This is a genomic window from Streptomyces sp. NPDC001709, assembly GCF_053596375.1.
The window spans coordinates 172,216-229,886 of the sequence record NZ_JBSFGB010000010.1 but is presented as its reverse complement, the minus strand read 5'-3'; the positions used below and the strand labels follow the sequence as shown (position 1 = coordinate 229,886).

Genomic DNA, 57,671 nt, shown 5'->3' with positions numbered 1-57,671 from the left:
GGACATCGAAAAGGCCCCCGAGGCCCAGGACTTCGACCCCGGTCACTACGACCTGCTGGTCGCCAGCAACGTCCTCCACGCCACCCGCGACCTGACCACCACCCTGCGCCACGCGGGCCGGCTGCTGGCACCCGGCGGCCGGATGATGCTGGTCGAGCTGGTCTCGCCGGCCGCGGTCTACACCCTCACCTTCGGTCTGACCGACGGATGGTGGCGTTTCGTCGACGAGCAGTACCGCATGCCGCACGGCCCGCTGCTGGACGTCGCCCGCTGGCGCGCGCTGCTGGACGCCTGCGGCTGGCAGCTCGAACAGGCCGACCACGTACGCGAGATACCCGGCTGCGTCGCCCTGCTGCGATGCGGCCGCCCGGCCCCAGCGCCGGAGGCCGCGGCCTCCGCCGGCAGTGCCGAAGGTATCCGCGAGATCGTCCGGGAACTGCTCGGTGACCCGCAGGCTCCCGTGCCCGGCCACCTGCCGTGGCAGGAACTCGGCATCGATTCGCTGCTGAACATGGAGCTGGTGGCCGCCGTCTCGCGGCGGTTCGGCGAGATCTCCGCCACCGCCATCTTCGAGCACCGCACCGTCGACGACCTGGCCCACTGGATCGACGCACGCGCGGCCGCCACCACCACGCCGCCGCGCGCAGCGGCTCCCACCGCGCCGCAGGCGCGGGCGGCGGCCGTGGCTCCGACGGTCGGCGGCGCGGGCCTGGACGTCCTTCCCGAGCTGACCGGCATCGTCGCCGAACTCACCGGCCGGCCGGCCCATCTGCTCGACCTGGACGCCGACTTCCCGTCGATCGGTGTGGACTCCCTGCTCAACCAGGAGCTCACCGGCGAACTGCGCGTGCGCTTCCCGGGCCGGGACATCCCGTCCACCGTCCTGTTCGAACACCCGACGCTGCGGACCCTGGCCCGCCACCTCGCGCCCGTGCCGGCACCGGCACCGGCGACCGCGTTCGCGGTCGCAGAGCCGTCCGTCATCGCCCCGTCCGTCATCGAGCCGCCCATCGCCGTACGGCCCGAGACCGCCTCCCCGGCCGTCGTCCCCGAGCCGGTCCGGCGCACCGTCGAGGACACCGGAGCGCGCCCGGCCATCGCCGTGGTCGGTCTCGCCGGCCGCTATCCCGGCGCCCGGGACGTCGACGACTTCTGGCAGCTGCTCGTCGCCGGGCACACGCCGGTCACCGAAGTGCCCGCCGACCGGTGGGACTGGCGCACCGCACGCACCCTCGGCGGCGGCTACGCCCGCTACGGCTGCTTCGTCGAGGACTGGGACCGCTTCGACCCCGAACTGTTCCGGATCACGCCGCGCGACGCCGCCGTGATGGACCCGCAGGAGCGGATGTTCCTCGAAGTGGCGTGGGAGGCCTTCGAGACCGCCGGATACGCGCGCCGCAGCCTGGCGGGCGGCGCCGGCGGACCCCGCGTCGGCGTGTTCGCCGGTGTCACCGCCAACAGCCACCTCATCGCCCAGCACGAGGCCCGGCTGGCCGGCGCCGACAATCCCGAGTACGCCGTCACGGCGGCGGCCTCCGTCGCCAACCGCGTCTCGCACGCCCTCGACCTGAGCGGGCCCAGCCTGACGGTCGACACCATGTGCTCCTCCTCGCTGACCGCGCTGCACCTGGCGTGCCGGGCGCTGCGGGACGGCGAGGCCGATCTGGCGCTGGCCGGCGGCGTCAACCTCTACCTGCACCCCGACCGGTTCACCGGCCTGTGCGCCCTCGGCATGCCCTCGCGCGGCGCGCACACCCGGGCGTTCGGCGCCGGAGGCGACGGCTTCGTACCGGGCGAAGGCGCAGGCGCGGTCGTCCTCAAGCGCCTGGACCGCGCCGAGGCCGACGGCGACACGATCTACGCGGTGATCCGCGGCACCGGCCTCAACCACGGCGGCGGAACGGGCGGCTACACCGTCCCGAACCCGCTGGCCCAGGCCGCCCTGATCGGCGCGACCCTCGAAGGCGCCGGCGTCGAACCCGGCACCGTCGACTACATCGAGGCCCACGGCACCGGCACCGAGCTGGGCGACCCCATCGAACTGCGCGCGCTGGCCCTGGCGTTCGGCGAGCACGCCGCCTCCGGAACGCAGGACACCGTACGCGTCGGATCGGTGAAGTCCAACATCGGACACGGCGAGGCCTTCGCGGGCATCGCCGGACTGACCAAGGCCATCCTCCAGCTCCGGCACGGCCAGCTGGTGCCCACCCTGCACGCCGAGCGGATCAACCCCAAGCTCGAACTCGACGGCACACCGCTGCGCATCCAGCGGCGCGGCGAGCTGTGGCCCGCCCGCACCGACGAGCGGGGCCGCGCGCTGCCGCGCCGGGCCGCCGTCAGCTCCTTCGGCGCCGGTGGCGCCAACGCCCACGTGGTGCTGGAGGAGTACCGGCAGCCGCAGCCGGCGGATGCCGTGGCGACCGCTCCGGTCGTCCTGCCGCTGTCCGCACCCGACGCCGAGCGCCTGCGCACCGTGGCCCGGCGCCTCGCCGACGCGCTCGCACCGGCCTCCGGACCCGAGCGGCTGCTCGGCGGCCCGGCCTCCCTGGCCGACGTGGCCCGTACCCTGCGCGACGGCCGCGAGACGTGGCCGCACCGGGCCGCGGTCACGGCCGGTGACCGCCGCCGCCTCCTGGAGGCGCTGACCGCGCTCGCCGAGGGCCGGGACCACCCGGACGTGGTGACGGCCGACCGGACACCCGAGGACGCCCCCGCGGAAGCCGTGGACTGGGTGACCCAGGGCCACCAGCCGCGTGCGGCCGCCACCGGCCGCCGCGTGGCGCTGCCGACGACGCCTTTCGCCCGCCGTCGCTGCACACTGCCCGACGCGCAGGCCGCCGACGGCGGCCGGCCGGTGGACCTCCCGCTCGCCGACACCGTGCACACACCGCTCTCCCGCACGGTCACCGTCCGGCTCGGCGGCGCCTCCCGCTGGGTCGCCGACCACGTCGTCGACGGTGCGCCGCTGCTGCCCGGCGCCTTCCACCCCGAGCTGGTCTACGAGGCGTTGCTGACCGCGGACGTCTCCCCGTACCGCAGCACGATCCGCGATCTGACGTGGCCCGCGCCCGCCGTCGGCCTGCCGATGACGGTCCGCGCCGAGCTGGAGGCGCCCGACGCCGACGGCGCACGCAGGTTCCGCGTGGACACCGGCACCGAGCAGGCGGGCGGCCTGCCCGTCGCCCAGGGCTGGACCGAGCCCGACGGCGCCGACCCGGTCCGCCCCGCGCTGCGCTACCGTCCCGCCGACCTGGACCGGCACCTCGCCGCCGGCGGTCTGGACGGCGAGGAGTTCTACCGGGCGTTCGCCGGCCACGGCTTCGCCTACGGCCCGCTCTACCGGACCGTACGCCGTGCGCTGCGCGGCACCGAGGAGACCACCGCCGAACTGCGACTGCCCGACGGCGAGGACCGCGACGGACGCCATGTGCTGCACCCGGCCCTGCTCGACGGCGCCTGCCAGGCCGCCGCGTTCCTGCTGCTCGCCGAGGACCCGCAGGCCCGCCGCCGCTACCGGCCGCTGGCCATCGACCGGCTGACCGTCTTCGCACCGGTCACCGGCACCGCGTACGTCCACGCCCGCCGCGTGCGGGCCGCCGCGGACGCGTCCGGCATCCACGTCTTCGACCTGCGGCTGATCGCCGTGGACTCCGGCGAACTGCTGGCCGAGGCCGAAGGGTTCCGGATCAGCGTGGAGGAGCGCGGCGGCGGGACGGGTGTGCCGGCGGGCTCGGCGGCGGTTGCCGCGCCGGCAGGTTCTGCGGCCGTTACCGCCCCGGCTGTTCCCGCGGCCGCTGTTGCCCCGGCCGTTCCTGCGGCTGCCGTCACCACTCCGGCCGCCCCCACGGCCGCCGTCGCCTCCCACCCCGTCCCCGCCGCCGACGCCATCGCCGAGGAGGCGCCGGCTCTCGCCGGGTACCGCACCGAGTGGCGTGAGGCACCGGCCGCGGCCACCGACGACGCCGGCACGGTGTGGACGATCGGTGGCGGGTTCGCGGCCGATGGCTGTGACGTGGCCGCCGTACGGCTGTCGATGGCCGAGGCGACCGAGGCGGGTCTGCGGGCGGCAGCGGAGCGCACCGGCGCTCCCGCCACCGTGCTGGTCGACCTCACCGGTGAGCCCGGTCGGCTCGCCTTCGCCGACCGGCCGCTGACCTCCGGACAACTCCCGGACGCCTGGCGCCACTTCAACGGCGCCGTACTGGAGCCCGTCTTCGGCCTGCTCCGCACGCTGGTGACCTGCCGGGCCCTGAACGGCACCCGCGTCCTGCTGGTCACCGAGGCGGACGGCGAGCCCACGCCCGCCCTGCGCGGCCTGCACAGCCTCGTACGGACCGTCGCCGGTGAGACCACGCGGATCTCGCCGCGCCTGGCCACCGTCGACGCCGCCTGGAGGGCCCGCGACCCGCGCGGCGCCGCGGCGGCCGTCGCGGCCGAGGCCGCGGGCCGCGTGCCCGAGGGCGAGGACTGGGTGCTGCTCGGCGCCGACGGCGTCCGCCGTACGGCCGTGCTGACGCCGGAACCGCCGCTCGCCGCCGCCGAGCCCGCGCAACTGCTCGACCCGCGCGGCACGTACCTGGTCGTCGGTGGTCTGGGCGGCCTCGGTCGCCAGATCGCGTCGGCGATCCGGACCGCCCGGCCCACGGCCAAGCTGGTGCTGGTGGGACGCTCCGCACCCGACGCCGCGGCGCTGGACGCGCTGCAGCGCGAGTCGCGCGGCTCGGTCACCTACCGCCAGTGCGACGTCACCGACCCCCAGCAGCTGACGGAGCTGTGCGCCGCGCTGGAACGCTCGGGCAAGCACCTGCGGGGCATCGTCCACACCGCGGGCGTGCTGCGGGACGGGTTCCTGCGCACCAAGGACCCGCGGACCGTCGAAGAGGTGTGCCGGGCCAAGGTGCTCGGCGCGGTCGCGGTGGACGCGGCTTTCGCCGACCATCCGCTCGACTTCTTCGTCGTCGCCTCGTCGCTGGCCGCCCTGGTCGGCAACCAGGGACAGTCCGACTACGCCTTCGCCAACGGCTTCCTCGACGGCTTCGCCCGTGCCCGCGCCCGCTGGGTGGAGCAGGGACACCGCCGGGGCCGTACGCTCTCGGTCGGCTGGCCCGTCCTCGACGGCGCGGGCATGGCGCCCGAGCCCGCCGCCCTGGACTACCTCACCGACACCTACGGACTGCGGCCGGTCTCCGCCGCCGCGGCCGTCACCGGGATGTGGCCGCGCATCGCGGCCGCCACCGAGCCGGTCGCGGCCCACGTTGCCCTGGTGGCCGGTGACCAGAGCGTCTGGCGCGAGGCCCTCGGCGTGAGCGCCGAAGCCACCACCGACACGACGCCGCCGACCACGCCGACGACGCAGACGGTGCTGCCGGCACAGACGCCCGAGCCGTCCGCACCCGTCGCGGACCCGCGCGCGGCGGTGACCGACTGGCTGGCGCAGCGCGTGGGCCGCGCGATCGGCGTACCCGCCGCGATGATCGGCGCGGACCGGCCGCTTCCCGAGTACGGCGTCGACTCCATCGCGGTGATGAGGCTCGGCCGGATCCTGGAGGAGGACCTCGGCCGGGTCCCGCAGGCCCTGCTCCTGGACAGCAACACCCTCACGGAACTGGCCGATGCCCTGCTCACCGGCCACGGCCCCCAGCTGACGGCCGCGGTCGCCGCCGAGACCCCGCCGGCGCCGGCCCCCGCAACGCCCGCCGTGGCGCCGGTGTCCACCACGCCCGCGCAGCCCGAGGCCGAGGACGAGGACGGGTACGAGGACGGCGCGATGCCTCTGCCCGACCGGCTGGCCGGGATGTGGGCCGCCGATCAGGCCGCCGCGCCCGCGGCGCCGTACAACATCTCGCTGGCCTGGCGCCTCGTGGACGGCGCGGACCGGGCCGCGCTGAGCGGCGCCGTGCAGGATCTGGCGCGCCGTCACCCGGTGCTCGCGAGCAGCGTGCGCCCGCACCGCGGCGAGCTCTCCTTCGTCCCCGCCACCGCCGCGCCCGTCCTGGACATCCGGCCGCTGCCGGCCGGCCAGGACGCGGACGCAGCCGTACGGCAGGAGGCGGACCGGCGCTTCGCCCTCTCCTCCGAGCCCTTGCTGCGAGCCGTGCTGTGGGAGAGCGGCGACACCGCCGTCCTGCAGCTGACGACCCATCACCTCGCCGTGGACGGCCGCTCGGCCGAGCTCGTCCAGCAGGACTTCTCGGCCCTCTACGCCGCCCGCGCCGGCCAGGCCCCGCAGCCGCTGCCCGCGCCGGTGTTCGCCGACGCCCTGCGCCGCGAACGCCGTGACGCCGCGCGCGGCCACGCCGACGCCGAGGCGTTCTGGACCCGCCGGCTGACCGGGCTGAAGGCCGACGCGCTCTTCGCCGAAGGCGGCGAACAGGCCTCGGCCGCGGGCGCGCACCGCGAGTACCGGCTGCCCGGCGAGCTGTCGCAGCTGCTCTCGCGCACCGCGCGCAGCGCCGGTGTCACTCCGTTCACCGTGCTGCTCGGCGCCTTCGCCACCGCGCTCGGCCGGTCCACCGGACGACGCGAGTTCCTCGTGGCCGTACCGACCTACGGTCGCGCCTCGCAGGACGAGGACGCCATGATCGGCTGCTTCGTCAACTCCGTGCCGCTGCGCATCGACCTGGACCCGGCGCGGCCCGTCACCGACTGGCTGGCGACCCTGCACGAGGAAGTGCGCGGCGCCGTCGCCCACGCCTCGCTGCCCTATCCCAGGCTGGCCGGCCTGTGCCGGGCCGCCGGCGGCGAGGACGCCGTGCCCACGGTGACCTTCGCCTACCAGAACTGGGTGCGCGAGCACGACGCCGACGGCATCGCCGCTCCGTTCGCCGCCCTCGTCCACCGGCGCGGCCAGCGTGGCCACTTCGACCTGGGCCTGGAGGTCACCGACACCGCCACCGGCATCGACGTGCTCGCCAACCACCGCACGCAGATCCTCGACGGCGCCGCGGTCGACGGCCTCGTCGACGACATCCGGCGCATGGTCATCGAACTGGCGCGGGCCGACGACGGCGGCGCCCGCCTCGGCACCCTGCTCGACCCCGGCGCCGCCACCCTGGTCAGCCGCTTCGCCGACACCGTGCGCCGCGGCCCCGACCGGACCGCCGTCGAGGACCGTACCGAGACCCTCGACTACGCCGCGCTGGACGCCCTCTCCGAGAACGTCGCGCGCCGGGTGTCGGCCGCCTGCCCGCCCGGTGAGCCCGTCGCCGTCCTGATGCACCGCTCGGCCCGGCTGGTCGCCGTACTCCTCGGCATCCTCAAGACCGGCCGTCCCTACGTGCCGTTGGACGACTCCTATCCCGCCGACCGCCTGGAGATGGTCGTCACCGGCGCGGGCTGCTCGCTCGCCGTCGCGGACGCCGACCTGGCCCGGCTGCTTCCGGCCGACGTCCGGGTGCTGCCCGCCGCCGAGGCCCTCGCGGACGGCGCCCCGCAGCCCGCCGACACGCCGCGCACCGCGCCCCGTCCCACCGACCCGGCCTACCTGATGTTCACCTCCGGCAGCACCGGTCGGCCCAAGGGCGTCAGCGTCACCCACGGCAACGTCGTCCACACGCTGGAGGCGATCGCCGCCACCACCGGCATCGGTGCCGCGGACCGGCTGCTGGCGGTCACCACCGTCTGCTTCGACATCTCGGTGCTCGAGCTGTTCCTGCCGCTGATCGAAGGCGGCACGGTGCTGGTCGCCGACCGCGCCACCGTCATCGACGCCGGCCGGCTGGCCGCGACCATCGCCTCCCGCGACATCACCGCCATGCAGGCCACACCGGCCGGCTGGCAACTGCTGCTCGACGGCGGCTGGCCGGGCCGCGAGCAACTGACCGCGCTGTGCGGCGGCGAGGCGCTCCCGCCCAACCTCGCCCGACAGCTCGTCGAGCGCACCGGAAGCCTGTGGAACGTCTACGGGCCCACCGAGGCCACCATCTGGTCCACCATCGCCCGGGTGACGGACGGCCCCGTCCACCTCGGCGATCCGATCGGCGCCACCGACCTGGTCATCACCGAGGTCGACGGCACCGCGGCCCCGGCCGCCGGAGAGCCCGGCGAGCTGTGGATCGGCGGACCCGCCGTCGCCCAGGGCTACTGGCGGCAGCCGGACCTGACGGCCGAACGGTTCACCGGCCACCCGGCCTCTGCCGAGACCGGCGGCCGCTACTTCCGCACCGGCGACCTGGTGCGCCGCGACGAGCACGGGCGGCTGGTGTTCCTGGGCCGTGCCGACAGCCAGGTCAAGATCCGTGGCCACCGCGTGGAGCTCGGCGAGATCGAGGCCGTGCTCGGAGCCCACCCGGGCGTCTCCCGCGTGGTGCTGACGCTGCGCGGCGAGGGCGCCACGGCCCGCCTGTTCGCCATCGCCGTACCCGCACCCGGCGCCACCCTGCCCACCCTCGACGAACTGCGCACCGCCGCCTCCGCACAACTGCCCTCCTGGATGCTGCCGGACCGGCTGGTCGCGGCACCGTTCCTGCCGCTGACTCCCAACGGCAAGGTCGACCGCAAGGCCGCGGTGCTTCTGGCAGAGGAGGCGGGCGGTAGCCGTGAGGTGGGCGGTGGCCGTGAGGTGGCCACGGCTCGTACCGTCCCGGCCGGCGTGCCCTCGGCCGACCCGGCCGCCGTCCGACAGGCCGTCACCGCTCTGTGGGCCGACCTCCTCGAGCTCGACGAGGTGCCCGCCGACCGGCGCTTCTTCGACCTCGGCGGCAACTCCCTGCTGCTGGGACGTCTCTTCGCCCGACTGGACGCCCGCTTCCCGGGCAGCGGCGTGGAGGTCACCGACCTCTTCGCCCATCCGACGCTCGACGACCAGGTGCGACTGCTCACCGCCGCCCTCACACCGAGCAGCCCGGCGGCCCCACCCGCCACGGCCCCGCCCGCCACGGCTCCGACCACCGCGGCCCCGCCCGCCGCCGCACCGGACGCCCCCGCCGGGCGGCCCGCTCCCGCCCGTCCGACCCGCCGCGAGGTGCGGCGCGCCCTTCGACTCGGAGACGACCAGCGATGATGCCCGACCACCTGCCGACCGACGTGCCGACCGACGTGGTCGACGATCCGAACGCGGTGGCCGTCGTCGGCCTGTCCTGCCGTTTCGGTCCCGCCACCTCCACCGAGCGCCTGTGGGAGCTGCTGAGCCAGGGGCGCAGCGGCATCCGCCGGTACACGGCGGACGAACTGGTCCGCATGGGCCACGACGCCACCGTCGTACGGCGTCCCGAGTTCGTTCCCGCAGGTGTCGTCCTGGAGGACGCGGACGCCTTCGACGCGGAGTTCTTCGGCTACAGCCCGGTGCACGCCGAGTGGCTGGACCCGCAGCAGCGCGTGCTGCTGGAGACCGCCTGGCACGCTCTGGAGGACGCCGGCTTCGCTCCGGACCGCACCGGGCTGCGTACCTCCGCGTACGTCTCCGTCGGCCAGCCCACGATGCCGCCGGTCGGCATCACGGAGCTCGACGCCGCCGGAATGATCCGCTTCTCCTCCTCGGACAAGGACTTCGCCGCCAGCCGCATCTCCTACAAGCTGGGCCTGACCGGACCCAGCCTGACCGTGCAGTCCGCCTGCTCCAGCGCGCTGGTGGGCGTCCACCTGGCCGTGGAGGGCCTGCTCGGCGAGGAGTGCGACCTCGCACTGGTCGGCGCCGCCTCGCTGCACTTCCCGCAGGCCGGATACCTTGCCGCGCCCGACATGATCCTGTCGCCGAGCGGTGCCTGCCGCCCGTTCGACGACAGCGCCGACGGCACGGTCTTCGGCAACGGCGCCGGAGCGCTGGTCCTGCGCCGGCTGTCCGACGCCCTGCGCGACGGCGACCCGATCCGCGCCGTCATCCGTGGCAGCGCGGTCAACAACGACGGCGCCCGCAAGATGGACTACCACGCGCCCTCGCCCGAGGGACAGGAAGCGGTGCTGCGCGAGGCCCTGGCCGTCGCCGGAGTCGACGCGCACTCCGTCGGCTACCTGGAGACCCACGGCACCGGCACCCACCTCGGCGACCCCATCGAGTACGCCGCCCTCGACCGCGTCTACGGCGGTGCCGAGCGCGCCCATCCGGCCGCCGTCGGCTCGGTCAAGAGCGTCGTCGGACACCTCAACACCGCGGCCGGCATCGCGGGCCTCGCCAAGGCCGTGCTCGCCCTCGAACACGGCACCGTCCCCGCGCAGGCCCCCTTCGAGTCGCCCAACCGACGCCTCGGCGGGAGCGGTTCGCTGAAGGTCGCCGACGGCAAGGAAGGCTGGCCGGTGCCCGAGGGCCCGCGCCGCGCCGCCGTCAGCTCCTTCGGCATCGGCGGCACCAACGCCCACGTCGTCCTGGAGCAGGCCCCACAGCCCGCGCCCGTCGCCGACGCCGCCCCGGTCGGCGAGCACTGGGCCGTCCTCTCCGCCCGCACCGAGCACGCCCTGCGCGAACTGGCCGCCTCCCTGGCACACGCCCTGCGCACGCGCAGCACGCTGCGCCTCGCCGACGTGACCCACACCCTGCGCACCGGCCGCAGCCACCGCACCGTACGCGCCGCCGTCGCCGCCCGCAGCACCGCCGAACTCGCCGAGCGGTTCGCCGTCGTCGCCGAGCAGGGCCCCCAGGCGATCACCGCCGACCTCTCCGCCCCGTACCGGGCCTGGGTCCATGGCGACGGCGAACTGCCCTCCGCCGAGAACGAGTCCCAGGCCCGCCGCGTGCGTCTACCCGGCTACCCGTTCACCCGCAAGCGCTGGCCCCGCCCACAGGCTCCCTCCCCGGGCGCCTCCGCCCCGGGCGTCTCCGGCTCGGCTGCCTCCGGCTCGGTCGCTTCCGCCTCGGGCGCCTCCGCCCCGGATGCTTCCGCCCCGGATGCTTCCGCCCCGGCTGCTTCCGCCTCGGGCGCTTCTGCCTTGGGTGTGTCTGCCTCGGGCGCTTCCGCCCCGGCTGCCGTCGCCGCCGCCGCTTCTGCCCCCGGCACTTCCGCCTCGGCACCGGCCGCCGCCGTCCCGGCCGCCCCCGCCGACGACGCCTCCGCCCCGTTCCAGCGCGTGGTGCGCCCCGAGGAACCCCTCGCCGACGATCACCGCGTCGCGGGCCTGCCCGTCCTGCCCGCCGCCGCGCAGATCGACCTCGCCCTGACCGCCGGCGCTCGCCGCCTCGGCCGACCGGTGACCGGTCTGGCCGACATCGCGTTCCACCGCACGATCGAGGTCACCGGCCCCGTCACCCTGCGGGTGGAGACCGAAGGCGACCAGGTGCGGGTCCTCTCGCAGGAGACGACACAACAGACACAGCAGACACAGCAGACCCATGCACAGGCCCGGCTGCTGACGGACACCGCCTCCGGTCGCCCGGAGCCGCTGGACCTGGCCGCGCTGCGCGGCGCCTGCTCCGGCTCGGCCGACCCGGCGGGCCTCTACCGCTACTTCGAGGAGAATGGCGTCGGCTACGGCCCGGCATTCCGCGTGCTGCAAGAGCTGCGGCACGGCCCTGACGGCGTCCTCGCCCGCGTCTGCGGCGCTCCCGAGGGCGGCACGGTGTCGCCGTACGTGCTGGACGGCGCGCTCCAGTCGGTGATCGGCTGCGTGCTGCACGAGGACCTCGGCGGCGAAACGTTCATCCCATTTGCCATGGACGACCTGCGCCTTTACGGCCCGGTCCCGGCCGAAGCCTGGGTGCGCGTACGCCCGCACAATCTGGCCGGCGGCGGCCGCCGTGTACGCAAGTTCGACGTGACCCTCGCCGCCGCCGACGGCACCGTCCTGCTCACGATCAAGGGCCTGGCGCTGCGCCCCGTGCCGGCGCCCGCGCCCGCCGCGGACGGCATCCACCTCTTCGCCGCCGCGGAGACCGAGGTCGAGCCCGCCGAGGCCACCGGTCCGTACGACGGCCCGCTCGTCGTCATCGGCGACGTCCCGCTGGACGACCCGGCGTTCACCCTCCCCGCCCCGCTCGACCCGCAGGCCGCGGCCGACCTCGGCACGGACCTCGCCGGGCGTCTTCCGGACGGCGGCCGTCCGCTGATCGTCTGGCCGCAGGGCGCCGAACCCGACGCCGGCGCCGGCGCCTTCGCGGACCGGGCCGCCGCCTCCCACGGACTGCGGACACTCGCTCTGCTGCGCTCGCTGCTGCGCCCGCTGTCCCGGCGCGGCGCGCGCGTCGTCGTCCCGTACCCGGCCGACACCTCCGCCGGACAGCTGACCGGCCGCGCCCTGGCCGCCGTCGGCCGTTCCCTGACGGGCGAGAACCCGCGCTTCGAACTGACCGCCGTATCCCTCGCCGAAGGCACGACCGACGCCGAACTCGCGCGCGCCGTACGGACGGCGGCCGAGCAGGCGCCCGCCTCCCGGCACCTGAGCCTCGCCGCCGACGGCCGGCTGACCGCCACCGTGCTGGCGCCGCTGACCCGCCCGACCGCCCCCGCCGCCGCCTTCCGCCACGGCGGGCGCTACTGGATCAACGGCATGGGACGCCTGGCGGTGCTCCTGGCCGAACACCTGCTGGACCGTTACGCCGCCCGCGTCGTGCTCACCGGACGGTCCGCGGCCGACGGCGAGCGCGGCGCGGAACTGCGGCGCCTGGCCGACCGCGCCGCCCGCACCGGCGGCACCGTCGACCACCGGCAGGTGGACACCACCGACGCCGCCGCGATGCGCGCGGCGGCCCGGGAGATCGCCGCCTCCGGGCCCGCGGTCGACGGCGTCTTCCACTGCGCGGGCACCCTGCGCGACGGCTACATCCTGCGCAAGACCACGGACGACGCCCGCGAGGTGATCACACCCAAGCTGACCGGCGCCGCCGCACTGGACGAGGCCACCGCCGAGTGGGCGCTCGACTGCTTCGTGGTGTTCTCCTCCGTCTCCGCCGCGCTGGGCAGCGCGGGCCAGGCCGACTACGCCTTCGCCAACGCCGCCGCCGACGAACTCACCCGCCGCCGCGCCGCCCGCGGCGGCTCGGGACGCTCGCTCTCCGTCGGCTGGCCCTACTGGGCCGACGGCGGAATGCAACTCGACGGCCCCGCGCAGGACGTGCTCGGCGAGCTCGGCATGCGTCCGCTGGACACCGCCGCCGGGTTCAAGGCGCTCGAATCGCTGCTGGCCGGAGACGAGATCGCGCCGGTGGTGCTGTGCGGAGACCGCGCGGCGCTGCTGGAGTCCTTCCCGCTGCTCCAGGACGAGCCGGTGCCGGCCGCGACCGGGACCACGGCCCCGCAGGCCGCCGCGCCGGCGCCGACGCCGACGCCCGCGCCCGCCGGCCCGGCCATCGGCGGATCGGTGCAAGAAGCCCTGCACCGGCGGCTGTCCGCGGTGGTCGCCGAGGCGACCCGCACCCCGGAGGAGGAGGTGCACGCCGACCGCCTCTTCGACGACCTCGGCATCGACTCGCTGCTCGCCATCCGCGTGGTCGAACTGCTGGAGCGCGACTTCGGACGGCTGTCGAAGACCCTGCTCTTCGAGTGCCGTTCGGTCGAGGAACTCGCCGAGTACCTGATGGAGGAACTCCCGGAACGCTGCGCCGCACTCGCCGCCCCGGACGAGCCCCCCGCGCCCGCGCCCGCCGCCGAAGCCGTACCCGCCGCCGTACCCGTCCACGCGCCCGATCCCGCGCCCGCGCCCGTTCCCGCCGTCGGGGAAGCCGAAGCGCCCTCGTCCGCACAGGAAGCGGAGACGGACGCCGACGCCGACGCACGATCCGTCGCCATCATCGGCATCTCCGGCCGCTTCCCCCAGGCCGACAGCCTCGACGCGTTCTGGAAGAACCTCACGGAGGGCCGGGACAGCATCACCGAGGTCCCCGCCGACCGCTGGGACGCCCAGGCGCTCTACGACGCCGACAAGAACCGCGTCGACCGCACCCACACCAAGTGGGGCGGCTTCGTCGACGGCGTGGAGAAGTTCGACGCCGCGCTGTTCAACATCTCGCCCCGCGAGGCCGGCATCGTCGACCCGCAGGCCCGGCTGTTCCTGGAGAGCTGCTGGTCCGCCCTGGACGACGCCGGCTACACCCCGGACGCCCTGGTGACGGCCGACGACCCGATCCAGCGCCGTGACGTCGGCGTCTTCGTGGGCGCGATGTACGGGGAGTACCAGCTGCACGAGGCCGAGGAGCGGCTGCGCGGCAACCCGGTGCTCGCCAACAGCGCCTACTGGTCCATCGCCAACCGGGTCTCGTACTTCTTCGACTTCCAGGGTCCCAGCGTCGCCGTGGACACGGCCTGCTCCTCGGCCCTGACCGCCGTGCACCTGGCGGTCGAGTCGCTGCGCGCCGGAAGCTCCAAGGTCGCGATCGCGGGCGGCGTCAACGTCCTCATCCATCCCAACAAGTACTTCATGCTCGGGCAGGGCCGGTTCGCCTCCAGCGACGGGCGCTGCCGCAGCTTCGGTGCGGGCGGTGACGGCTATGTGCCCGGCGAGGGCGTCGGCGCGGTCGTCCTCAAGCCGCTGCGCGACGCGCTGCGCGACGGCGACCACATCCACGGCGTGATCCGCGGTACCTCCGCCAACCACGGCGGTCGCACCAACGGCTACACCGTGCCCAACCCGCGCGCCCAGGCCGACCTCGTGACCAAGGCCCTGCGCGACGGCGGCCTGACGGCCGGTGACCTCGACTACCTGGAGGCCCACGGCACCGGCACCTCCCTCGGCGACCCGATCGAGATCCGCGGCCTGACCACGGCGTTCTCCCGCGACGGCATCAAGGGCCCCGGCAGCCTGCCGATCGGCTCGGTCAAGTCCAACGTCGGCCACCTGGAGTCGGCGGCCGGCTCGGTGGCCCTGACCAAGGTGCTCCTGCAGATGCGGCACCGCACGCTCGTGCCGTCCCTGCACGCGACGCCCGCGAACCCGGAAATCGACTTCGACGGCGTGCCGTTCACGGTGCAGCAGCAGCTCGCGCCCTGGAACACGCGGGACGGTTCCGACCGTCCGCTGCGCGCCGGAATCGGTTCCTTCGGCGCCGGTGGCGGCAACGCGTACCTCGTCGTCGAGGAGGCCCCGCGCCGCGTCCCGGCCCCGGCTCCCGCGGTGCCGCAGCCACTCGTGCTCCTGCTGTCCGCCCGTACGGACTCCGCGCTCGCGGCCTACGCCCGTGACCTCGCCGCGTACCTGCGGCAGGCCCGGGACCGGGGCGAGGCGCCGGAGCCGGCGGACGTCGTCTTCACCTTCGCCGTGGGCCGCGCCGACCTCGCCCGCCGCGCCGCGCTGCCCGCGGACTCGCTGGAGGAACTCCTCTCCGGCCTGACCGCCGTGGCCGAGGGCCGCTCGCCCCAGCCGGTCGCCGGCCCGACCGCCGCCACGGTGACCGACTGGCTGGCCGGCCGCCGCATCGACCGCCGCGCCACCTGCGGCGCCGCGGACCACGGTCACCGAATCCCGCTCCCGCACTACCCCTTCGAACGCATCCGCTGCTGGTACGACCGCCAGATCACCCACCTGCGCAAGCAGGGCTACGGCCTGACGGCCGACGAACCGTCCTTCACCCGCGGCCACTTGCGCGACTTCGGGCGCACCCCGCAGGAGCGCGCGGAGCTGGCGGCAGCGGAGGAGCGCGCGAAGGCGCCGGCAGGGGAGGAGCGCACGAAGACGGCGACAGCGCAGGCTGCGACCGCGACTCCGTCCAGGCCGACCCCTCCGCCGTCCCAGCCGACGCCCGCCCCGGTGACGGACATCGCCGCGGCAACAGCAGCCCTCCGCCTCGCAGCCGCGACACCGCCTCCGGCTCAGGCCTCGGCTTCGCCTGCTTCGCCCCAAGCCCAGGCCGCGAACGAGGCCCAGACGCGGCCCTCGGCCGCGCTGAACCGAGCGCAAGCCCAGCCCCCGGCCCGCGGCCGAGCCTCGGCCCAGCTCCAAGCCTCGGCGCAGGACCCGACCAATGGACAGGCCCCAGCCCCGGACCGAGCCCAGGCCCCAGCCCCGGACCGAGCCCAGGCCCCAGCCCCGGCCCGCGGCCGGGCCTCCGTCCAGCTCCGGACCTTGGCGCAGGACCCGGCCAACGGACAAGCCCCGGCCTCGACCCGAGCCCAGGCCCGGGACCGGGCCCAGGTCCCGGCTCAGGCACAGTCCTCGGCTCCGGCTGCCGCGACCCGAGCGCCGGCCCCGGACCGCGCCCAGGCCTCGGCTCAGGCGCGGCCCTCGGCCGCGTTGAACCGAGCGCAAGCCCAGGCCCCGGCCCACGGCCGGGCCTCGGCCCAGTTCCAAGCCTCGGCGCAGGACCCGACCAACGGACAGGCCGCGGCCCCGGACCGAGCCGCGGCCCCGGCGCTGGCCCACGGCCGGGCCTCCGTCCAGCTCCAGGCCTTGGCGCAGGACCCGGGCAACGGAGAGGCCCCGGCCTCGACCCGAGCCCAAGTTCCCGCCGGCGCCTCGGCGCAGCCCTCCGGTGCTCGTCGCTCCGCACCCGCCCTGACCCTGCGCGGCGCCCGAGCGACGCCGCGGAAGTCCGCCACGCCCGACATCATGGAGACCTCGCCGATGACCCGCGACCGCAAGATTTCGCTCCGGCCGCTCGACACCGCCCCGCGGACGCAGCCCGCGCCGGTACCGGCTGCCGTCACGTCCGTTCCGGCCGCCGCCGCGCCGATTGCTCCCGTCACCACCCCCACCACCCATCAAGAAGCAGCCGTTGCCGAGGAGATCGGCTCGTTGCTTGCCGGGGTGCTCTACCTCGAGCCGGGGGAGCTGGATCGTGAGCTGACTTTTCAGGATTTGGGTATCGACTCGATTCTGGGTGTGGAGTTCGTGGCTGCCGTCAATGCCGCCTACCCGGTGGAGGTCAAGGCGACCGCTCTGTACGACCACCCGACTCCCGTCGCCTTCGCCCAGTACGTCGCCGGACTTCTCGGCAACCCGGCACAGCAGCCCGCACCGGCCGCGCCGACCGCACCGTCGGCAACCGTCACGCCGGTTGCCGACGCCGGCCACATCGCCGACACCCTCCGCGAGGAGCTGGCCCGCACGCTCTACTGCGAGCCCGGTGAGATCGATGACGAGGCCAGTTTCAACACCCTCGGTCTCGACTCCATCCTCGGCGTGGAGTTCGTGGCGTTCGTCAACAACGCGTACGGGCTCGTCGAGAAGACCGGTGTTCTTTACGACCACCCGAGCCTGAACGCCCTCAGCCGTCACATCGCCACCCTCACCGCGCCGGCCCCCGCCGCCCAGGCCACGGCCCCCGCCGCCGACCTGGACGCGCTGCTCAGCGCCGTACGCGACAACCGGCTGACCGTCGAACAGGCCCTGGCTCTGCTGCCCCAGAACGGCTGACGGCGCCCCGCGCGGCCCCACCCGCACCGCACTCCATCCGTCCGACGAGAACAGAGACCACACCATGACTCCCGATCAGATCTTCGCCGTCATCCGCAACAACCTTCTCGAGGTGCTCCCCGAGCTCACCGAGGCACAGATCACCCCGGACCGCAGCATGCGCGAGCTGGGTGCCAACTCCATCGACCGTATGGACGTGGTCATCGCCGCCCAGGAAGACCTGGGGATCAAGGTCCCGGCGCATGCACTCACCCAGGCCTCCGACCTGAAGTCGCTGGTCGCCGTCTTCAGCGAGTACGTGTGAGCGCCTCCCGCCTCCCGAGCGCGGGCCCGGTGGCCGTCACCGCCGCCGCGGTGCTCAGCCCGCTCGCCGAGACCCTGGACGGCTTCACCGACGCCCTGCTCGCGGGGCGCAGCGCGGTGACGCTGACCGAGGATCAGGCAGCGGACGCGGACACCGCGGTGGAGGACCGCCCGCTGCCGGTGGCGGCCCTCGCGCCCTTCGGTCTCGCCGACTGGGCCGGACGCCACCTGTCCGGACACCCGGAGACCGCCGCGCGGCTGCGCACGGTCGCCGGACGGGCCGCCCTGCCCGCCCGGACCGCCGCCTGCGTCGCCCTGCGCGCGGTGCTGGACGCCGGCCTCCTTCCGGACACGGACACGGAGACGGAGACGGGGACGGGGACCGACGGCCGGCATGGCTGGGGCGAGCGGACCGCGCTCGTGGTGGCGGGAAGCAATCTGGCGCTCGCCCACCAGGCGGAGACCGTGCTCGGCCACCACCGGGCCCCGGGCCGCCTGCGCGCCTCCTACGCGCTCACCCACCTCGACGTCGACGTGGTCGGCGCGGTCAGTGAGGTGACCGGAGTGCGCGGCGAGGGCTGGACGGTGGGCGGTGCCTCCGCGAGCGGAGCGATCGCGCTGATCCAGGGCGCCAGGATGGTCGCCTCGGGATGGGCGGACCGCGTCCTGGTGGTCGCGCCCGCCGCCGAGGTCTCGCCGGTCGAGGCCGAGGCGTTCCGGCGTACCGGGGCGATGGCCTACCGCGAGTTCCGCGACAGCCCGCAGCGGATGTGCCGGCCCTTCGACCGCGACCGCCAGGGCTTCGTCCGCGGCGAAGGCGCCGCGGCCGTCGTCCTGGAGCGTCCCGAGGCCGCCCGCGAGCGCGGCGCCCGCGTGCTGGCCGAGGTGGCCGGACACGGCCAGCGGCTCGACGCCCGGCGCGGCACCGAACCCGACGCGCACGGCCAGGCCGCGGCGATGCGCTCCGCGCTGGCCGCCGCCGGCATCGGCCCCGGCGAGGTGGACTACGTCAACGCGCACGGCACCGGATCCGTCCTCGGCGACGAGGTCGAGGCCGCCTCGCTGCGAGAGGTCTTCCGCGACCGCGACGCGCTGCGCGTCAACTCCACGAAACCGCTGACCGGACACTGCCTGAGCGCCGCCGGGCTGATCGAGGCGGTGGCCGTCATCGGCCAGCTGCGAGCCGGCGCCGTACACCCCAATCCCAACCTCGACCACCCGGCCGCGCCCGGGCTGCCGCTGGCCGGCACCCGTGCCGAACACCGCCCGCTGCGCACCGCTCTCAGCAACAGCTTCGCCTTCGGCGGCATCAACGCCTCGGTCGTGCTGCGCCTGCCCGAGCCGCACTCCGCGCCCTGACCACAGCCCAGCCCCTGACTTTCGGAGAACCCCATGAAGCCGGTCGGCATCGAAGCCATCAACGCCTACCTCGGTGAGACCTACGTCGACGTCCCGACCCTGTTCGCCGCCCGCAAGCTGGACGACAGCCGCATCGAGAACCTGATGATGGCCCGCAAGAGCGTCGCCCTGCACTGCGAGGATGCCGTCTCCTTCGCCGTCAACGCCGCCAAGCCCATCGTCGACGCGCTGACCGAGGAGGAGCGCGGCCGCATCGAACTGCTCATCGTCGGCACCGAGTCCGGCGTCGACTTCGGCAAGTCGCTCGCCACCTATGTGCACGACCACCTCGGACTGCCGCGCTCCTGCCGCCTCTTCGAGACCAAGCAGGCCTGCTACAGCGGCACCGCGGCCGTCCAGATGGCCGCCGCCGTGGTCGCCGCCAGCCCGTTCGACGGCGCCAAGGCCCTGGTGATCAGCAGCGACGTGGCCCGTCCGGTGCCGCACACCTACGTCGAGCCCAGCCAGGGCGCCGGCGCGGTGGCCATGCTCATCGGCGACGAGCCGGTCGTGGCCTCCTTCGACCGCGGCGCCAACGGCTTCCACAGCTACGAGGTGATGGACACCTGCCGCCCCGACCCCGAGGCCGAGGCCGGCGACGTGGACCTGTCGCTGCTCAGCTACATCGACTGCCTCAAGGGCTCGTTCACCGACTACGCGAGCAAGGTCGAGGGCGCCGACCTGGTCGACAGCTTCGACCTGCTCGCCATGCACACGCCGTTCCCGGGCATGGTCAAGGGCGCCCACCGCGCCGTACTGCGCAAGCTCAAGCGGATGAACCCGCAGGCCATCGAGGACGACTTCAACGCCCGGCTGTCCGCCGCCATCGAATACCCGCGCCAGGTCGGCAACATCTACGCCGGCACCGTCTTCCTGGCCCTGGCCAGCACCATCGACAACGCCGTGATCGAAGGCGAGCGCCGCGTCGGCGTCTTCTCCTACGGCTCCGGCTGCGCCTCGGAGTTCTACAGCGCCGTCATCACGCCCGAGTCGCAGCGCACGGTCCGGGCCATGGGCATCCGCGAGGCCCTGGACTCCCGCTATGAGCTGACGGTCCCGGAGTACGACGAACTGCTCGTCGCCACCGCGGAGCTGAAGTTCGGCGCCCGCGACTTCACCTTCGACCTGGACCGGTTCCCGCAGATCACCAAGTCGCTGTCCGGCGGCGGCACCGGCCGCCCGCGCCTGGTCCTGGAAGCGGTGCGCGACTACCACCGCGAGTACGTCTGGCTCGGAGGCGACCGATGACCTCCGCCGTCCGCGTCAGCCGCGGCCGGGGCCTGCTGCGCGCGGAGCTCGTGCGTCCGGAGCGGCGCAACCCCATCGACGCGCCGCTCCTCGCCGAACTCTCCGCTGCCCTCGACCAGGCCGAGGCCGATCCCGCCTGCCGCGTGTTCGTCCTCTCCTCGACCGGCACGGACTTCTGCGCCGGCACCGACCTCTCGGACGGCGCCCCGGATCCCGGCGGCCTGCCCGACGGCCGCGAAGAGCTTCCGTACTGGACGCTGCTCGACCGGCTGACCCGTACGCCGCTGGTCACCGTCGCGCTGGTGGACGGCCGCGCGACGGCCGGCGGAGTCGGCCTCGCCGCCGCCTGCGACCTGGTCCTGGCGAGTGGACGGGCCACCTTCCGCCTCACCGAGGCGCTGGTCGGACTGGTCCCGGCGATGGCACTGCCCTTCGTCGCCCGGCGCACCGGCGAGCAGCGGGCCTTCGCGGCCACGCTGCGCGCCGAGGAGTTCGACGCCGAGGCCGCCGTGGCGGCCGGACTCGCCGACCTCACCGAGCCGGACGCCGAGCCGCTGCTGCGCCGGGTGCTGGCCGGTCTCGGCCGGGTCGACCGCGGCACGGCCGCGGCGTTGAAGGACTACCGGGCGCGGCTGTTCCCGAGAGACGAAGACCTCGGGCGGGACGCCTCGCGGCGGCTGCTCGACCGGTTCGCGGATCCGGACTGCCGGGCGCGGCTGGGCCGGCTGGCCGAAGCGGGTGCGGCATGAGCACGGTGACGAACGAGCAGGACGTGGTCGCCCTGTCCTGGCAGGGCCCGGTCGCCGTGCTGCGGATGGCCGACCACCGGGGCCGCAACACCTTCGGCCCGGAACTCAGCCGCGGCCTGGTCGCCGCGGTCGAGCGGGCGGTCGCCGAGCCGCGCACCAGGGTGCTGCTGGTGGAGGGCATGCCGGAGCTGTTCTGCGCCGGAGGATCCCAGCGCGAGCTCGTCAACTTCGCCCGCGGCGAGGGAAGTTTCGACACCGACGATTTCTTCCGCGTCTTCGCCCGCTGCCCGCTGCCGGTGGTCGCCTCCGTACAGGGCCACGCGATCGGCGGCGGGCTCGTCCTGGCGCTGTACGCGGACGCGGCCGTCTTCAGCGAGCGCTCCGTCTACACCGGCAACTTCATGCGCTACGGCTTCACCCCGGGCATGGGCGCCACCCACCTCTTCCCGGCCCGCTTCGGCGCCGAGCTCGGCCGGGAGATGCTCTACACGGCCCGCAACTACCGCGGCGCCGAACTGCGCGAGCGCGGCGCACCCGTCCGCGTCGTCCCGCACGACAAGGTGCCGGGCACGGCCCTCGACCTGGCCATGTCCATGAGCTCGGCGCCGCGCCCGTCCCTGGAACTGCTCAAGGCGGACCTGACCGCGCCGCTGCTCGCCGCCACCGACGCGGCGATCGCCCGGGAGGCGGCCATGCACCGCACCTCCTTCCGCCTCCCCGAGGTCATGGAACGCATCGTCGGCGGCTACGGCGGCGCCGACGCCGGCCCGACCGGCCGCTGACGAACCGCCCGACCCAGCACACCACCCCACCCGCCGATGTGAGGACCGCGAGAGACCGATGGACGCGAAAGAGATCCTGACCCGATTCAAGGACGGAGCCCTGGACCGGGCCGCCGCCCAGGCGCTGCTGGCCGGCGGCACCCCCGCGACCCAGCCCGCTCCTTCGGTCCCCGCCACCGCCACCACGGACGCGTCCGCTTCTTCCGCGTCGTCTGCCGCGTCTGTTCCGGCGGCTTCGTCTGCTTCATTGTCTGCTGCGTCCGCTTCCTCCGCTCCGGCTGCCGCGTCTGCTTCATCTGCCTCGTCCGCTCAGGCTGCCTCGTCCGCTCGGGCCGCCTCGTCCAGCCCGGCCACCTCATCCGCTCCGGCCGCCGGTACGGACGCGGCCGTCGAGTCCGTCGCGGCCGGCGAGCCCATCGCGGTCATCGGCTACAGCGCCCGCTTCCCCGGCGCGGACGACGCGGACACCTTCTGGCAGCGCATCCTCGACGGCGACGACCTCGTCACCGAGGTGCCACGGGACCGGTGGCGGATCGAGGAGCACTACGACCCGGACCCCTCGGCCGAAGGCAAGTCGGTCTCGAAGTGGGGTGCCTTCGTCTCCGACGTCGACCGGTTCGACGCGGACTTCTTCCGGATGCCGCCGCGCGAGGCCGAGCTGACCGACCCGCAGGCCCGGCTGTTCCTGCAGGAGTCCTGGCGGGCCCTGGAACACGCGGGACTGGCTCCCGAGACGCTCGCCGGAGCCCGCTGCGGCGTCCACGCCGGCGTCATGCTCAACGACTACCAGGACCTGATCGAGCGGGAGAGCCCGCACGCCCGGCTGCCCCAGGTCATGCAGGGCAACTCCAACTCCATCCTCGCCGCGCGCATCGCCTACCACCTGGACCTCAAGGGCCCCGCCATTACGGTGGACACCGCCTGCTCGTCCTCCCTCGTCGCCCTGCACCAGGCCTGCCAGGCGCTGTGGCTCGGCGAGGCGGACGTGATGCTGGCCGGCGGCGTCACCCTCTACCTGACCGAGCTGCCGTACGTCTTCATGAGCCGGGCCGGAATGCTCTCGCCGACCGGGCCCTGCCGTCCCTTCGACGCGGCCGCCGACGGCATCGTGCCCGGCGAGGGTTGCGCCGTCGTCGTACTCAAGCCGCTGGCCAAGGCGCTCGCCGACGGCGACACCGTGCACGCGGTGATCGCCGGCTCCGGGCTCAACCAGGACGGCCGCACCAACGGCATCACCGCACCCAGCGCCGCCTCCCAGGCCACCCTCATCCGCGACACCATGCGGCGCTTCGCCATCGACCCGGCCGGCATCGACTACGTCGAGTGCCACGGCACCGGCACACCGCTCGGCGACCCGATCGAGGTCACCGCCCTCAACAACGCCTTCGCCGAGGCCAACCTGGCTCCCGGCAGCGTGCCCATCGGCTCCGTCAAGGGCAACATCGGGCACACCTCGGCCGCCGCCGGACTGGCGGGCCTGCTCAAGGCCATCGGCGTGGTCGCCACCGGCCACGTGCCGCCGTCCCTGCACTACACCCGGCCCAACGAGAAGATCCCCTTCGCCGAAGGCCCCTTCACCGTCGCCGCCGAACGCCGCGAGACCGGCGAACACGCCGGCCGCCCGCGCCGCGCCTCCGTCAGCTCCTTCGGCTTCAGCGGGACCAACGCCTACGTCGTCGTCGAGGAGCCGCCCGCTGCGGCCCGTACCGTGACGCACTCCGAGGACCGGCCGGTGCTCGTACCGCTGTCGGGCCGCCGCCCGCAGGCTCCCGCCGCCTACGCCGCCGACCTCGCCCGCTGGCTGCGCGGCCCCGGCGCCGACGCCTCGCCCGCCGACGTCGCCCACACCCTCGGCTGCGCCCGCGGTCATCACCCGCACCGCGCCGCCTTGTTGGTGACCGGCCGGGACGAACTGCTCGCCTCCCTCGACCTGCTGGCCGAAGGCGCTCCCGACGCCAGGCGGCTGGAATCCACCGGCACCGGCCGCCCGGACGCCGCCGTCCACCGTGCCCAAGCCGAACTCCTGGCCCGTCTGCTGGCGGACATCGACGGCCACCCACGCGCCGACCAACTCGGCGCCGTCGCCCGCCTCTACGTCCAGGGCCACCGCATCGACTGGACCGCGCTCACCCCCACCGACCGGCACCGCCGCCTGCCCCTGCCCGGCTACGCCTTCGCCCGCGACCGCCACTACGTGACGCCGGCCACCGACGCGCCGGCCGCCCCGGCGCAGGACGCGCCGCTGCCCGAGGCGGCGGCGCCGGTTCCCGCGGGTCCCGTGCTCGTCCACGCCCCGGTCGGCGACCTGGCCGCCGCGCCGGCCGCCGCACCTGCCGTCGCGGCGCAGGACGCGACGGACCTGGCGGGTCTGATACTCCAGCAGCCCGTATGGCAGGACGCGCCGCTGCCCGAGGCGGCGGCGCCGGTTCCCGCGGGTCCCGTGCTCGTCCACGACCCGGTCGGCGACCTCGCCGACGCGCTGGCCGCCGCGGGAGCGGACGTGCACGCGGCGGGACGAGGAGAGGACGCGCAGCGGCTCGCCGAGGCGCTGCGCGCCGGCGGCGCGACGGCCGTCACCGTCATCCTCCGGGTGCTCGGCCCGCGCCCCGGTGACGCCGCCGGGACCGCCGCCGGCCTGGCGGCCTTCGAGACGGCCCGGGCCGCGCTGCGGTCCCTGCGCACCCAGCAGCTGACCCTGCTCGCCGTCACCACCGACCCCACCCGCGCCGACGCCGCCGGAGCCCTCGTCCAGACGCTCCGCCAGGAGAACCCACGGCTCCACGGCCGCGCGGTGCTGACCGTCGACGACGGCGCCGCCGCCGTCCCCGCGCTGCTCGCCGAACTGAGCGCACCGGACGCCGAGTTCGGCCACCTGTGCGACATCCGCAACGGACGCCGCAGCCGCCGCGTCTGGGCCCCGCTCGGCCTGCCCACCGACGGCGCCGGCGCCGAGGCGCGTGTCGACGGCGTCCACCTGGTCACCGGCGGCCTGGGCGGCGTAGGCCTGACCCTCGCCCGCCACCTGGCCCGGCGGCCCGGCACCCGCGCCGTGCTCTGCGGCCGCACCTCCTGGGAGCGGCTCGACGCCACCGCCCGGCAGGCGGTGGCCGAGCACGACCGCCTGCGCTACGTCCAGGCCGACGTCACCGATCCGCGGGCCGCGGCCGCGCTGGTCCGCGGAATCCTGGACCGCGAGGGCGCGCTGCACTCCGTCTTCCACGCGGCGGGCGTCGTGCGCGACGGCTACCTGGTGCGCAAGAGCCCGCAGGACATCGCCGACGTCCTGGCACCCAAGACGGACGGCACCGCGGCCCTCGACGAGGCGACCGCGCAACTGCCCCTGGACGCCTTCGTGTTGTTCTCCTCGGTCGCCGCGGTGACCGGCAACCTGGGCCAGTCCGACTACGCCTTCGCCAACGGCTGCCTCGACGGCTTCGCCGTCCGGCGGGCCGAGCGCGTGGCGCGCGGCGAGCGGCAGGGGCGCACCCTCTCGGTGCAGTGGCCGCTGTGGGACGTCCCCGGGATGACCATCCCCGACCACGTCCTCCGCGTGGTCGAGGAACACACGGGCATGCGCCCGCTGCCCGCCGGCACCGCCCTCGCGGCCCTGGACCACCTCCTGGCCGGCGCCGGCCCGAACGTGGTGTCCCTCTTCCACGGCGACGCGGAGATCTGGCAGCGCCACTTGACGGGATTGAACCTGACGCCGATGCCGGCGGCTGCCCCGGAGATCTCCACGACGGCTACGACCGCAGCCGCCTCGGCCCCCGCCGGCTCGCCTGCCGTCGCCTCGGCCTCCGCCGTACCGCAGGAGCAGGTCGCCTCCGACGCCGCGCACCGCGCGGCCGTCACCGAAGCGGTGTGCCGGTCCGTCGCCGAGACCCTCGGCCGTCCGCCCGGCAGCATCGCCCCGCGCACCTCGCTGGAGTCGCTGGGCCTGGACTCGGTCATGATCCGCACCGTGGCGTCGCGGCTGACCACCGACATCGCGCCGGTCGGCCCCGACATGCTCTTCGGCCTGCGCGACGTGGACGAACTCGTCGACCACCTGATCACCACCCTCCCGCAGCCGACGCCCCGTCCGCAGCCCGTACAGGCCCTGCGGCTCGTGGTCGCGATGCCCGAGGCCGCCCCGCAGCCCGCCGCGGCCCCGACCGTGGCCGCCCCGACCCCTCCCACCACGGCCACGGCCACGGCCACCGCCACCGAAGACCTCTACGCCATCACCGGCCTGAGCGGTCGCTATCCGCAGGCGCCCGACCTCGACGCCTTCTGGCGGAACCTGGTCAACGGCAAGGACACCGTTACGGCGTTGCCCGCCGACCGCTGGAGCGATGCCGGTGGTGTGCGGGCGCAGGGCCACTTCCTCGATGGCATCGACGGCTTCGATCCTGCCTTCTTCGGGCTGTCGGCCCATGAGAGCGCCATGCTCGACCCGCAGGAGCGGCTGTTCCTCGAGGTTGCGTGGGAGGCGTTGGAGGACGCCGGCTACACCGGCAGCCGTCTGGACGGCCTGGTCGCTGCGGACGGCGAACGACGCAGTGTCGGCGTGTTCGCGGGCATCACCTCCAGCGACTACAAGCTGCTGGGCGCCGAGCGGTGGGCGAGCGGTCACCGGGACATGCCCGCCGGGCACTACTGGAGCCTGGCCAACCGGCTCTCCTACCTGCTCGACCTGCGCGGCCCCAGCCAGCCCGTCGACACGGCCTGTTCCTCCTCACTCGTCGCCCTGCACCTGGCGCTGGACGCGATGCGGCGCGGCGAGTGCGCGGCGGCGCTGGTCGGCGGAGTCAACCTCTACGTCCACCCGTCGCGGTTCAGGATGCTGCGCCAGTCCGGATTCCTCGCCGAGGACGGACGGTGCCGCAGCTTCGGCGCCGGCGGTGCCGGCTTCGGACCCGGCGAAGGCGCCGGCGCGGTCCTGATCAAGCCGCTGGCGCGCGCACTGGCCGACGGAGACGCCGTACACGCCGTGATCCGCGGCAGCTTCGTCGCCCACAGCGGCCGTACGAACGGCTTCACCGCACCCAGCCCCACCGCCCAGGCCCGCGTCCTGCGCGAAGCCCTGCGCCGCTCCGCCACCGACCCGGCCACCGTCAACGTCATCGAGGCACACGGCACCGGGACCGAGCTCGGCGACCCGGTGGAGGTGGCCGCCCTGACGGCCGCCTACGGCCGCGGCGAGGCTCCCTGCTCTCTCGGCTCCGTGAAGTCCGCCGTGGGCCATGGCGAGTCCGCCGCGGGCATCGCCGCCCTCACCAAGGTCGTACTCCAGCTGCGCCACGGCCGGCTGGCCCCGACCCTGCACGCCGACCCGGTCAACCCCAACCTCCGGCTGGAGGACACCCGCTTCACCCTCCAGCACACCGAACAGCCCTGGCAGCGGCTGACCGACGCCGACGGCACGCCACTGCCGCGCCGCGCGGGCATCAGCTCCTTCGGCGCCGGCGGCGTCAACGCCCATGTGATCGTCGAGGAGTTCGTGCCCGAGCGGTACGGCCGTCCGGCCACCGAGCCGCGGCCGGGCCCGCAGCTCGTGGTGGTCTCCGCCCCGACCCCGCAGCACCTGACCGCCACGGCCGGCCGCCTCGCATCCTGGCTGCGCGGCACCGAGGCCACCGGCGACCTGGCCGCCGTGGCCCGCGCCCTGCGCACCGGCCGGGCGGCCATGGACTGCAGGCTGGCCGTGGTCGCCCAGGACACCGCCGAACTGGCCGCGACGCTCGCCGACTTCGCGGACAACCCGGACGGGCCCGTCCGCGCCGCCGACCTGCGCGACGGCCGCGGCACCCGGCAGCGGCTCGGCGAGGCGCCGGAGACCGGTGCCTTCGTCGCCGAGCTGTGGCGCAACGGCCGCCTGCGGCAACTCGCGGACCTGTGGCTGGCCGGACTCGACGTGGACTGGAGCTCGCTCGACGCCACGGCTCCCGCCGCCCCGCTCGCCTCCCTGCCACCGTCCGCCTTCCTGCGCCGCAGCCTCTGGCTCGACGGCCCCCGGGACGACGCCGGAACGAACCTCGTACCCGCCGCCGTTGCCATCGACGGCGCCGTCACCCGGCCCGCGCCCGAGGCACTCGCGTTCCGCGAGCCGGAGGCCGGGCCCGAGCCCCGACCCGCCGCCGACCCGGTCGCCCAGGACATCGCCCAACGCGCCGCCGCCCAGCCCAAGCCCGAGGCACCCGCGGTCCCCGAGCGGGAGGCCGCACGAGAGTCCGGGTCCGGGTCCGTGACCGGGTCGGAGTCCGGGTCCGTGACCGTGTCGGAGACCGGGCCGGAGTCCGGGGCCGTGACCAGGTCGGAGTCCGGGTCCGTGACCGGGTCGGAATCCGCACCGGAGTCCGGGTCCGTGACCGAGCCCGCGACCGCGCCGGAGTCCGGGCCCGAGACCGAGCCCGCGACCGCGCCGGAAGCCGACCCCGACTCCGACCTCGCGACCACGCCGGAAACCGACCCCGCCCCCGACCCGCTCACCGCGGACATCGCCCAACTCGTCGGCATGCTCGTCCCCGGAGCCGACGGCCCCGCGCCCACCGACCGCAGCCTCCTCGACCTGGGCATCGACTCCATCAACGTGATGAACCTCCGCTTCGAGCTCACCGAGCGGTACGGCCGCACGCTGCCGCTCCAACTGCTCAGCGAGTCGAGCATCACCGAACTCGTCGCCCACCTGACCGCCCCCGCACAGGCCTGACCCGAGGGATGAGGAACCACGCCATGTCCCAGACCGACCCCGCCGAGCAGTACCGGCCCTTCGCCCTCACCGAGGTCCAGGAGTCCTTCTACGTCGGCCGCACCGCCCAGGGCGGCACCGGCGGCACCCGGATCCACCTGGAGTTCGAGACCGGCCCGCTGGACACGGCCCGTCTGGAGGAGAGCTGGAACCGGCTCGTCGCCGACACCGGCATGCTGCGGGCCCACCTGCTTCCCGACGCCCGGCAGACCGTTCGCGAGAGCGTGCCCGCCTACCGGATTCCCGTCACCGACCTCACCACGGCCACCACGCAGGCCCGGCAATCCGCCCTCGAAGCCCTCCGCGAGGAGGCCGCGGCCGGCATCGACCCGCACAGCTGGCCGCTGTTCGCCGTGCGCGCCGCCACCCTGCCCGGCGGCCGCACCCGCGTGCTCCTCACCGTCGACGAACTCATCGCCGACGGCCCGAGCGTCTCGCTGCTCCTCCAGGACTGGTACGCCCGCTACGCCACCGGCCGCCACCCGGCGCCGCCCGCCATCACCTTCCGCGACTACGCCCTGGCGACCACCGGCCGCGCTCCCTCCGAAGCCTCCCTGGCCCACTGGCGCGACAAGCTCGCTCCCGTGGACTTCGCACGGCCCACTCCGCTGCACGCCGAAGGCACCGCCGCCGACGAGGCCACCGGTGCGCACCGCAGGCTTGTGCTGAGCCTGGAGCAGGACGCGTGGAGCCGCGCCAAGGACGCGGCCAAGAAGGCGGGCGCCACGCCCTCCGCCCTGCTGCTCGCCCTGACGACCGCCGCCGTACAGGCCGAGGCCACGACTGCCGCACCGCTCCCGGTGATCCTCACCACCTACAACCGCCGCCCGGTCCACCCCGACGTGCCGCGCCTGGTCGGACCGTTCCTGTCCACCTCCGTCTTCGTCGCCCCGGCACCCGCCGGCACCCTCGGCGAACTCCTCGACGAGGTCCGCGGCCAGCTCTGGCAGGACCTGGAGCACGGCGAGGTCAGCGGCGTGCGCGCGCTGCGCGAGCACGCGCGCACCACGCCCGGACGGCGCGGCGCCGCCGTACCGCTCGTCTTCACCAGCCTGCTCGGCAGCATCGCCGACCAGCGCGACGCCGACCCCGGCAACTGGGCGGCCCTGGTCGACATCGCCGCCTCCGCCACCCACACGCCCGGCGTGGCACTGGAGATGTGCGTCCAGGAACGCGACGGCGCGCTGCACGTCTCCTGGGACTGCTCGGGCCGGGAGCTCGACGAGGCCGCGGTGCGCTCCGCCTTCGGCCGCCTGGAGAACCTGCTGCGCCGCGTCGCCGACGACACGACGGCCTGGCAGGCACCCGCCATCCAGCGGCAGTCACCCGCCATCCAGCCGCAGGCCGCCGGCCTTCCCGAGCGCTACCCGCTCACCGAGGTCCAGTCGGCCTACCTCGTCGGCCGGCTCGGACAGCTCGGCGGTGGCGCGGAGACCCGCGTCTACCAGGAGTTCCTGCTGGAGCACCACGACGTGGACGCGCTGGAGGCCGCCTGGAACCGGCTCGTCGCCCACCACCCCATGCTGCGCGCGGCCGTTCACCAGGACGGAACACTGGAGATCGCCCCGCTCCCGGCGGACGCCGCCGGCCACGGCTACCGCATCGCCCGGCACGACCTGACCGGCCTGAGTGCCGGTGAAGCCGTCGACCGGGCGCTCGCCGAGGTCGCCGCGCGGCTGCGCGAAGGCACCTTCCCGCTCGGCACCCGGCCGATGTACGCGCTCGAAGCGAGCACCCTGCCCGACGGCACCGTCGTCCTGCACGTCGTCCTGGACGCCCTGCTCGCCGACGCCCGCAGCTTCGCCCTCCTCTTCGGCCAGCTCTTCGCCCTGCACGACGGCGACGAGACGGTCCTCGACACGCCCGCCGACCCGCGCCCCCACCTCCATTCCCTCGCCGGCAAGACCGCCGGCGAGCAGGCGGAGGCGGCCCGGCAGGCCTGGCGGGAGAAGTTCGCCGTACTGCCCGGCGGCCCGCCGCTGCCCGAGCCCGCCCAGGACGCGCGGCGCCTGCACCGCAGGACCCCGCTGGGCTCCTGGCAGTCGCTGACCGCCGCCGCCGCGGCCATCGGCGTTCCCGCCGACATGGTGCTGCTCACCGCCTACACCGACGAACTGCGCCGGGCCTTCGGCGACGAGGCCTTCACCGTCACCGTCGTCTCCTGGGACCGTCCGGCCGGCATCGGCCACGCCGACGGCATGGTCGCCGACTTCACCCAGCTCGCCTGGGTCGTCGTCGACGACACCCTGCCCGAGGACTTCGCCGCGCGCGCCCGGGAACTGTGGGCCCGCTGCCGCGCCGACCTCGAACGCGGCGAGATCCGGCCGGGCCTGGCCGAACTGCGTACCCGCGTCTTCCGCTCCGGCGGCAGTCTGCGCCTGCCGGTGGTCTTCACCCGGGTGCCCGAGATCGACCCGCGCCTGCACCCGAAGGGCGTGAGCCTGCGCTCCAGCCAGTCGCAGACCGCGCAGGTCGCGCTGGACCACGTACCGCTGCTCGTCGGCGACGAGCTGATCGGCCAGTGGGACGCCGCCGAAGGCAGCCTGGAGACCGTCCGGCTCGACGCCATGTTCGACGGCTACGCGCAGCGCGTACGGTCTTTCGTCGCGGAGTCGGAGTCGGAGCCGGAGCCGGATTCGGTGTCGGAGTCGGTGTCGGAGCCGGCACCGGCGCAGTCCGCGGACGCCCTGCCCGCCGCCGACGACGACCGGTCGCGGAGCATGGCGGAGCTGATCGGCGAGAGCCTGCGGCGCAACGCCGACCGCACGGCCGTCCGCTGGAACGGACGCACCGTCGGCTACCGCGAGCTCGACGCGCGCACCGCCCGGCTCGCCCACCGGCTGGCCGACCTCGGCGTCCGCCCCGGCGACCACGTCGCCGTACACATGGACCGCTCGGACGACCTGGTGGCCGCGCTCGTCGGTATCGTGCGCGCGGGCGCCGTGTACGTCCCGGTGGACCCGGCCAACCCGCCGGAGCGCGTGCGCTACCTGCTGGAGGACAGCGGTGCGCGTGTGGTCGTCGCCGACGCCGCGCGGGCCGAGGTGGCCGGTTCCACCGGCGTGCCGGTGCTGTGCCAGGACCGCGCCGCGGACCGCGAACTGCTCGCCGCATGTCCCGAGACCGCGCCCGAGGTCGTCCTCGGCCCCGAGGATCCCGTCTACACCATCTACACCTCGGGTACCACCGGCAAGCCCAAGGGCTGCCGCAACACCCACCAGGGCTTCGTCAACCGCGTGCTGTGGATGCAGGACCGTTTCCCGCTCGGCCCCGCCGACCGTGTCGCGCAGAAGACCCCGTACGGCTTCGACGTCTCGGCCTGGGAGTTCTTCTGGCCGCTGCTGGCCGGCGCCTCGATCGTCGTCGCCCGGCCCGGCGGCCACGTCGACCCCGGCTACCTGGCCCGGCTCTTCCGCGACGAGAAGGTGACCGTCACCCACTTCGTCCCGTCCGTGCTCGGCATGTTCCTGCGCCACCCGCAGGCGGCCGGCTGCACGGACCTGCGCTACGTCTTCGCCAGCGGCGAGGCCCTGCCCGTCGCGACCATGCGGCACTTCTTCGAGGTGCTGCCCGGCGGCTGCGAACTGCACAACCTCTACGGGCCCACCGAAGCCGCGATCGACGTCACGCACTGGGCCTGCCGCGCCGACTGGAGCGAGCCCACCGTGCCCATCGGGCGCCCGATCTCGCACACCACGATCCACCTGGTGGACGAGGAGCTGCGCCCGGTGCCCGACGGCACGCCCGGAGAGATCGTCATCGGCGGCCGCGGCGTGGCCCTCGGCTACCACGAGCGTCCCGAGCTGACCGCCGAGCGCTTCGTCGCCTCACCGTTCCCCGAGGATCCCTCGCCGCGCCTGTACCGCACCGGCGACCTGGGACAGCTCGGCGCCGACGGCGAGATCCGCTATCTCGGCCGTATCGACAGCCAGTTCAAGCTGCGCGGCCTGCGCATCGAGCCGGAGGAGATCGAGGCGGCGCTCACCGGCGTCCCCGGCATCGCCGAGGCGCGCGTACTGCCGCTGACCGACGAGGCGAGCGGCGAGCAGATCCTCGCGGCCGTCTGCGTCCCGGACGGCGACGCGCCCGCCCCGTCCGCCATCCGCACGGCCCTGTCCGAGACGCTGCCCGCCTACCTGGTGCCGAGCGGATTCCGGTTCGTCGGCCGGCTCCCGCTGACCGCCAACGGCAAGCTCGACCGCCCCGCGGCCGGCGCTCTCTTCACCGAGGCCCCGGCGTCCGAGAAGGAGATCATGCAGAACCAGCACAGCGCACCGCAGGCACGGGCAGCGGACTTCGAGGAGGTACGGGCCGCCGTCGCCGCCTGCCTGGGCGTGGCCGAAGTGGCCCCGGAGGCCGACCTGTTCGACCTGGGCGCCACGTCCTTCACGATGATCCGGCTGGCCCAGGAGATCGAGCGTCTCACCGGCGTGGCCCTGCCGGTGGACGCGCTCATCAACACGCCGACGGCGGCCGGCCTGTACGCGGCCGTGGCCGGCCGGACCACCACCGCACAGCCGGCACCCGCCGCCGCGTCCACTCCTGCCGCCGCCGCGGCTCCGGCCGCTCCCGCGTCCGCCGCGGCGGATCCGGCCGCCGTCGCCGCCATGGCCGCCGAGCTGATGGGCGTGGCCGAAGTGGACGCGGATGCCGACCTGTTCGACCTGGGTGCGACCTCCTTCACCATGATCCGGCTGGCTCAGCTGGTCGGCGAGAGGTTCGGCGCCGACGTCCCGGTGGACGTGCTGATCCAGGCGCCGACCGCCCGCGCCATCGCCGCCGCAGTGGCTCCCGCCGCCGCACCGGCCGCGCGGCCCGCCGCCGCGCCGGCCCGCGCCGCCGACGTGCGGATCGCCTTCGACCCGGCGGCCAAGGCCGCGTTCAAGGAGGCCAGGATCGCCGAGCGGCGGCTGCCCGCCGAGCTCGTGCGCCTGCCGCTCCCGCAGGAGGGCCCGGAGCACCAGCGGGCCCTGTACGACGCCTCGTCCTTCCGTGACTTCGCCGACGGCCCGCTGCCCGCCGAGGACCTGCTCGACCTCCTGGCCACCCTGGCCCGCGGCGAGCTGGACGGCCGCGGTAAGCACCGCTACCCGTCCGCCGGCGGCTTCTACCCGGTGCAGGTCTACCTCTACGTCAGCCCCGGCGCGGTCGCCGGAATCGACGGCGGCCTGCACTACCTGCACCCCGGCGAGCGCACCCTGGTCGCCGTCGACCCCGCGGCCCGCATGGGCACCGACGTCCACGTCTTCCACAACCGGGCCCTGGTCGAGGCCGCCTCCTTCGGCCTCTTCCTGGTCTCCACACCGGCCGCCATCGCCCCGGCCTACGGCCAGGCGAACGCCGCCCGCTTCTCCACGATCGAGGCCGGCCACATCGCGCAGCTGCTGCTGACCGCCGCACCGCAGCGCGGTCTGGGCATGTGCGCGGTGGGCGAGATGAACTTCGACGCCGTCCGCGGCCACTTCGGCCTCGACGACGACCAGGAGCTGCTGCTCTCGCTGTGGGGCGGGCAGCTGACCGGCGAAGCGCGCGAGCGCCGCGCCGGGCTCGTCGCGCAGGAGCAGCGAACGGCAGGCGCCCCGGCCCCGGCCGCGGCGGCTGCCAAGGCAGCAAAGGCAGCCAAGGCCGACCGCGCCGTCGCGGTGATCGGCTTCGCCGCCCGGCTGCCCGGTGCCGACACCCTCGACGAGCTGGACGCGCTGCTGGCGGACGGCCGTTCGGCCACCGGGCCCGTACCGTCCGAGCGCTGGGCCCCCCTCGCCTCCCGGGCCGGCCGTGCCGGTGCCCGCGTCGGCGGCTACCTCGCCGACGTGACGGCCGTGGAGGCCGAGGAGTTCGGCCTCGGCGACGAGGAGGCGGCCGCCGTCGACCCGCAGGAGCGGCTGCTGCTCTCCGTCGCCCGCCACTGCTTCGAGAACGCCTCCGTCACTCCACGGCAGCTGTCCGAGGCCGGCTCGGTCGGCGTGTTCGTCGGCTCGATGTGGCAGGACCACGCGCTGTACGGCGTCACCGCCCGGGCCGACGGCCGGCCCGGCACCCACGCCACCCGCGGCGGCCTGGCCCACCGCACCTCGCACGCCTTCGGCCTGACCGGGCCGAGCCTGGTCCTCGACACCGGCTGTGTCTCCGGGCTCGCGGCCGTCGAGGCGGCCTACCGGGCCGTGGCCGACGGCCGGTGCGAGGCGGCCCTCGCGGCCGGCAGCAACCTCGTCCTCCACCCCGATCACCTCGACGTGCTCTCCGACATGGGCCTCGTCGCCGAACAGCCCGACTCCTGCGCGATGACCGACCGCGCCAGCGGCTGGATCGTCGGCGAGGGCGTCGGCGCCGTCCTGCTCAAGCCGCTGGACCGGGCGCTGGCCGACGGCGACCCGATCCACGCAGTGCTGCGCGGCGGCGCCCTCGTGCACTCGGGCACGACCCGTCAGTTCGGCATTCCGGACCCCAAGCGGCAGGAAGAGGTCATGCGCGCCGCCCTGGCCGACGCCTCCCTCACGCCCGGCGACATCGGCTACGTCGAGGCGGCCGCCGCCGGAGCGGCCCTCGCCGACGTGCTCGAATTCGGCGCGGTGGACCGCCTGTTCACCGGCCAGGAGCAGCGGCCCGTGCCCGTGGGATCGGTCAAGCCGAACACCGGGCACCTGGAGGCCGCGTCCGTCTTCGCCCAACTCGGCAAGCTCATCCTGCAGTTCCGGCGCGAAGAGCTCTACCCGACCCGGCTCACCTCGGCTCCCAACCCGGCCCTGAACGGCCGGACCGGCGCGGTGCTCGCCGTCTCTCCGGAAGGCACGCGCTGGCGCACCGAGGACGGCGCCGTCCGTCGGGCACTGGTGAACGGCTTCGCCGGCGGCGGCTCGTACGGCAGCCTGGTCGTCGAGGAGCCGCCGCGGACCGCGGCCACCGACGACACCACCGCGTCCGACACCGCGTCCGACACCGCGTACGTACTGCCGCTGTCCGCGGACAACGCCGACAACCTCGCCCGCCTCGCCGACTCCCTCGCCCAGGCCCTCGACCGCGCCCCGCACCTCACCCTGCCGGCCGTCGCCCGCAGCCTGCGCGAGGGCCGTACCGCGCGCGCCGCCCGCGCCGCGGTGGTCGCCGACCGCGGCCGGTCCGCGGACGCGCTGCGCGCCCTCGCCCAGCGGATCCGCCACCAGGGCCCGGGCATCGCCGAGGAGTGGTCGCCCGCCACCGACGGCGAGCGCACGGCCCTGGACGCATGGCTCGCCGGAGCGGAGCCGCAGTGGCCGGCGGTGCCCGGAAACCCACGCCGGGCCGCCCTGCCCGCCGTACCGCTGGACGTTCGGCACCTGCCGCTGCCGGTGCCGGCACCCGCGTCCGGCGCGCAGGAGCCCGGCACCGTCCTCGACGAGCCCGCGGCGCCGCGGAGCACACAGCCCACGCCCTTCGACCGGCTGGCCCGCATCACGGCCGAGGAGACGGGACGGCCCGCCGAGCGGATCACGCCCGCCGACGACCTGTTCGCGATGGGCGCCACCAGCCGCCAACTGATACGGATCGCGGCCCGGGTGACCGCCGAAGGAGGCCGCGAGCTGTCCCTGGAAACCCTCTTCACCGCTCCCGACCTCGGCGCTCTCGCCGTCGAGGCGTTCCCCGTCCCGGCAACCCGGTGACGTCACCACCGAACGAAGGCAGTTGATCAGCATGACCCGGATCTTCATGTTCCCAGGCCAGGGGGCACAGCGCGTCGGGATGGGCCGGGAGCTGTTCGACCGCTTCCCGCACCTGGAGGCGGAGGCCGGCGAGCTCCTCGGATACAGCCTGCGCACCCTGTGCCTGGAGGACCCCGACGGACAGCTGGGCCAGACCCGTTACACCCAGCCCGCGATGTACGTCGTCAACGCCCTGGCCCACCGCGCCGCCGTCGAGGACGGCGACCGTCCCGACGTGGTCATCGGGCACAGCCTCGGCGAGTACAACGCGCTGGAGGCCGCCGGAGTGTTCGGCTTCGCCGACGGCCTGCGACTGGTGGCGGCCCGCGCCCGGGCCATGGCGGACGTCACCGGCGGCGGCATGAGCGCGGTGGTCGGCCTGTCCGAGACCAAGCTGCGCTTCCTGCTGCTGCGCGCCGGATTCGCGGCCCTGGACCTGGCGAACCTCAACAGCTCCAGCCAGACGGTCCTCGCCGGTCCGGTCGAGGACCTGGAGGAGGCGGGCCAGATCCTGGAGGACGCCGGAGCCCGCATGGTGCGCCGGCTGGCCGTCAGCGGGCCCTTCCACTCCCGCTACATGGCCCCGGCCGCCGCCGCCCTGGCCCCCGTGATCCGCTCGGCCCGCCTCGCCGCACCCACGGTGACCGTGATCGCCAACTGCACGGCCGAGCCCTACACCGCCGAGACCGCCGCCGATCTGATGCTGGAACAGATCGACCATCCGGTGCGCTGGCGGGAAACCGTGGAGTCCCTGCTCGCCCTGCCGGACCCGCAGTTCGTGGAGATCGGCCAGAGCACCGTCCTGACCAGCATGGTCCGCCAGATCCGCAGGGACGCCAGGCCGGCCGGCACCCGCGCGCCGCGGCAGCTCGCCGCCGCCTGAGACCCCGCGCCCACCAGGAGAAGCGATGATCAACACCCTCTCGACCACCCACCGGCCGTCCGCTGCCGCACCCGCCGCCGCATTCTGCCCACGGCCGGTGCCCGGCGCCGCGCTGCGCCTGTTCCTCTTCCACCACGCCGGCGGCTCCCACCTCGTCTACCGCGACTGGGCGAGGCGGTTTCCGGCCGACTGGGAGGTCCGGATGCTCGACGCACCGGGCCGCGGACGGCTCACCGACCTTCCGGCCCGCACCTCCGCCGAGCAGTTGGTCGACTTCTTCCACGACGAGATCGTGCTGGCCATGGACCGCCCGTTCGCGTTCTTCGGCCACAGCATGGGCGGACTCGTCGCCTACGAGCTGACCAACCGCCTCGCCGCCGAGGGCCTGCCGCAGCCGGTCTGGTTGGGCCTGTCGGCGCGCGGCGCGCCGGCCCCGCAGGGCGAGCCGCTCAACCGTCACCTCCTGCCCGATGCCGAGCTCCGCCGCGCGGTCGGGGCCATGGGCGGCACTCCGCCCGAGGTCCTGGGCGACGACGAACTCTGGCAGACCTTCGAACCCGTCATCCGCGGCGATCTGCGGCTGGTGGAGACCTGGCGGCCGCGGCCCGGCACCGCGCCGCTGCGGGTACCGCTGTCCGTCTTCGGCGGAACACAGGACATCGTCGTCTCCCGGGAGCGGCTCGCCGCCTGGTCCGCGCATGCCGAGCGGTTCCAGGGACTGCACCTGTACTCCGGCGACCACTTCTACTTCCGCAGCCGCCCCGAGGAGTTGACACGGCAGATCACCGCCGACATCCGCGCCGCCATGCCGGCCCTGTCCGGCTCGGCGGTGCCGCGATGACGCGTACGAGGCCGGCCCGCGGCCATGCGCCGCCGGCGACGACGACCTGGGACCGGACGCGCGCGACGCACCTTTGGAGCGCACCATGACGGACACCGCGCAGGCGGTGGTGAACACCAAGCAGCACCTGGCCGCCGAGGAGGTGGTCCGGATGCGCGGCGAGCGCGCCGTCCTCAACGGCGTCTCGCTGACGGTCTCGGCGGGTGACCGGCTCGGCTTGATCGGCGAGAACGGCGTCGGCAAGTCCACTCTGCTCAGAGTGCTGGCCGGCGTGGACACACCGGACGGCGGCCGGGTCCGCGCCACCGTCGGAGGCGCTCCCGGATATCTGCCGCAGGAGGTCGAGCTGCCTGCCGCGTGGACCGTGGCCCGCTGCCTGGCCACGGCCCGCCGGGAACTGGACCGCCTCGGCGAGCGGATGCGCCGGATCGAGGGCCTGATGGGCACGGCCGGCCAGGACGAGCTGGCCGGCCTCCTCGAGGAATACGCGGCGGCGCAGGAGGAGTTCGAGGCCCGCGACGGCTGGCGCTTCGACGCCCGTGCCGCCGAGGTATTCCAGGCTCTCGGCCTGCACCGGCTGCCGCACGACCGGTCGGTCGCAGAGCTCTCCGGCGGCGAACGGGCCCGTCTCGGCCTGGCCCTGCTGGTGATCGAGGCCCCGCCCGCGCTGCTGCTCGACGAGCCCACCAACCACCTCGACGACGAGGCCGTCACCTGGCTCGCCGGCTGGCTGCGGGAGTACCGGGGCCCGTGCCTGATCGCCTCCCACGACCGGGACCTGCTCGACGGCGCGGTCACCGGACTGCTCGACCTCGACGGCCCGCGCGGCACGGTCGTCCGCTTCGGCGGGACCTACCGCGAGTACGCCGCCGAGCAGGCGGCCGCCCGCCGCCGCTGGGAGGCCGACCACCAGATGTGGACCGAGGCCATGGACCGGGCCAGGCTGCGGCTGAGCCGTTCCGACCGGGCCGCCGGCCACTACCGGCCGCCGCGCGACAACGCCAAGATGAACTACGACCTGCGCGGCGCCGGAGCGCAGGCGGCGGTGGCCCGGCACGCCAGGGCCGCCAAGGAGGAGATCAGACGGCTGGAACTCCAGGAGGTGCCGAGGCCGCCGGCGCCGCTGCGGTTCTCGGCCGTCGGCCTGACCGGGCAGGCGGCGGCCGACGACGCCGCCGGACCGGCCGGATCCGGACCGCTGCTCGCGGTCCACGGCGTACGCACGCGCGGCGGCCTGCGCCTTCCGGACCTCTGCCTCGAAGGCACCGACCGTGTCGTGGTGGCCGGCCCCAACGGCGCCGGCAAGTCAACCCTGCTGCGGGTGCTCGCCGGCGAACTCGAGCCCGAACACGGCAGCGTGGCCGTCCGGCCGCACCTGCGCATCGGCTACCTGCCACAGGAGAGCTGCTTCGGCTCCGGCGCCGGCCGTCTGCTGCCCACCTACGCCCGCGCCACAGCCGCCGACGAGGCCGAGGCCGCCGAACAACTCCTCGACCTCGGCCTCTTCCGCCCCGCCGACCTGCACGTTCCCGTCGCCTCGCTCAGCGTGGGTCAACGCCGCCGCCTCGACCTGGCCCGCCTGGTGGCCCTGCGCCCACACGTCCTCCTCCTAGACGAGCCCACCAACCACCTCAGCCTGTCCCTCATCGAGGACCTGCAAAGTGCCCTGGACGACTTCCCGGGCCCAGTCCTCACCGTCACCCACGACCGCCGCCTGCGCCGCTCGGCGGGCCGGTTGTTGACCTTGGAGCGGACGACCGCGGCGGTGTGCTGAGGCCGGGACGTGGCGGCGCCGGCGCCCGAGGGCCCGTCCGACGGGTCGGCGTCGGGCGGGGCCGGGGTGGAAGGGGCGAGGGCGGGAAGGTCAGTGGGCGGTGCTGGGCGTATCAGGATGTGGCTGCCGTTGCGCCCGCGGACAGTTGTTCGAAGCGGCGGGCGAGAGCCTGTTGTTCGCGGGCCAGGCCTTCCAGGCGCCGTCGGAGGCGGTCCAGTTCGTCGCCGATTCCGAGGACCGTGGCGGCGGTGGGCCGTTCGGGAGCGGCGGCCGGTGGGGCGGTTCCGATGGAGCCGACCACTGGTGCGAGGGGGCGCGGTGGGGGAGGGGTGAGTTCCGGGGCGTGGCTGAGGATTTCCTGGACGCGGTTGCGCAGGGCCGGGCCCGGTTCCACGCCGAGTTCGTGGACCAGGCGCATCCGGGCCCGTTCGTAGGTGCCGAGCGCCTCGGCCTGGCGGCCGCAGCGGTAGAGGGCGACCATGAGGAGGTCGTAGAAGCGCTCGCGCAGAGGGTGATCCGTGGTCAACTCCTCCAGTTCACCGGTGATCTCCTCGTGCAACGAGGCGCGCAGGCTCGCGTCGTACAGGGTTTCCAGCGTGACCAGCCGGTTCTCCTCCAGCTGCGCGGCCTCGGCCATGCAGATGTCGCCGCTGATGCTGCCGTGCAGCGCCGGGCCGCGCCACAGCGCGAGCGCGTCGCGCAGCACGCTGACGGCGCGTTCGGGATCGCTGGTGACCACGGCGCGGCCCTGGGCCGACAGGCGGTGGAAGACGTCGGCGTCGGTGGGTTCGGGGCCGGTGCGCAGCAGGTAGCCGAGGGAGTGCGTGGCGACGCGTGCCTGGTCGCCGGGGCTCACTTCCTCCAGGAGCCGGCGCAGCCGGGCGATGTGGGCCTGGAGCGCGTTGCCCGCGTTGGCGGGCGGGTGTTCGCCCCACAGTTCGTCGATGAGTCGGTGGGAGGAGAGGACGTGTCCGGCCCCGACCACCAGCGCGCCCAGCAGGGCGCGCTGTTTGGAGCCCGTGGGGCTGACCCGGCGGCCGCTGGACTCGTCGTGGATTTCAACGGTGCCCAGAATGCGGAAGTGCATCGTTCCTCACAACGGTGGCCGGCTTGCGGACGTCGGTGGGTCGTCGTGCCGTCACAGGAAGCGGTTCGGGTCGGTGAAGCCGAGCGGAAACGCGGCCGGCTTGCCGAGGACGAGGTCGGCGATGACCTCGCCGATGCCGGTGGCGTGTTTGAAGCCGTGGCTGTTGCATCCGCCCGCCACCACCAGCCGCGGGTCGCGGCGCAGCGTGCCGAGGACGAACTGGCCGTCCGGCGTGCGTGCGTAGAGGTTGGCGGTGACGCGGGAGGGCAGCGCCGAGACGCCGGGAACCGCGCGGGGCAGGATGCCGGCGAGGACGGACCAGTCGGCGGGTGAGACCGAGCGGTCCATGGTCTCGGGGTCCACCACGCGGAAGTGGCGGCCGCCGTCCTCGAGGCCGAGTTTGAGTTCGTCGTGGCCCGCAAGCCGGCCGTGGCCCCAGATGACGTCGCCGCCGTCGAGTTCGCGCATGAACACCGGCAGGCGGTCGAGGGTGAAGCGGGAGTCGGGCCGCGTCGGCGTGAACCAGGTCGTGGGCATCCGTACCACCTCCAGCGGCAGTTCGGGCACCAGCTGGCCGAGCCAGGGCCCGGCGGCGACCACGACCCGGTCGACGCGCAGCGGGCGCAGCGCCGTGTGCACCACCGCGCCGCCGTCGACCAGTTCCACGCCGGTGACCCGGGTGTGGTCGTGGACCACGGCGCCCGCGGACCGGGCGGCGCCGACGGCTGCCCGGATGGTCTGCTCGGGCAGGGCCAGTCCGCCCTCGCGCTCGAAGACGGCCACATGGTCGTCGGGCAGGTCGGCGTGGGCCGGGACACGCCGGCGTATGGCGTCCGCGTCCAGCAGTTCGGTCTCCAGGCCGTGCTCCCGTGCCGCGGCGAGGGCGCCGCCGGCGGTGCGGCCGTCGCGCGGGCCGATCAGCATGGCTCCGGTCCGCTTCAGCAGCCGGGTGCCGGTCTCGGCCTCCAGCTCGGCCCACAGCTGTCCGGAGCGCCGGGCGAGCGGGACCAGTCCGGGGTGCTCCAGGCAGGCGGTGCGGAACATCCGGCTTTCGCCGTGCGAGGATCCGTGCACGTTGGCGATGCCGTAGCGGTCGACGCCGATCACGTCGACGCCGTGCCGGGCGAGCTGCCACAGGGCACAGGCGCCCCAGGCGCCCAGCCCCACGACCGCCACATCGGCGTCCTTGCTGATACGTGTGCTGGCCATGTTTTCTGTCCCTGCGTGCTGGTACGGAGGTGGCCCGACGGCCTGCGGTGTCACGCGGCGGCTTGCGCGGGCACCGCCGTCTGCTCGTCCCCGGTGCCGCGGAAGGCGGGCGCGACCTCGAGCGCGAACAACTCCATGGCGCGCTCGGCGTGTTCGTACGGGAGGTGGCCGGGGTTGAACTGGAGGCTCACGCAGATGTCGGAGCCGTACCAGTCGCGGACGTCGGCGAGCTGGCCGCGTACGTCCTCGACGGTGCCGGCCAGGACCTTGCGGGCGTCCAGCGCCCGGTCGAAGTCGTAGGCGCGGGCCTTCTCCACGAAGGCCTCGTAGCCCGGGTACTGGCTGCTGCGGGTGTCGGCCCAGGCGGCGACGGCATCGGCCATCCGGGACACGTAGTTGTGCTCCTGGGCACGGGCGTCGGCGAGGGTCCGGTCGCGGTCCTCGGACAGGTAGCAGGTGTACTTCACCTGGATCCGGCCCGGCCCGTCGTGCCCGGCGGCGGCGCGGGCCCGGCGGTAGCCCTCGATCATCTCCTGCAGTCCCTCGCGCGACGTCACCGACGGCACCACCTGGAGGTGGTGGCCCGCCTCGCCGGCCGCCGCGCAGGACTGCGGGCTGCTGGCCGAGGCGACGAAGACGGGTGGGTGCGGCTGCTGGTAGGGGCGCGGGTAGCCGGTGAAGGGGCCGAAGCGGTGGACGGCGCCGTCGAAGACCGTGTTCTCCTCGGTCCACAACGCTATGCATCCGTTGACACCGTCGTCGAAACGGGCCCGGCTCTCCTCCATGTCCACGCCGAAGACCTCGAACTCGTCCGGCAGGAAGGCCCGTCCGAAGCCCACGTCGAGGCGGCCGTGGGAGAGGTTGTCGAGCAGCGCCAGGGTGGCGGCGAGCTTCACGGGATGGGTGAAGGCGGCGATGACCGCGCCGGTGGCGATCCGGATCCGGCTGGTACGGGCCGCGGCCGCGGCGAGGAAGGTCGCCGGGTCCGGGCTGTAGCCGCCGTACGGAGAGCCGTAGTGCTCGACGATCTGTACGTGCTCGTAGCCGAGTTCCTCAGCGCGCTCGACCAGCCGCAGGCTCTCGTCGTAATACGTGCTCGCGGACTTCCGTTCCGGGTCCACGACCGGGAAGAAGTTGACTCCGAATTCCATGGTGACTCCGTCGGCTGTTCCGCTGAGGAAAATGTGGAAACGTGAGACGAGGTGAATTCTCATTCGTTCTGGCGAATCGAACCATAGTCGTGGAGGCGACCCGTGCCGCAGTGTCGCGAGCCGGATCCGAGAGGGATTTGAATGGCTCTTGAGCGGTGCTGGGACGCGGGCCGCCCGGTATCGAAGTGGGCGGTTGCCGGGACGCGCCGGAATCTATTATTCCGATTTCTTCAGCAGGGCCCACCAGCCGTCGATGGTGGGCGACTCGAAGAGTTCCGGAAAGGAGGCGTCGATGCCCTGTCGGCGGAGGTGGGTGACGATCTGCATGATGGCCACCGAATGCAGACCGTAGTCGATCAAATCCTCTCCGTCAGAAGGAAGTTCGCTGATGTCGAGTTCCATGGCGTCGGCCGCCAGGCGGCGCAGCAGTTCCTTGGTCATGAAGCGGAAGGTAGCAGCCCGAAGGAGCGTCAAGAATTCCGCCGGGAGAATTCTTGCGAAGTCGCGGTCGAGGCGATTGCGAGGCGATTGCGAGGCGCTTGAAAGCCACTTGAGAGCCCTGCTCGGAAAACCGGACCGTGGTTACCGTATGGCCCGACGGAAGGCCTCGCCCGCGCTTGTCGCCACCACACCGGCCGACCGGTACATGCGCACATCTAGCACTGGGGGGCCAATGATGGAACGGCGAGCAGACGCCCGGCCTGCGACCGGCGGAAGTGTGGTCCTGCGCGTGCTCACCGGCGGCGGTGCGGCCGCCGTGGCCGCACCGCGCGGCCATGCCCACCGCCACCTCGGCGGCGCCGCGGGAGCCGAGCAGCTCCTCCCGGCCGACGCCCTGCCCCACCGGCAGCCGCTGACCTACCCGGACGCCTACACCTACCCGGACTCCTACCCCTACCCGGAGTCCCACCCCTACGCCGACGAGCTCTTCGACGCCGGCGCGCAGGCCGGTGCCTCCGACGCCGTCCGCGTCTTCCTCCTCGGGCCCGACGCCCTGGCCCGCTCCGGGCTGAGAATGCTGCTCGACGGACAGCCGGGCATCGCGGTGGTCGGCGACGACGAGTCCGGGCCGCGCTCACTGGCCACGCTGTGCACCGCCGGTCCCGACGTCGTGGTGCTGCACGGAGTGGCCGACCCGCGCGAGATCGGCCTGCTGGCCGAGCAACTGGGAGACGGCGTACGGCTGGTGGCGGTCGGCGGAGCCGGGCCGCGGGACGAGCCGGACGCGCGGGACACCGTACTCAGTGCCCACCTGCCGACCAGTGTGACGCCCGCCGACCTCGCCGCCGCGGTGCGGATGGCCGCCGCCGGATACCGGGTGCTGCGCGACATACCCGGCGTGCGACCGCGCCCCACCGGCGGACCGGCGTCGGACGCGGAGGACATCAGCTCGGTCTCCGCCGTCGATCCCCGGGAGCTGACGGCCCGCGAGCGCGAGGTGATCGACCTGATCGCGCGCGGCAGCTCCAACGCCGAGATCGCCCGCGAGCTGCTGGTCTCCGAACACACCGTCAAGTCCCATGTGCAGAACCTGCTGCACAAGCTCAAGCTGCGCAATCGCGTCCACGCCGTCGTCTACGCCTTCGAAACCGGACTGCGCCGGCCCTGCTGACGCCGGCCCTGCTGACGCCGGCCCGGCAACGTGTCAGCTGCGTCTCAGCCTCCTGTCAACACGGTGGACGAACATGCCTGCGAATCTCGTGGGTCCTGCCCGCAGCCGGTACAGACCCGCCGCCGGCCGCCGGGACGGCGGTACCCGGTCGACTCGGACAGAAGAGGGAAGAGATGGCTGTCGCTGACGAAGCATCCCTGGCACTCACGCAGGCCCAGCTCGCGGTGTGGTTCGCGCAGGCCAGAGAGGTCCGCAGCCCGGTCTACAACACAGGCGAGCACGTCGAACTGCGCGGCCCGCTCGACGTGGACCGCCTGGAGGCCGCGATACGCGCCACCGTGGCCGCCACCGAGGCCCTCCGGCTCGCCTTCCACACCCTCCCCGACGGCGAGGTCCGGCAGACCGTCGTCCCCGCCGCCGAGCTGGACTGGACCCTGCACCGCGTCGACCTCAGCGCCGAACCCGACCCCCGCGCCGCCGCCGAGGCGTGGATGCACCAGGTGCTCGCCACTCCCCTCGCCGTCGACTCCGGCCGCCCGCTGTTCACCCAGGCACTGCTCACCCTCGGTCCCGGCCACCACCTGTGGTTCCAGCACGTCCACCACCTGCTGCTCGACGGCTACGGCCTGCGGCTGCTCGCCCAGCGCGTCGCCCGCGCCTACAACGGCGAGGCGGCGGAGAGCACCGAAGGCGAACTCGACGCCGTCCTGCGCGCCGAGGACACCTACCGCGCCTCACGCGCCTACGCCGTCGACCGCGCCCACTGGCTCGCCCGCTGGGCCGACCGGCCCGAGCCCACCGCCCTCGGCACCACCACCGCGCCGCCGCGATCGGGCAGCCTGCGGCACACCGCCTTCCTGCCCGAGGCCGTACTCCAGGGCCTGGACCGCCTCGCGAGCACGGCCGAGACCGGCTGGCCGCTCGCCGCCCTGGCCGCCGTCGCCCTCTACACCCAGCGCCTCACCGGCACCGACGAGGCCCTGCTCGGCCTGCCGATGACCGCGCGCCGCAGCGCGGCCCGCCGCACCCCGTGCATGCTCGCCAACGTCCCGCCGCTGCGCATCGCCGCCGCGCCCGGCCTGACCCTCACCGAGCTCCTGGTCACCGTGCGCCGCGCCGTGGCCGACACCTCCCGCCACCAGGCCTACCCGTACACCGAACTCCGCCGCGAACTCGGCCTGCTGGCCGACGGCCACAAGCTGTACTCGGCCGTCGCCAACATCATGCCGTTCGACCACGGCCTGGACTTCGACGGCCTGACCGCGCAGGTGCACCCGGTGTCCACCGGCCCCGTGGACGACCTGAAGTTCTCCGTGTACGAGCAGCCCGGCGGCGCCGGCCTGCGCATCGACCTCGAAGCCAACCCGGACGTCTACGGCGACGACGAGACGGCCGCCCACCTCGCCCGCTTCACCGCACTGCTGCGGACCTTCGCCGACGCCGACGGCACCCTGCCCACCGGCCGCTGCGACATGCTCGCCGCCGGCGAACACCCGCGGCCCGCCGTCGCACACGACGTGCCGGCCCCCGCCACCACCCTGCCCGCCCTCTTCGCCGCCCAGGCGGCCCGCACGCCCGACGCCGTCGCCGTCGTACACGAGGACGAGTCCCTCACCTACGCGGAGCTCAACGCCCGCGCCAACCGGCTGGCCCACCTGCTGATCGAGCGCGGAGCCGGACCGGAGAAGACCGTCGCGCTCGCCCTGCCCCGCTCCGCCGACCTCGTTGTCGCCCTCCTCGGCGTCGTCAAGTCCGGCGCCGCCTATCTGCCGCTGGACCCCGACTACCCGGCCGAGCGCCTCGCCTACATGCTCGACGACGCCCGGCCCTTCGTCACCGTCACCGCCCCCGGCACCGACATCGCCGCCGGCGACGTCCTCACCCCCGACGCCTGGTCCGACCCGGCCCTGCCCGCCACCGACCCGGACGTGCCCCTGGACCCGGCCCATCCCGCGTACGTCATCTACACCTCCGGCTCCACCGGCCGCCCCAAGGGCGTCGTCGTCCCGCACGGCAACGTGGTGCGCCTGTTCTCCGCGGCCCAGCGGCACTTCCACTTCGGCCCCGACGACGTGTGGACGCTCTTCCACTCCTACGCCTTCGACTTCTCCGTCTGGGAGCTGTGGGGACCGCTGCTGCACGGCGGCCGCCTCGTCGTCGTCCCGTACACCGTCAGCCGTTCGCCCGCCGCCTTCCTGGACCTGATCGCCCGCCACGGCGTCACCGTCCTCAACCAGACCCCGTCGGCCTTCTACCAGCTGATGGACGAGGAGGCGCGGCAGGACGGCGAAGCGCCGCGGACGGCCACACTGCGCCACGTCGTCTTCGGCGGCGAGGCGCTGGACCCCGCCCGGCTGCGCGACTGGTTCGCCCGGCACGGCGACGAGCGCCCGCTGCTGTCCAACATGTACGGCATCACCGAGACGACCGTGCACGTCACCCACGTCGCGCTCGACCGCTCGCACACCGCCCCGCACGGCCCCTCCGCCATCGGCACCCCGCTGGCCGACCTGCGCGGCCACGTCCTCGACACCGCCCTGCGGCCCGTACCGCCCGGCGTGGTCGGTGAGCTGTACGTGGCCGGCGCGGGCCTCGCCCGCGGCTACCTGGGCCGCCACGCCCTCACCGCCGAGCGCTTCGTCGCCGACCCCTTCGGCCCCACCGGCACCCGCATGTACCGCACCGGCGACCTCGTACGCCTCCTGCCCGACGGCGGCCTGGAGTACATCGGCCGCAGCGACCACCAGGTGAAGATCCGAGGCTTCCGCATCGAGCTCGGCGAAGTCGAGGCCGCGCTGGCCGCACACCCGTCCGTCGCCCAGGCCGCCGTCGCCGTCCGCGAGGACACACCGGGCGACCGGCGCCTGGCCGCCTACGCCGTCCCCGCCGCCGGGCACGCGCCCGACCCGGCCGAATGGCGCAGGCACCTGACCGCCACCCTCCCCGCCCACCTCGTCCCCGCCTCCTTCACCGCTCTCGACGCGATCCCGCTCACCGCCAACGGCAAGCTCGACCGCAAGGCGCTGCCCGCACCGGACACCGCCGCCGCGGCACCCGGCACCGGCGAGTCCGGCGGCGGAGAGCTGGAAGAACTGCTGTGCGGCGTCTTCGGCCGCATCCTGGGCGTGCCGGACGTCCGGCCGGGCCACGACTTCTTCGTCCTCGGCGGCCACTCCGTGCTCGCCAACCGCCTGATCGCCGCCGCCCGCACCGAACTCGGCGTCGAATTCACCATCGAGGACCTCTTCGAAGCGCCCACGCCCGCCGGCCTGGCCCGCCGGGCCCGCACCGCGGACGGCACCCGCCCGGCCCTGCGTCCCGGCGCCGGTGCCGGCGGCATGTCCCCGGCCCAGCACCGCATGTGGGTGCTGCGCGAGGTCGAGGGCCCGGAACCCACCTACAACATGCCGGTCGCCCTGCGCCTGACCGGCCCGCTCGACGAGCCCGCGCTGCTCTCCGCGCTCCAGGACGTCGCCGAGCGCCACCCGATCCTGCGCACCGTGTACCCGGCCGACCACGGCGCGCCCAGCCCCCGCCTGCTGCCCTCCGACGTGGCCGGCACCTGGGCCGGCGCACGCCGGATCACCGAGGAGGAGCTCCCGGCCGCCCTGACGGCCGCCGCCCGCGAGCCCTTCGACCTCGACCGTCAGATCCCGCTGCGCGCCCACCTGTTCACCCTCGACGACGCGACCCACGTCCTGCTCGTCCTGCTGCACCACATCGCCGGCGACGGCTGGTCGCTGCGCCCGTTCCTGGACGACCTGGCCACCGCCTACGACGCCCGCAGCCACGGCGCAGCACCGCGGTTCACGCCCCTGCCCGTCGATTACGCCGACTTCGCGGCCTGGCAGCGCGAACTCCTCGGCGACGAGAGCGACCCCGCGAGCCTGGCCGGCCGCCAGCTCGACTACTGGCACCAGGCCCTCGCCGGCCTGCCCGACCAGCTCGAACTGCCCTACGACCGGCCCCGCCCGCCCGTCGCCCGGCACCGCGGCGGCTCCGTGCCGTTCCACGTCGGCCCGGAACTGCACGAGAAGCTCGGCGCCACCGCCCGCGCCCACGGCGCCACCGTCCACATGGTGCTGCAGGCCGCGTTCGCCGCGCTCCTCACCCGGCTCGGCGCCGGCACCGACATCCCCATCGGCTGCCCGACCGCCGGCCGTGACGCACCGGCGCTCGACGACCTCGTCGGCTTCTTCGTCAACCCCGTCGTGCTGCGCGCCGACACCTCCGGCGACCCCGCCTTCGGTGAACTGCTGGCCCGCGTGCGCACCACCGCCCTCGGCGCGTACGCCCACCAGGACGTGCCCTTCGACCGCGTCGTGGAGCGGCTCCAGCCCGTACGCTCGCCCGCCCGCCACCCGCTGTTCCAAGTGGTGCTCTCCTACCAGGAGTCCGACGCCGAACCGCGCCTGGCCGGACTCGACGTACGGCGCGAGCCCGTGGACTTCGGCGTCGCCAAGTTCGACCTCACGTTCAACCTCGTCGCCCACCGGGACGGCCAGGGCGGCCTCGGCGGCATCGAAGGCGACCTGGAGTTCGACCGCGAGCTGTTCGACGAGGCGACCGCCGCCGCCTTCACCCGCCGCTTCCACGTGCTGCTCCAGGCCGCGGCCGACCACCCGGAGCTGCCCATCGGCCACTTCGACCTGGTCAGCGACGAGGAGCAGCGGCTCCTGCGCGAGTGGAACGACACCGCCCGCCCGGTCCCGGACCAGGGCCTGGCCGACCTGTTCACGGCCCAGGCCCGCCACACCCCGGACGCCGTCGCCGTCGTCGACGGCGCCGCCGAACTGACCTACGCCCAGCTGGACGCCCGCGCCGACGCCCTCGCCGCCCGCCTGGCCGAGCTCGGCACCGGCCGCGAGGACGCGGTCGCCGTCCTCCAGCAGCGCTCCGCCGACCTGGTCGTCTCGCTGCTCGCCGTGCTGAAGTCCGGCGGCTACTACGTCCCTCTCAACACCCGCTACCCGGCCTCCCGGATGAGCCTGATCGTCCGCGAGGCGGGCGCCCGGGTCCTGCTCACCGACCGCGTGGTGGACGCCGAGTACCGGTGCCGGGAGTGGGCCGGCGACGCCGAGGTCGTCGTGGTCGACGCGCCCGGACAGGCCGCACCCGCACCGCGGCCGGCACCGGTGGCCTGCCACCCGGACCAGCTCGCGTACGTGATGTACACCTCCGGCTCCACCGGCATGCCCAAGGGCGTGGCCATCACCCACCGCGATGTGGCCGTCCTCGCCGCCGACCGCTGCTGGCAGACCGGAAACCAGCGGCGCGTGCTGCTGCACTCGCCGTACTCCTTCGACACCTCGCAGTACGAGCTGTGGGTGCCGCTGCTCTCCGGCGGCACCGTCGTCGTGGCCCCGCCCGGCGACCTCGACACCGCCGCGCTGCGCGAGGCCATCGTCGGCGGCGGCATCACCGGTATGTGGCTGACCTCGGGCCTGTTCAACCTCCTCGCCGAGGAGAGCCCCGAGTGCTTCACGAACGTCCGCGAGGTGTGGGCCGGCGGCGACGTGGTCTCGCCGGCGGCCGTCACCCGCGTCCTCGAAGCCTCGCCGGGCACCATGGTCGTCGACGGCTACGGCCCGACCGAGACCACGACGTTCGCCACCCACCACTTCATGCGCGCCCCGTGGACACAGGAGACGACCGTCCCGATCGGCAGCCCGCTCGACAACACCACCTGCCACGTGCTGGGCGCGGGCCTGCGCCCGGTCCCGCCCGGTGTGGTGGGAGAGCTGTACATCGGCGGCGCCGGACTGGCCCGTGGCTACCTGGGACGGCCCGACGCCACCGCCGAGCGCTTCGTCGCCGACCCCTTCGGGCCGCCCGGCGCCCGCATGTACCGCACCGGCGACCTCGTACGCCGCCGCACCGACGGCATCATGGAGTTCCTGGGCCGCGCCGACCACCAGGTCAAGGTCCGCGGCTTCCGGATCGAGCTCGGCGAGATCGAGTCCGTGCTCTGCGCCCACGCCTCCGTCGCCCAGAGCGCGGTGCTCGTCCGCGAGGACCGCCCGGGCGACAAGCGGATCACCGCCTACGTCGTCGCCTCGCCCGGCCACCCGGCCGACCCCGCCGAGCTGCGCCGGCACGTCGCCGCCGCGCTGCCCGACTACATGGTCCCGGCCGCCGTGGTCCCGCTGGAGCGCCTGCCGCTCACCGCCAACGGCAAACTCGACCGCCGCGCCCTGCCCGTCCCCGACTTCGCGCCCGCCGGCACCCACCGGGCACCGCGCACACAACGCGAAGAGACCATCGCCGCACACTTCGCCGAGGTGCTGGGCCTGGAGAAGACCGGGATCGACGACGGCTTCTTCGACCTCGGCGGCGACAGCATCATGGCGATCCAGCTCGTCTCCCGCCTCCGTAAGGCCGGACTGCTGCTCTCGCCCACGCAGGTCTTCGAGCACAAGACCGTCGCCGCCCTCGCCGTGGTCGCCGGCACCACCGACGACGCGCCCACCGCCACCGGCTCCGACGACGAGGCCTGTGGCGAGGTGCCGCTCACTCCGATCATGCACTGGCTGCGCACCCGCGGCGGCCCCGTCGACGCGTTCAGCCAGTCCCTCCTCGTCCCCGTGCCCGCCGGCCTCGGCACCCGCGAACTGGCCGCCGCGCTGCGGACGGTGGCCGACCACCACGACGTACTGCGCGCGACCTTCGCCGCCGAACCGGACGGCCACTGGCGCATGCACATCGCCGCGCCCGGCACGCCGGACACCGACGGCTGGGTGCGCCGCGTCGACGCCGTGGGCCTGAGCGAGGCGCAACTGCGCGACGTGGCCGACAAGGAGGCCGCCGCCGCCCGCGACCGGCTCGACCCCTGGAACGGCGTGACACTCCAGGCCGTCTGGTTCGACACCGGCGACGACCACACCGGCCACCTGCTCCTGACCCTGCACCACCTGGTCGTCGACGGCGTCTCCTGGCGCATCCTGCTGCCCGACCTCGCCACCGCCTGGCAGGCCGCCGCCCGCGGCACCACCGCACAGCTCCCGGCCACCGGCACCGCCTTCCGCACCTGGGCCCGGCACCTGGTCACCGAGGCCACGAGCGAGCGGCGCGGCGCCGAACTCGGCCTGTGGCGCGACCTGCTGACCGCGCCCACCCCACCCGTCGCCCTCCGGCCGCTCGACCCGGCCGAGGACACCGCCGCCACCGCCCGCAGCCTCACCCTCACGCTGCCCGCCGAGGACACCGAGCCCCTGCTGACCACGGTACCCGCCGCCTTCCACGCCAAGGTCGACGACGTCCTGCTCACCGCCTTCGCCCTGGCCGTCGCCGACTGGCGCGCCCGCAGAGGCCTCGGCGACGGCGGCGCCGTCCTGCTCGACCTCGAAGGCCACGGCCGTGAGAGCGGCGACAGCGGCGCCGACCTGTCCCGCACCATCGGCTGGTTCACCACCCTCTATCCCGTCCGCCTCGACCCCGGCGCGCTCGACCGGCACGAGGCGCTCTCCGGCGGTCCCGCCGCCGGCACCGCCGTCAAACGGATCAAGGAACAGCTGCGCGCCCTGCCCGACGGCGGCCAGGGCTACGGCCTGCTGCGCCACCTCAACCCCGAGACCGCGACCGAACTGGCCGCGCTGCCCACGCCCGCGCTGGGCTTCAACTACCTGGGCCGCTTCCAGGAGACCGGCGCCACGGCCGGCCACTGGAACGCCGCTCCCGACGCCGAATCGCTCGGCGACGGCATCGATCCCGGCCTGCCCCTGGCCCACGCCGTCGAGGTCAACTCGCTGACCCTCGACGGCCCCTCGGGCCCGGTCCTGCGCGCCACCTGGACCTGGCCCGGCGCCCTGCTCGACGAGGACGCCGTACGCGACCTCGGCCAGAGCTGGTTCCGCGCCCTCAAGGCCCTGGCCACCCACGCCGAGGGCCCCGACGCCGGCGGCCGCACCCCCTCCGACCTCTCCCTGGTCTCCCTGAACCAGGCACAGATCGACCGCCTCGAAGCCATGTGGAAGGTGTCCCGATGACGCAGAACGGACTGGCAGACGTCCTGCCGCTGGCACCCTTGCAGGAGGGGCTGCTGTTCCAGGTGCAGTACGACCGCGACGGCGTGGACGTCTACAACGTCCAGATGGTCATGGAGCTGCGCGGCCCTCTCGACACCGCGGACCTCAAGGCCTCCGTACGCACCCTGATGCGCCGCCACCCCAACCTGCGCGCCGGATTCTGGCAGCAGGACCTCGACCAGCCCGTGCAGTTCATCCCGTACGAGGCACCCGTGCCGTGGCAGGAGGAGGACCTCACCGGCCTGGACCCGGCCGAACGCGAGCGGCGCGTCGAGGAGTTCGTCGCCACCGACCGCGCCCGGCGCTTCGACCCCGCCACCCCGCCGCTGCTGCGCATGGGCCTGCTCGCGCTCGGCCACGAGCACCACAAGCTCGTCCTGACCACCCATCACCTCCTGCTCGACGGCTGGTCGATGCCCCTGCTCGTGCGCGAGCTGTTCGCCCTGTACGGACAGCGCGGCGACGACGCCGGCCTGCCCGTGGCCCCGCCCTACCGCAGTTACCTGGCCGACCTCGCCGGCCGCGACCAGGACGCCGCCCGCGCCGCGTGGCGCGACTATCTCAAGGAACTCGACGAGCCCAGCCTCCTCGCCCCGCCGCACCGCGGCGAGCGGCCCGCCGGCGCCCTGCCCGGACAGCTGTGGCACGAGTTCGACGAGCGGCTCTCGGCCGGTATCACCGCCGCGGCCCGGGCCCAGGGCCTGACCGTGAACACCGTGGTCCAGGGCGCCTGGGCGGTGCTCCTCGGCCACGCCCTCGGCCGCGACGACGTCGTCTTCGGCGCCACCTTCGCCAACCGGCCGCCAGAGATCGCCGGCATCGAGTCCACCATCGGCATGTTCATCAACACCCTGCCGGTGCGCGTCTCGCTGCGCCCCGGCGAGTCGCTCGCCGCCCTGCTGCGCCGCGTCCAGCAGGAGCAGGCCGCCCTCATCGTCCACCGGCACCTGTCCCTGACCGAGGTCCAGCGCACCGCCGGCCACGGCGAACTCTTCGACTCCGTCGTCGTCTTCGAGAACTACCCGCTCGACCCCGCCGTACTGCGCGCCGAGTCCCGCGGTGTGCGCCTGGCCGGTTTCGAGGTCGGCGACGCCACCCACTACCCGCTGAGCCTGCTCGCCATTCCCGGCGAGCGGATCCGCTTCCGCCTCGACCACCGCGCCGACGTGCTCGACCACGACGGAGCCCGCGAACTGCTCGGCCGCCTGGAGCGGCTGCTCACCGCGTTCGCCGACGACCCCGAGCGCACCGTCGGCAGCCTGGACCTCCTCTCGCCCGCCGAGCACGACGCCCTGGCCACCTGGAACACCACCGAGCGCACGACCGAAGTGCGCACCCTGCCCCGCCTGTTCGAGGACCAGGTGCGGCGCACACCCGACGCCACCGCCCTCACCTTCGAAGGCCACGTCCTGACCTACCGGGCGCTCAACGCCCGCGCCAACCGCATCGCCCGGACGCTCCTCGCCCGCGGCGCCGGCCCCGAGCAGATCGTGGCCCTGCAACTGCCCCGCTCCCTCGACCTGTACGCGGCCCTGCTCGCCGTCCTCAAGACCGGCGCCGCCTACCTGCCCGTCGACCCCGAGTACCCGGCCGAACGCATCGCCTACATGCTCGAGGACGCCCGGCCCGCGTTCGTCCTCACCGAAGCCGAACTCGCCGGCATCACCGACGAGCAGCCCGGCCACGACCTCATCGACGCCGAGCGCACGGCCCCGCTCACCCCGGCCCATCCGGCGTACGTCATCTACACCTCCGGCTCCACCGGACGGCCCAAGGCCGTCTCCATGCCCGGCGGCGCGCTGGCCAACCTCCTGTCCTGGCACGAGCGGAAGATTCCCCGCGGTACGGACACGGTCACCGCCCAGTACACCTCCCTCAGCTTCGACGTCGCCGCCCAGGAGATCCTCGCCGCCCTCCTGCACGGCCGGACCCTCGCCGTCCCGACCGACGACGTGCGGCGCAGCGCCGACCGCCTCGTCGCCTGGCTGGAGGCCTACGGCGTCGACGAGCTGTACGCGCCCAACCTCGTCATCGATGCCCTGGCCGAGGCCGCCCTCGAACAGGGCCGTACCCTGCCCCGGCTGCGCCACCTGGTCCAGGCCGGCGAGGCGCTCTCCCTCGGTGAGAAGGTCCGTGCCTTCCTCGCGGCCGTGCCCGGCCGGCGTCTGCACAACCACTACGGGCCCGCCGAGACCCACGTCGTCACCGGCACCGTGCTGCCCGCCGACCCCGACGAGTGGCCCGCCGCGCCGCCCATCGGCCGCCCGGTCGACAACGTGCGCGCCTACGTCCTGGACGGCTTCCTGCGACCCGTCGCGCCCGGTGTGACAGGAGAGCTCTATCTCGCGGGCGCCCAGGTGGCCCGCGGCTACCTGCGCCGCCCGGCGCTGACCGCCGAACGGTTCGTGGCCGACCCCTTCGGCCCGGCCGGCGGCCGGATGTACCGCACCGGCGACCTCGCCCGCTGGAACGCGGACGGCGAGCTGGAGTTCGCCGGCCGCGCCGACCACCAGGTCAAGGTGCGCGGCTTCCGCATCGAGCCCGGCGAGATCGAGAACGCGCTCGCCCAGCTGCCCGGCATCGCCAAGGTCGCCGTGATCGCCCGCGAGGACCGGCCCGGCGACAAACGCCTCGTCGCCTACGTGGTGCCCGAGCCCCACCAGCCGGCACCGGACCCCGCCGCGCTCCGCAAGGCCCTCGCCCGCACCCTGCCCGACCACATGGTGCCGGCCGCCTTCGTGACCCTGGACCTGCTGCCCCTCAACCCCAACGGCAAACTCGACCGCGCCGCACTGCCCGCCCCGGCCGCCGCCGGCACGTCCGGCACCCCGCGCTCTCCGCGCGAGGAAATCCTGTGCGCCCTCTTCGCCGACGTGCTCGGCACGGAACACGTCGGCATCCACGACGACTTCTTCGCCCTCGGCGGCCACTCACTGCTCGCCACCCGCCTCATCAGCCGCATCCGCACCGTCCTGGACGCCGAGATCGCCGTACGCGAACTCTTCGACGCGCCCACCGTCGCCGCCCTCGCCGAGCGCCTCGACAACGCCGACGGCGCCCGCCCGGCGCTGGTCGCCGCCGAGCGCCCCGAGCGGGTCCCGCTCTCCTCCGCCCAGCGCCGCCTGTGGTTCCTCAACCGCCTCGACGGCCCCAACTCCACCTACAACATCCCCTTCGCGCTGCGGCTGCAGGGCACCCTGGACGAGACGGCCCTGCGCGAGGCCCTCCAGGACCTGACGCACCGTCACGAGCCGCTGCGCACGCTCTTCCCGAGCGTCGCCGGCGAGCCGTACCAGCACATCCTGCCCGCCGAGCAGGTCACCGTCGCGCTGGAGACCTCCACCGTGACCGAGGAGGAGCTCGCCGGACGCCTGGCCGAGGCCGCCCGCCACGAGTACGACCTCACCACCGAGACCCCGCTGCGCGCCGCCCTCTACCGGCTCGCGCCCGACGAGCACGTCCTCTTCGTCCTGCTGCACCACATCGCCGGCGACGGCTGGTCCCTCGCCCCGCTCACCCGCGACCTCGCCGCCGCCTACGCGGCCCGCCGCGACGGCGCCGAACCCGACTGGCCCGCGCTGCCCGTCGGCTACGCCGACTACACCCTCTGGCAGCGCGACCTCCTCGGCGACCAGGACGACCCGTCCGGCCTGTACGGCAGGCAACTGGCGTACTGGTCGCAGAACCTGGCCGGCATCCCCGAGCACCTGGAGCTGCCCACCGACCACGCCCGGCCCGCCGTCTCCGACCACCGCGGCGCGACCGTCCCCTTCCGCATCGCGCCCGAGCTCCACCGGCGCCTGACCGACCTGGCCCGCGAATGCGACGCCAGCCTGTTCATGGTCCTGCACGCCGCGTTCGCCGCGCTGCTCACCCGCATGGGCGCCGGCTGCGACCTGCCCATCGGCAGCCCCATCGCCGGCCGCACCGACGACGCCCTCGACGACCTGGTCGGCTTCTTCGTCAACACGCTGGTGCTGCGCACCGACACCTCCGGCGACCCGACCTTCCGCGAGCTCGTGGGCCGCGTCCGCACCACCGACCTGGCCGCCTATGCGCACCAGGACCTGCCGTTCGAAAAGCTCGTCGAGACCGTCAACCCGCAGCGCTCTCTCGCCCGCAACCCGCTCTTCCAGGTGCTGCTCGCCTTCCAGAGCATGCCCGAGGCCCGGATCGCCCTGCCCGGCCTGCGCACGGCCATCGAGCCGGTGCGCGTCGGATTCGCCAAGTTCGACCTCGCACTCGCCGTCGCCGAGCAGCGCGGCGAGGACGGCGGCGCCGGCATCCACGGCGACTGGGAGTACAGCAGCGAGCTGTTCGAGCGCGCCACCGTCGAGGCCCTCGGAGACCGGCTGATCACCCTCCTCGACTCCGTCACCGCCGACCCCGATCAGCCCATCGGCCGGGTCCGCGTCCTCACCCGCGACGAAGAACACCGCGTCCTGACCGAGTGGAACGACACCGACCGCGCCACGCCCGAGGCCACCTGGCCCGAGCTGTTCCGCCGCGCCGCCGGGGCCGACCCGAAGGCCACCGCACTGGTCTGGGACGACACCGAGATCAGCTACGCCGAGCTCGACGCCCGCGCGAACCGCCTCGCGCGCCGCCTGATCGCCCGCGGCGCCGGCCCCGAGCGGATCGTCGCCGTCTGCCTGCCGCGCTGCGCCGACCTCGTCGTCGCCGTGCTCGCCGTCCTCAAGTCGGGCGCCGCCTACCTGCCCATCGACCCCGAGTACCCGGCCGAGCGCATCGGCTACCTGCTGGACGACGGCGAGCCCCTGCTGGTCCTCACCGCCGCATCCGTCGCCGACCGCATCCCCGGCGGCCCGCCGCACCTCCTCGTCGACGACAGCACACACACCGGGCCCGGCGGCGAGGACGTCACCGACGCCGACCGCCTCGCTCCGCTGGACCCGCGCCATCCCGCGTACGTCATCTACACCTCCGGCTCCACCGGCCGTCCCAAGGGCGTCGTGGTGCCGCACCGCAACGT

The 57,671-nt window shown here is 74.5% G+C and carries 19 protein-coding genes (2 of these 19 only partly in view); 15 read left to right on the top strand and 4 right to left on the bottom strand.

What is annotated here, in order from left to right; genetic code table 11:
• The 12 genes from ACWC0C_RS17865 to ACWC0C_RS17810 all read left to right on the top strand — a co-directional run.
• Positions 1 to 9,001, top strand: partial view of an amino acid adenylation domain-containing protein gene (locus ACWC0C_RS17865; RefSeq protein WP_450864795.1) — the 3' portion only. It extends 6,254 nt beyond the left edge of the window; the window shows 9,001 of its 15,255 coding nt (coding positions 6,255-15,255); its start codon lies off the left edge, out of view; it ends in the stop codon at positions 8,999 to 9,001.
• Entirely contained in the window at positions 8,998 to 17,211 is an 8,214-nt protein-coding gene (locus tag ACWC0C_RS17860; protein WP_450864794.1) for an SDR family oxidoreductase, read from the top strand. The genes ACWC0C_RS17865 and ACWC0C_RS17860 overlap by 4 nt, the downstream gene beginning before the upstream one ends.
• A gap of 64 nt (positions 17,212 to 17,275) precedes the next feature.
• Positions 17,276 to 17,515: a phosphopantetheine-binding protein gene (locus ACWC0C_RS17855; protein ID WP_449195692.1), complete on the top strand. Its 240-nt coding sequence runs from the start codon at positions 17,276 to 17,278 to the stop codon at positions 17,513 to 17,515.
• Positions 17,512 to 18,873, top strand: a complete 1,362-nt coding sequence (locus tag ACWC0C_RS17850; protein WP_450864793.1) for a beta-ketoacyl synthase N-terminal-like domain-containing protein — start codon at positions 17,512 to 17,514, stop codon at positions 18,871 to 18,873. Before ACWC0C_RS17855 ends, ACWC0C_RS17850 begins: the two co-directional genes overlap by 4 nt.
• Positions 18,874 to 18,906: 33 nt before the next feature.
• Entirely contained in the window at positions 18,907 to 20,160 is a 1,254-nt protein-coding gene (locus ACWC0C_RS17845; RefSeq protein ID WP_449195690.1) for a hydroxymethylglutaryl-CoA synthase family protein, read from the top strand.
• On the top strand, positions 20,157 to 20,909 hold the full coding sequence (locus ACWC0C_RS17840) for an enoyl-CoA hydratase-related protein (protein ID WP_450864792.1): 753 nt from the start codon (positions 20,157 to 20,159) through the stop codon (positions 20,907 to 20,909). Before ACWC0C_RS17845 ends, ACWC0C_RS17840 begins: the two co-directional genes overlap by 4 nt.
• Positions 20,906 to 21,691, top strand: coding sequence for a polyketide synthase (locus ACWC0C_RS17835; protein ID WP_450864791.1), 786 nt, complete (start codon positions 20,906 to 20,908; stop codon positions 21,689 to 21,691). Before ACWC0C_RS17840 ends, ACWC0C_RS17835 begins: the two co-directional genes overlap by 4 nt.
• A 58-nt stretch (positions 21,692 to 21,749) precedes the next feature.
• The gene (locus ACWC0C_RS17830) at positions 21,750 to 28,382 is read left to right on the top strand and encodes an SDR family NAD(P)-dependent oxidoreductase (protein ID WP_450864790.1); all 6,633 of its coding nucleotides are present in this window, start codon (positions 21,750 to 21,752) and stop codon (positions 28,380 to 28,382) included.
• Positions 28,383 to 28,405: 23 nt separating this feature from the next.
• Complete coding sequence (locus ACWC0C_RS17825) at positions 28,406 to 36,058, top strand: amino acid adenylation domain-containing protein (RefSeq protein WP_450864789.1); 7,653 nt, start codon at positions 28,406 to 28,408, stop codon at positions 36,056 to 36,058.
• A 31-nt stretch (positions 36,059 to 36,089) separates the two neighbouring features.
• Positions 36,090 to 36,980: an ACP S-malonyltransferase gene (gene fabD / locus ACWC0C_RS17820; protein ID WP_449195685.1), complete on the top strand. Its 891-nt coding sequence runs from the start codon at positions 36,090 to 36,092 to the stop codon at positions 36,978 to 36,980.
• 25 nt (positions 36,981 to 37,005) lie between these two features.
• Positions 37,006 to 37,821, top strand: coding sequence for a thioesterase II family protein (locus tag ACWC0C_RS17815; RefSeq protein ID WP_450864788.1), 816 nt, complete (start codon positions 37,006 to 37,008; stop codon positions 37,819 to 37,821).
• A gap of 85 nt (positions 37,822 to 37,906) precedes the next feature.
• The gene (locus ACWC0C_RS17810; protein ID WP_450864787.1) at positions 37,907 to 39,595 is read left to right on the top strand and encodes an ABC-F family ATP-binding cassette domain-containing protein; all 1,689 of its coding nucleotides are present in this window, start codon (positions 37,907 to 37,909) and stop codon (positions 39,593 to 39,595) included.
• 112 nt (positions 39,596 to 39,707) lie between these two features.
• On the opposite strand, the gene ACWC0C_RS17805 is transcribed toward ACWC0C_RS17810, so the two are convergent.
• From ACWC0C_RS17805 to ACWC0C_RS17790, 4 genes are all read right to left on the bottom strand, one after another.
• On the bottom strand, positions 39,708 to 40,682 hold the full coding sequence (locus ACWC0C_RS17805; protein ID WP_449195682.1) for an AfsR/SARP family transcriptional regulator: 975 nt from the start codon (positions 40,680 to 40,682) through the stop codon (positions 39,708 to 39,710).
• Between the two features lie 51 nt (positions 40,683 to 40,733).
• Positions 40,734 to 41,891 carry an N-methyl-L-tryptophan oxidase gene (gene solA, locus ACWC0C_RS17800; protein ID WP_449195681.1) on the bottom strand — a complete coding sequence of 386 codons (1,158 nt, stop codon included), beginning with the start codon at positions 41,889 to 41,891 and terminating at the stop codon, positions 40,734 to 40,736.
• A gap of 50 nt (positions 41,892 to 41,941) precedes the next feature.
• Entirely contained in the window at positions 41,942 to 43,042 is a 1,101-nt protein-coding gene (locus ACWC0C_RS17795) for an LLM class flavin-dependent oxidoreductase (RefSeq protein WP_450864786.1), read from the bottom strand.
• Between the two features lie 216 nt (positions 43,043 to 43,258).
• A complete protein-coding gene (locus ACWC0C_RS17790) occupies positions 43,259 to 43,483 on the bottom strand; it encodes a phosphopantetheine-binding protein (RefSeq protein WP_449195679.1) in 225 nt (74 codons plus the stop codon).
• Between the two features lie 235 nt (positions 43,484 to 43,718).
• Between ACWC0C_RS17790 and ACWC0C_RS17785 the strand changes: the two genes are divergently transcribed.
• The 3 genes from ACWC0C_RS17785 to ACWC0C_RS17775 form a co-directional block, all read left to right on the top strand.
• Positions 43,719 to 44,654, top strand: coding sequence for a response regulator transcription factor (locus ACWC0C_RS17785; RefSeq protein WP_450864785.1), 936 nt, complete (start codon positions 43,719 to 43,721; stop codon positions 44,652 to 44,654).
• A gap of 173 nt (positions 44,655 to 44,827) precedes the next feature.
• Positions 44,828 to 52,639: an amino acid adenylation domain-containing protein gene (locus ACWC0C_RS17780; RefSeq protein WP_450864784.1), complete on the top strand. Its 7,812-nt coding sequence runs from the start codon at positions 44,828 to 44,830 to the stop codon at positions 52,637 to 52,639.
• A protein-coding gene (locus tag ACWC0C_RS17775; RefSeq protein ID WP_450864783.1) for an amino acid adenylation domain-containing protein crosses the window boundary here: on the top strand, positions 52,636 to 57,671 show its beginning. 9,655 nt of this gene lie beyond the right edge of the window; only the first 5,036 of its 14,691 coding nucleotides appear in the window; its start codon is at positions 52,636 to 52,638; its stop codon lies beyond the right edge, outside the window. The genes ACWC0C_RS17780 and ACWC0C_RS17775 overlap by 4 nt, the downstream gene beginning before the upstream one ends.

Coding starts and splice junctions, on each gene's coding strand:
- fabD (WP_449195685.1), top strand. CDS start 36,090: ATGACCCGGATCTTCATGTTCCCAGGCCAGGGGGCACAGCGCGTCGGG.
- ACWC0C_RS17835 (WP_450864791.1), top strand. CDS start 20,906: ATGAGCACGGTGACGAACGAGCAGGACGTGGTCGCCCTGTCCTGGCAG.
- ACWC0C_RS17805 (WP_449195682.1), bottom strand. CDS start 40,682: ATGCACTTCCGCATTCTGGGCACCGTTGAAATCCACGACGAGTCCAGC.
- ACWC0C_RS17840 (WP_450864792.1), top strand. CDS start 20,157: ATGACCTCCGCCGTCCGCGTCAGCCGCGGCCGGGGCCTGCTGCGCGCG.
- ACWC0C_RS17785 (WP_450864785.1), top strand. CDS start 43,719: ATGGAACGGCGAGCAGACGCCCGGCCTGCGACCGGCGGAAGTGTGGTC.
- ACWC0C_RS17845 (WP_449195690.1), top strand. CDS start 18,907: ATGAAGCCGGTCGGCATCGAAGCCATCAACGCCTACCTCGGTGAGACC.
- ACWC0C_RS17830 (WP_450864790.1), top strand. CDS start 21,750: ATGGACGCGAAAGAGATCCTGACCCGATTCAAGGACGGAGCCCTGGAC.
- ACWC0C_RS17825 (WP_450864789.1), top strand. CDS start 28,406: ATGTCCCAGACCGACCCCGCCGAGCAGTACCGGCCCTTCGCCCTCACC.
- ACWC0C_RS17855 (WP_449195692.1), top strand. CDS start 17,276: ATGACTCCCGATCAGATCTTCGCCGTCATCCGCAACAACCTTCTCGAG.
- ACWC0C_RS17815 (WP_450864788.1), top strand. CDS start 37,006: ATGATCAACACCCTCTCGACCACCCACCGGCCGTCCGCTGCCGCACCC.
- ACWC0C_RS17790 (WP_449195679.1), bottom strand. CDS start 43,483: ATGACCAAGGAACTGCTGCGCCGCCTGGCGGCCGACGCCATGGAACTC.
- ACWC0C_RS17860 (WP_450864794.1), top strand. CDS start 8,998: ATGATGCCCGACCACCTGCCGACCGACGTGCCGACCGACGTGGTCGAC.
- ACWC0C_RS17780 (WP_450864784.1), top strand. CDS start 44,828: ATGGCTGTCGCTGACGAAGCATCCCTGGCACTCACGCAGGCCCAGCTC.
- ACWC0C_RS17810 (WP_450864787.1), top strand. CDS start 37,907: ATGACGGACACCGCGCAGGCGGTGGTGAACACCAAGCAGCACCTGGCC.
- solA (WP_449195681.1), bottom strand. CDS start 41,891: ATGGCCAGCACACGTATCAGCAAGGACGCCGATGTGGCGGTCGTGGGG.
- ACWC0C_RS17795 (WP_450864786.1), bottom strand. CDS start 43,042: ATGGAATTCGGAGTCAACTTCTTCCCGGTCGTGGACCCGGAACGGAAG.